The organism is Methylobacterium sp. WL12, from assembly GCF_008039475.1.
Taxonomy (GTDB): Bacteria; Pseudomonadota; Alphaproteobacteria; order Rhizobiales; family Beijerinckiaceae; genus Methylobacterium; species Methylobacterium cerastii.
Window position 1 is genome coordinate 1 of sequence record NZ_VRUW01000022.1, and the last position, 56711, is coordinate 56711.

General features: G+C 69.3%; 55 protein-coding genes and 2 tRNA genes (1 of these 57 running past the window's edge). 36 read left to right on the forward strand and 21 right to left on the reverse strand.

Annotated features, from left to right (window positions below; all coding sequences use genetic code 11):
* The 11 genes from secE to FV226_RS10895 form a co-directional block, all read left to right on the forward strand.
* The coding region (gene secE, locus FV226_RS10845; protein WP_246691554.1) for a preprotein translocase subunit SecE at positions 1-221 on the forward strand (221 nt) is incomplete at its 5' end.
* A 60-nt stretch (positions 222-281) separates the two neighbouring features.
* Positions 282-815 carry a transcription termination/antitermination protein NusG gene (nusG, locus tag FV226_RS10850; protein WP_147752987.1) on the forward strand — a complete coding sequence of 178 codons (534 nt, stop codon included), beginning with the start codon at positions 282-284 and terminating at the stop codon, positions 813-815.
* A 191-nt stretch (positions 816-1006) separates the two neighbouring features.
* Positions 1007-1459, forward strand: a complete 453-nt coding sequence (gene rplK, locus FV226_RS10855; RefSeq protein WP_147752988.1) for a 50S ribosomal protein L11 — start codon at positions 1007-1009, stop codon at positions 1457-1459.
* A 12-nt stretch (positions 1460-1471) separates the two neighbouring features.
* Positions 1472-2170 (forward strand): 50S ribosomal protein L1, encoded by a 699-nt coding sequence (gene rplA, locus FV226_RS10860; protein ID WP_147762911.1) that lies wholly within the window; start codon positions 1472-1474, stop codon positions 2168-2170.
* 80 nt (positions 2171-2250) lie between these two features.
* Positions 2251-2538, forward strand: a complete 288-nt coding sequence (locus FV226_RS10865) for a GIY-YIG nuclease family protein (RefSeq protein WP_147762912.1) — start codon at positions 2251-2253, stop codon at positions 2536-2538.
* A 261-nt stretch (positions 2539-2799) separates the two neighbouring features.
* The gene (locus FV226_RS10870) at positions 2800-4443 is read left to right on the forward strand and encodes a B12-binding domain-containing radical SAM protein (protein WP_147752991.1); all 1644 of its coding nucleotides are present in this window, start codon (positions 2800-2802) and stop codon (positions 4441-4443) included.
* Positions 4444-4961: 518 nt separating this feature from the next.
* A complete protein-coding gene (gene rplJ / locus FV226_RS10875; protein ID WP_147752992.1) occupies positions 4962-5480 on the forward strand; it encodes a 50S ribosomal protein L10 in 519 nt (172 codons plus the stop codon).
* A gap of 60 nt (positions 5481-5540) precedes the next feature.
* Entirely contained in the window at positions 5541-5918 is a 378-nt protein-coding gene (rplL, locus tag FV226_RS10880) for a 50S ribosomal protein L7/L12 (protein WP_147752993.1), read from the forward strand.
* 266 nt (positions 5919-6184) lie between these two features.
* Positions 6185-10309, forward strand: coding sequence for a DNA-directed RNA polymerase subunit beta (gene rpoB / locus FV226_RS10885; RefSeq protein WP_147752994.1), 4125 nt, complete (start codon positions 6185-6187; stop codon positions 10307-10309).
* A 235-nt stretch (positions 10310-10544) separates the two neighbouring features.
* Positions 10545-14756, forward strand: a complete 4212-nt coding sequence (gene rpoC, locus FV226_RS10890; protein WP_147752995.1) for a DNA-directed RNA polymerase subunit beta' — start codon at positions 10545-10547, stop codon at positions 14754-14756.
* A 113-nt stretch (positions 14757-14869) separates the two neighbouring features.
* Positions 14870-15364, forward strand: coding sequence for a hypothetical protein (locus FV226_RS10895; protein ID WP_147762913.1), 495 nt, complete (start codon positions 14870-14872; stop codon positions 15362-15364).
* A gap of 158 nt (positions 15365-15522) precedes the next feature.
* Here FV226_RS10895 and FV226_RS10900 read toward each other — a convergent pair whose 3' ends face one another.
* The 3 genes from FV226_RS10900 to FV226_RS10910 form a co-directional block, all read right to left on the reverse strand.
* Positions 15523-15705, reverse strand: coding sequence for a DUF3606 domain-containing protein (locus FV226_RS10900; RefSeq protein WP_147752997.1), 183 nt, complete (start codon positions 15703-15705; stop codon positions 15523-15525).
* Positions 15706-16030: 325 nt separating this feature from the next.
* Positions 16031-16115 (reverse strand) — tRNA-Leu (locus tag FV226_RS10905).
* Between the two features lie 188 nt (positions 16116-16303).
* On the reverse strand, positions 16304-16609 hold the full coding sequence (locus FV226_RS10910; RefSeq protein ID WP_147752998.1) for a FliM/FliN family flagellar motor switch protein: 306 nt from the start codon (positions 16607-16609) through the stop codon (positions 16304-16306).
* Between the two features lie 76 nt (positions 16610-16685).
* On the opposite strand from FV226_RS10910, the gene lipB reads away from it, so the two are divergent.
* On the forward strand, positions 16686-17417 hold the full coding sequence (lipB, locus tag FV226_RS10915; protein WP_147762914.1) for a lipoyl(octanoyl) transferase LipB: 732 nt from the start codon (positions 16686-16688) through the stop codon (positions 17415-17417).
* A gap of 67 nt (positions 17418-17484) precedes the next feature.
* Here lipB and FV226_RS10920 read toward each other — a convergent pair whose 3' ends face one another.
* Positions 17485-19686: a carbohydrate porin gene (locus tag FV226_RS10920; protein WP_147762915.1), complete on the reverse strand. Its 2202-nt coding sequence runs from the start codon at positions 19684-19686 to the stop codon at positions 17485-17487.
* 148 nt (positions 19687-19834) lie between these two features.
* Positions 19835-20683: a 3-mercaptopyruvate sulfurtransferase gene (gene sseA, locus FV226_RS10925; RefSeq protein ID WP_147753001.1), complete on the reverse strand. Its 849-nt coding sequence runs from the start codon at positions 20681-20683 to the stop codon at positions 19835-19837.
* 452 nt (positions 20684-21135) lie between these two features.
* Here sseA and FV226_RS10930 point away from each other — a divergent pair, with 452 nt between their 5' ends.
* Positions 21136-21369, forward strand: a complete 234-nt coding sequence (locus FV226_RS10930; protein WP_147753003.1) for a hypothetical protein — start codon at positions 21136-21138, stop codon at positions 21367-21369.
* A gap of 42 nt (positions 21370-21411) precedes the next feature.
* Here the strand turns inward: FV226_RS10930 and FV226_RS10935 are convergent, their stop codons facing one another.
* From FV226_RS10935 to FV226_RS10950, 4 genes are all read right to left on the reverse strand, one after another.
* Positions 21412-21867 carry a hypothetical protein gene (locus FV226_RS10935; protein WP_147762916.1) on the reverse strand — a complete coding sequence of 152 codons (456 nt, stop codon included), beginning with the start codon at positions 21865-21867 and terminating at the stop codon, positions 21412-21414.
* A gap of 402 nt (positions 21868-22269) precedes the next feature.
* The gene (locus FV226_RS10940) at positions 22270-25440 is read right to left on the reverse strand and encodes a multidrug efflux RND transporter permease subunit (RefSeq protein ID WP_147762917.1); all 3171 of its coding nucleotides are present in this window, start codon (positions 25438-25440) and stop codon (positions 22270-22272) included.
* Between the two features lie 114 nt (positions 25441-25554).
* Positions 25555-26934: an efflux RND transporter periplasmic adaptor subunit gene (locus tag FV226_RS10945; protein ID WP_147762948.1), complete on the reverse strand. Its 1380-nt coding sequence runs from the start codon at positions 26932-26934 to the stop codon at positions 25555-25557.
* A 249-nt stretch (positions 26935-27183) separates the two neighbouring features.
* Positions 27184-27615, reverse strand: coding sequence for a hypothetical protein (locus FV226_RS10950; RefSeq protein ID WP_147762918.1), 432 nt, complete (start codon positions 27613-27615; stop codon positions 27184-27186).
* A 254-nt stretch (positions 27616-27869) separates the two neighbouring features.
* Here FV226_RS10950 and FV226_RS10955 point away from each other — a divergent pair, with 254 nt between their 5' ends.
* From FV226_RS10955 to FV226_RS10965, 3 genes are all read left to right on the forward strand, one after another.
* Positions 27870-28433, forward strand: a complete 564-nt coding sequence (locus tag FV226_RS10955; RefSeq protein WP_147754314.1) for a L,D-transpeptidase — start codon at positions 27870-27872, stop codon at positions 28431-28433.
* 160 nt (positions 28434-28593) lie between these two features.
* Positions 28594-30738 carry a bifunctional diguanylate cyclase/phosphodiesterase gene (locus FV226_RS10960; protein WP_147762919.1) on the forward strand — a complete coding sequence of 715 codons (2145 nt, stop codon included), beginning with the start codon at positions 28594-28596 and terminating at the stop codon, positions 30736-30738.
* A 113-nt stretch (positions 30739-30851) separates the two neighbouring features.
* Complete coding sequence (locus tag FV226_RS10965) at positions 30852-31652, forward strand: TSUP family transporter (protein WP_147762920.1); 801 nt, start codon at positions 30852-30854, stop codon at positions 31650-31652.
* A gap of 49 nt (positions 31653-31701) precedes the next feature.
* Here the strand turns inward: FV226_RS10965 and FV226_RS10970 are convergent, their stop codons facing one another.
* Both FV226_RS10970 and FV226_RS10975 read right to left on the reverse strand, forming a co-directional pair.
* On the reverse strand, positions 31702-32745 hold the full coding sequence (locus tag FV226_RS10970) for a MaoC family dehydratase (RefSeq protein WP_147762921.1): 1044 nt from the start codon (positions 32743-32745) through the stop codon (positions 31702-31704).
* Positions 32746-32843: 98 nt separating this feature from the next.
* Entirely contained in the window at positions 32844-33146 is a 303-nt protein-coding gene (locus FV226_RS10975; protein ID WP_147751992.1) for a YggT family protein, read from the reverse strand.
* Between the two features lie 119 nt (positions 33147-33265).
* Here FV226_RS10975 and FV226_RS10980 point away from each other — a divergent pair.
* Together FV226_RS10980 and FV226_RS10985 are read left to right on the forward strand one after the other, a co-directional pair.
* A tRNA-Ala gene (locus FV226_RS10980) sits at positions 33266-33341 on the forward strand.
* A gap of 548 nt (positions 33342-33889) precedes the next feature.
* Positions 33890-34411: a phospholipase A2 family protein gene (locus FV226_RS10985; protein WP_246685360.1), complete on the forward strand. Its 522-nt coding sequence runs from the start codon at positions 33890-33892 to the stop codon at positions 34409-34411.
* A gap of 40 nt (positions 34412-34451) precedes the next feature.
* On the opposite strand, the gene FV226_RS10990 is transcribed toward FV226_RS10985, so the two are convergent.
* The 4 genes from FV226_RS10990 to FV226_RS11005 all read right to left on the reverse strand — a co-directional run bounded on the left by FV226_RS10990 (position 34452) and on the right by FV226_RS11005 (position 37954).
* Positions 34452-34931: an Lrp/AsnC ligand binding domain-containing protein gene (locus tag FV226_RS10990; protein WP_147751991.1), complete on the reverse strand. Its 480-nt coding sequence runs from the start codon at positions 34929-34931 to the stop codon at positions 34452-34454.
* Positions 34932-35076: 145 nt separating this feature from the next.
* Entirely contained in the window at positions 35077-35562 is a 486-nt protein-coding gene (locus FV226_RS10995) for a glutathione peroxidase (RefSeq protein WP_147751990.1), read from the reverse strand.
* Positions 35562-36722: a M20 aminoacylase family protein gene (locus FV226_RS11000; protein ID WP_147751989.1), complete on the reverse strand. Its 1161-nt coding sequence runs from the start codon at positions 36720-36722 to the stop codon at positions 35562-35564. The genes FV226_RS10995 and FV226_RS11000 overlap by 1 nt, the downstream gene beginning before the upstream one ends.
* A 5-nt stretch (positions 36723-36727) precedes the next feature.
* On the reverse strand, positions 36728-37954 hold the full coding sequence (locus tag FV226_RS11005) for a GNAT family N-acetyltransferase (RefSeq protein WP_147762922.1): 1227 nt from the start codon (positions 37952-37954) through the stop codon (positions 36728-36730).
* A 178-nt stretch (positions 37955-38132) separates the two neighbouring features.
* Between FV226_RS11005 and FV226_RS11010 the strand changes: the two genes are divergently transcribed.
* Both FV226_RS11010 and FV226_RS11015 read left to right on the forward strand, forming a co-directional pair.
* Positions 38133-38390, forward strand: a complete 258-nt coding sequence (locus tag FV226_RS11010; RefSeq protein ID WP_348644098.1) for a type II toxin-antitoxin system RelE/ParE family toxin — start codon at positions 38133-38135, stop codon at positions 38388-38390.
* 10 nt (positions 38391-38400) lie between these two features.
* Entirely contained in the window at positions 38401-38736 is a 336-nt protein-coding gene (locus tag FV226_RS11015; RefSeq protein WP_147762923.1) for a HigA family addiction module antitoxin, read from the forward strand.
* A gap of 16 nt (positions 38737-38752) precedes the next feature.
* Here FV226_RS11015 and FV226_RS11020 read toward each other — a convergent pair whose 3' ends face one another.
* The gene (locus FV226_RS11020) at positions 38753-39499 is read right to left on the reverse strand and encodes a glycerophosphodiester phosphodiesterase family protein (protein WP_147762924.1); all 747 of its coding nucleotides are present in this window, start codon (positions 39497-39499) and stop codon (positions 38753-38755) included.
* Positions 39499-39972 (reverse strand): RidA family protein, encoded by a 474-nt coding sequence (locus FV226_RS11025; protein ID WP_147751985.1) that lies wholly within the window; start codon positions 39970-39972, stop codon positions 39499-39501. The genes FV226_RS11020 and FV226_RS11025 overlap by 1 nt, the downstream gene beginning before the upstream one ends.
* A 303-nt stretch (positions 39973-40275) precedes the next feature.
* Between FV226_RS11025 and FV226_RS11030 the strand changes: the two genes are divergently transcribed.
* From FV226_RS11030 to FV226_RS11055, 6 genes are all read left to right on the forward strand, one after another.
* Positions 40276-41469, forward strand: a complete 1194-nt coding sequence (locus FV226_RS11030) for an aspartate aminotransferase family protein (RefSeq protein ID WP_147762925.1) — start codon at positions 40276-40278, stop codon at positions 41467-41469.
* A 70-nt stretch (positions 41470-41539) separates the two neighbouring features.
* Positions 41540-42514 carry an ornithine carbamoyltransferase gene (argF, locus tag FV226_RS11035; protein WP_147751983.1) on the forward strand — a complete coding sequence of 325 codons (975 nt, stop codon included), beginning with the start codon at positions 41540-41542 and terminating at the stop codon, positions 42512-42514.
* A 124-nt stretch (positions 42515-42638) separates the two neighbouring features.
* Positions 42639-42935, forward strand: coding sequence for a DUF1778 domain-containing protein (locus tag FV226_RS11040; protein ID WP_147762926.1), 297 nt, complete (start codon positions 42639-42641; stop codon positions 42933-42935).
* A gap of 17 nt (positions 42936-42952) precedes the next feature.
* Entirely contained in the window at positions 42953-43420 is a 468-nt protein-coding gene (locus FV226_RS11045; RefSeq protein WP_246685361.1) for a GNAT family N-acetyltransferase, read from the forward strand.
* A 93-nt stretch (positions 43421-43513) separates the two neighbouring features.
* A complete protein-coding gene (locus tag FV226_RS11050; protein ID WP_147762928.1) occupies positions 43514-44536 on the forward strand; it encodes an Hsp33 family molecular chaperone in 1023 nt (340 codons plus the stop codon).
* 151 nt (positions 44537-44687) lie between these two features.
* A complete protein-coding gene (locus tag FV226_RS11055) occupies positions 44688-45863 on the forward strand; it encodes a hypothetical protein (RefSeq protein ID WP_147762929.1) in 1176 nt (391 codons plus the stop codon).
* Positions 45864-45921: 58 nt separating this feature from the next.
* On the opposite strand, the gene speG is transcribed toward FV226_RS11055, so the two are convergent.
* The 3 genes from speG to apaG are packed head-to-tail and all read right to left on the reverse strand — an operon-like array spanning position 45922 to position 48094.
* Entirely contained in the window at positions 45922-46488 is a 567-nt protein-coding gene (speG, locus tag FV226_RS11060; protein WP_147751978.1) for a spermidine N1-acetyltransferase, read from the reverse strand.
* Positions 46485-47654, reverse strand: a complete 1170-nt coding sequence (gene argE / locus FV226_RS11065; protein ID WP_147762930.1) for an acetylornithine deacetylase — start codon at positions 47652-47654, stop codon at positions 46485-46487. The genes speG and argE overlap by 4 nt, the downstream gene beginning before the upstream one ends.
* Before the next feature lie 47 nt (positions 47655-47701).
* Complete coding sequence (gene apaG, locus FV226_RS11070; protein WP_147751976.1) at positions 47702-48094, reverse strand: Co2+/Mg2+ efflux protein ApaG; 393 nt, start codon at positions 48092-48094, stop codon at positions 47702-47704.
* 161 nt (positions 48095-48255) lie between these two features.
* Here apaG and FV226_RS11075 point away from each other — a divergent pair, with 161 nt between their 5' ends.
* Entirely contained in the window at positions 48256-48732 is a 477-nt protein-coding gene (locus FV226_RS11075; RefSeq protein WP_187278730.1) for a hypothetical protein, read from the forward strand.
* Between the two features lie 54 nt (positions 48733-48786).
* A complete protein-coding gene (locus tag FV226_RS11080; RefSeq protein WP_147762931.1) occupies positions 48787-49956 on the forward strand; it encodes a 2'-deoxycytidine 5'-triphosphate deaminase in 1170 nt (389 codons plus the stop codon).
* Positions 49957-50499: 543 nt separating this feature from the next.
* Here FV226_RS11080 and FV226_RS11085 read toward each other — a convergent pair.
* The gene (locus FV226_RS11085) at positions 50500-50970 is read right to left on the reverse strand and encodes a hypothetical protein (RefSeq protein ID WP_147762932.1); all 471 of its coding nucleotides are present in this window, start codon (positions 50968-50970) and stop codon (positions 50500-50502) included.
* Between FV226_RS11085 and FV226_RS11090 the strand changes: the two genes are divergently transcribed.
* From FV226_RS11090 to FV226_RS11125, 8 genes are all read left to right on the forward strand, one after another.
* Complete coding sequence (locus FV226_RS11090; RefSeq protein WP_147762933.1) at positions 50956-51465, forward strand: toprim domain-containing protein; 510 nt, start codon at positions 50956-50958, stop codon at positions 51463-51465. The two genes, FV226_RS11085 and FV226_RS11090, sit on opposite strands and share 15 nt — an antisense overlap.
* On the forward strand, positions 51458-52843 hold the full coding sequence (locus FV226_RS11095; RefSeq protein ID WP_147762934.1) for an AAA family ATPase: 1386 nt from the start codon (positions 51458-51460) through the stop codon (positions 52841-52843). The genes FV226_RS11090 and FV226_RS11095 overlap by 8 nt, the downstream gene beginning before the upstream one ends.
* 76 nt (positions 52844-52919) lie before the next feature.
* Positions 52920-53045, forward strand: coding sequence for a hypothetical protein (locus tag FV226_RS28955; RefSeq protein ID WP_281406036.1), 126 nt, complete (start codon positions 52920-52922; stop codon positions 53043-53045).
* 396 nt (positions 53046-53441) lie between these two features.
* The gene (locus FV226_RS11105) at positions 53442-55067 is read left to right on the forward strand and encodes a terminase TerL endonuclease subunit (RefSeq protein ID WP_147762936.1); all 1626 of its coding nucleotides are present in this window, start codon (positions 53442-53444) and stop codon (positions 55065-55067) included.
* A gap of 94 nt (positions 55068-55161) precedes the next feature.
* Positions 55162-55512, forward strand: a complete 351-nt coding sequence (locus FV226_RS11110; RefSeq protein WP_147762937.1) for a hypothetical protein — start codon at positions 55162-55164, stop codon at positions 55510-55512.
* A gap of 70 nt (positions 55513-55582) precedes the next feature.
* Complete coding sequence (locus tag FV226_RS11115; protein ID WP_147762938.1) at positions 55583-55843, forward strand: hypothetical protein; 261 nt, start codon at positions 55583-55585, stop codon at positions 55841-55843.
* 308 nt (positions 55844-56151) lie between these two features.
* Positions 56152-56622, forward strand: a complete 471-nt coding sequence (locus tag FV226_RS11120) for a hypothetical protein (RefSeq protein WP_147762939.1) — start codon at positions 56152-56154, stop codon at positions 56620-56622.
* Between the two features lie 22 nt (positions 56623-56644).
* Positions 56645-56711: the beginning of a phage major capsid protein gene (locus tag FV226_RS11125; protein ID WP_147762940.1), read on the forward strand. Its footprint extends 1199 nt past the window's final position; only the first 67 of its 1266 coding nucleotides appear in the window; its start codon is at positions 56645-56647; its stop codon lies beyond the right edge, outside the window.

Below are 56711 nucleotides of genomic sequence, written 5' to 3' on the forward strand. Positions count from 1 at the left end.
TCACACGCGGAAGGCCCGCCCGGCCCGCGCCGAAGCGCGTCGGCCCGCTGGAGTTCCTCGGGCAGGTACGCGACGAGGGCCGCAAGGTCACGTGGCCGACCCGCAAGGAGACCACGGTCACCACGATCATGGTGTTCGTGATGGTGGTGGTTGCGAGCCTGTTCTTCACGGTGGTGGATCAGGGCCTGCGCTACTTCGTCGGCCTGATCCTGGGTCTCTAGGACAACACACACCGCCTCGGGCCCCGGCCCGCCGCGAACGCTCAGGAGTCGATCAGAACCGTGTCGAAGCGCTGGTACATCGTCCACGCCTACTCGAATTTCGAGAACAAGGTCGCCCAGTCCATCAAGGATCAGGCAGCCCAGCGTGGGCTCATGGACCTCTTCGAGGAGGTGATGGTCCCGACCGAGAAGGTCGTCGAGGTCCGCCGCGGGCGCAAGGTCGACGCGGAGCGGAAGTTCTTCCCCGGCTACGTGCTGGTGAAGTGCGACCTCACCGACGAGGTCTACCACCTGATCAAGAACACCCCGAAGGTCACGGGCTTCCTCGGCGCTGACAAGTCGAAGCCGGTACCGATCCCGGATTCGGAAGCCGAGCGGATCAAGGGCCAGGTCGCCGAGGGCGTCGATCGTCCCAAGCCCTCGATCTCCTTCGAGATCGGCGAGACGGTCCGCGTCGCTGACGGTCCCTTCGCCTCGTTCAACGGCACCGTCGAGGAAGTCGACGAGAGCCGCTCGCGCCTGAAGGTCGCCGTGTCGATCTTCGGCCGCGCCACCCCGGTGGAACTCGAATACGCCCAGGTCGAGAAGGCCTGACGTAGAGCGGACGGAGAGCGGCGGAGAGGGCAGGGGCGACCCTTCTCCCCGCAGCTCGAACTTCGCCGATCACACGCGGAAGGCCCGCCCGGTTCGCCGCCGGGGTCCACGGTCCGCACCGCGACCTGCAACCGCCCGTCCGACCGAGCCTCAGGCAGCCCGGCGGCGCGCAATCATTTGGGAGCAGTCCCATGGCGAAGAAGATCACGGGCTACGTGAAGCTTCAAGTCCCGGCCGGCGCCGCCAACCCGTCGCCGCCGATCGGTCCCGCGCTCGGTCAGCGCGGCCTCAACATCATGGAATTCTGCAAGGCCTTCAATGCGAAGACCGCGCAGATCGAGAAGGGGACCCCGATCCCGGTCGTGATCACGGCTTATCAGGATCGCAGCTTCACCTTCGAGATGAAGCAGCCGCCGGTCACCTTCTTCCTGAAGAAGGCCGCGGGCCTGAAGATCGGCAAGAAGCCGGCCTCGGGCTCCAAGACCCCCGGCAAACCCGGCTCCAACGTCGGCAAGGTCTCCGAGGCGCAGCTTCGCGAGATCGCCGAGAAGAAGATGCCCGACCTGAACTGCGACTCGGTGGACGCCGCCGTCGCGATGATCCGTGGCTCCGCGCGGGCCATGGGCCTCGAAGTCACCGCGTAAGGGGAGGGCACCATGGCACACGAAGGCAAGCGCATCCGCGCCGCCCGCGAGGGCATCGACCCGACCAAGCTCTATGGCATCGCCGAGGCGGTCGCGATGGTGAAGGCCAAGGCCAACGCCAAGTTCGACGAGACCGTCGAGGTCTCGATGAACCTCGGCGTCGACCCGCGCCACGCCGACCAGATGGTCCGCGGCGTCTGCAACCTGCCCAACGGCTCCGGCCGGACGGTGCGGGTGGCGGTGTTCGCCCGCGGCGCCAAGGCGGACGACGCCCGCGCGGCCGGCGCCGACATCGTCGGCGCCGAGGACCTCCTCGAGATCGTCCAGGGCGGCAAGATCGACTTCGATCGCTGCATCGCCACCCCGGACATGATGCCGCTCGTCGGTCGCCTCGGTAAGGTGCTCGGCCCCCGCGGCCTGATGCCGAACCCGAAGGTCGGCACCGTCACCATGGACGTGAAGTCCGCGGTCGCCGGCGCCAAGGGCGGCTCGGTCGAGTTCCGCGTCGAGAAGGCGGGCATCGTCCACGCCGGCATCGGCAAGGTCTCGTTCGACGAGCAGAAGCTCGTCGAGAACATCAAGGCGTTCGCCGACGCGGTGGCCAAGGCCAAGCCCGCCGGCTCCAAGGGCACCTACATCCAGCGCATCGCCGTCACCTCGACGATGGGCCCGGGCGTGAAGGTCGAGCCGGGCTCCGTCCTCGGCGCCTGATCCGTCCCGCACGAACGACGAAGCGCCCGGCCCCTGCGGCCGGGCGTTTTTCGTTTGAGTCCTCCCGCTGCGGGCCACCGATGACGTCTCACGTCGACATCCTGGCCAGCCAGCGGAACGGAACGCTCTATACCGGTTCCACGACGGATCTCGCACGACGCGTCTGGGAGCATCGGCCTGCAGTGACGCCCGGCTTCACCAAGACCTACGGCGTCGTGATGCTGGTCTGGTCCGAGGATCATCCGCGCATCATCGACGCTCGGATTCGTGAGTACGCGATCAAGCGCTGGCGGCGAGCCTGGAAGCTGGCGCTGATCGAGGCGATGAACCCGGATTGGCGTGATCTGTATCTCGATCTCAATCAGTAGCCAGAGCCGCTGCGCGGCGCTTTCCATGCTGGGTCCCGGATCGGGTTCCGCTTCGCTTCACCCGTCCGGGAAATCGGGTGCGCATGACTCGACCCTGGCAGCAAACCCTCGCCGTTTTCCCGGACGCCTGAAGCGTCAGCGAAAGGCGAGCCGGGCCCCAGCACGAGAAGCGCCGCGGAGCGGCTCCATACCCGCCATCACGATGCAGATTGCCGCAGCGAAGGGGGGCGCCATCGCCCGTGCCTGTGCTAAATAGACGGCATGCGATGCACCCTCCCCGTACAGACCAAGCGACGCATCCTATGCGTCTTCCCCGCCTACACGCCGTCCTTCGGGACGTTCTCCCACGCCTACCCGTTGATGGGCGGCGTGAAGGCCTTCATGCCGCCGCAGGGGCTCCTGCTGATCTCGGCCTACATGCCGGAAGGCTGGGAGTGCCGGTTCGTCGACGAGAACATCAAGCGCGCCACGCCTGAGGAGTTCGCCTGGGCCGACGCGGTGTTCGTGTCGGGCATGCACATCCAGGAGCCGCAGATCCACGAGATCGCCAAGCGTGCGCACGCCGCCGGCAAGGTGACGGTGCTCGGCGGCCCCTCGGTCTCGGGCGCCCCGGAGAAGTACCCAGACTTCGACTACCTCCACATGGGCGAGATCGGCGACGCCACGGACGAGCTGGTATCGATCCTCGACCGCGACCTGACGCGCCCCTCGGCCCAGGTTCGGCTCGAGACGAAGGAGCGGCTGCCGCTCTCCGACTTCCCGGCGCCGGCCTACGAGGCGGCTCCGTTGAAGCGCTACCTGATCGGCTCGCTGCAATTCTCGTCGGGCTGTCCGTACCGCTGCGAGTTCTGCGACATCCCGCAGCTCTACGGGCGCCAGCCGCGGCTGAAGAGCGCCGAGCAGATGTGCGCCGAGCTCGACGCGATCATCAGCCAGCCCGGCCACCCGGCGGTGGTCTACTTCGTCGACGACAACTTCATCGCCAACCGCAAGGCGACGCGGGACATGCTCCCGCACCTGGTGGCGTGGCAGAAGAAGAACGACTACCCGCTCCAGTTCGCCTGCGAGGCGACCCTGAACATGGCCAAGCAGCCCGAGATCCTCGAGCTGATGCGCCAGGCGAACTTCATGACCGTGTTCGTCGGCATCGAGACGCCGGAGGAGGACGCGCTCAAGGGCATCGACAAGACCCACAACGCCGCCGTGCCGATGTACGGCGCGATCGAGACGCTCAACTCCTACGGGCTCGAAGTGACCTCGGGCATCATCCTCGGCCTCGACACCGAATCGGACGCTTCCGAGCAGTACCTGATCGACTTCATCGACAAGTCGGGCATCCCCGTCCTGACGATCAACATTCTCCAGGCGCTGCCGAAGACTCCGCTCTGGGACCGGCTCGAGAAGGAGGGGCGGCTGCTCCACGACGCCAGCCTCGAATCGAACGTGCTGTTCAAGCGTCCGCACGACACCGTGGTGTCGAGCTGGCGCCGGGCCATCGCGCACGCCTACGAGCCGGAAAAGATCTTCGAGCGCTTCAAGCACCAGTGCGCGACGACCTATCCCCACCGGATCAAGACGCCGACCAAGGGCAAGCTCACCTTCACCAACCTACGCCGCGGGCTGATCCTCGGGTTCAACATCATCACCCGGGTCGGCATCTTCTCCGACTACCGGCGGCCGTTCTGGTCGGCGGCCGGCTACGCCCTGAAGCGCGGGCAGATCGAGGCGGTGTTCAACATGGGCTTCGTCGCCCACCACCTGATCCGCTTCACCCGCGAGGCCCTGCGCGGCGAGCACAACGCCTCGTTCTACGCGGCCAAGGCCGCCGAGACGGAGGCCGCGCGGCAGCGCTCGTGGTGGGAGAACGCGCGCAAGCGCTTCGTGCCGGAGCGCGAGGCGGCCTAGGGCCGCGACGGCCGGCGCGGCGCGACCACGTCGGAAAAGTCGCGTTTCGGCACTTGGCAGGGCGCTTGCTTCGCTCTATACACCGCGCTCCACGCAATTTTCATGTTTGTTGATGGAGCCCGTCCGCCCGGGCGGGCTCCGTATCGAGACGCCGCCTGGGTGACCGGGCGTCGATGGCCGGCAGGACCTAAGGGGTGAAAACCTCTGAAGGCCGTGTCCGGCTATGTCCTGTCCGAGACTGCAGGTGCCGGTTCGCCGGCTTAATCCGCAAAGCCTGCACAGACGGGGAAGACCGCAGTTTCGAAGCGCCCGACCGATGAGGGACGGCGTGAAGGCATCGGTTTGAACCATCTCAGCCCTTAGGCATCGCACCCCTCGCGGGGGCGGCACCGGGGGACAGGGCCGTGAAGCGTCGTCCAGGACGTTTTCGGCTTAACCAAGGTCGAAGTTCCGTCCCGGGCGGCACGTGCAACCGGCGGACCCATTCTCGGGTTCCGCTCAAACCGGAGAGAGCCCCAGTGGACAGGACAGCAAAAGCTGATCTCGTCTCGACGCTCAACGGCGTGTTCGCAAAGAGCGCCGTCGTCGTCGTGGCCCACTACAAAGGCCTCACGGTCGCCGAGATGCAGAAGCTGCGTTCGCAGATGAAGCTGGCCGGCGCCACCGTGCAGGTCGCGAAGAACAGCCTCGCCAGCATCGCTCTCGATGGCACGGACGTCGCCTCCATCAAGCCCCTCCTGAAGGGCCCGACCCTGCTCGCCTATTCGAGCGATCCGGTCGCGGCCGCCAAGGTGGCAGTGGATTTCGCCAAGGCAAACGACAAGCTCGTGATCCTCGGCGGCGCCATGGGTGCGACCGCTCTGAACCCGGACGGCGTGAAGGCCCTCGCCTCGCTTCCGTCCCTCGACGAACTGCGCGCCAAGATCGTGGGCCTCGTCCAGGCTCCCGCGACCAAGATCGCTCAGGTCGTCAACGCGCCGGCGGCCAAGCTCGCCCGCGTATTCGGAGCCTATGCCATCAAGGACGAAGCGGCCTGACGGTCGTTCACCCCTTTCAAACCCATCCCTTCACACCGATATCGTTAGAGGATCATCACCATGGCTGATCTTGCCAAGCTCGTTGACGACCTGTCGTCGCTGACCGTTCTCGAGGCCGCCGACCTCGCCAAGATGCTCGAAGAGAAGTGGGGCGTCTCGGCTGCCGCCGCCGTCGCCGTGGCCGCCGGCCCGGCCGCCGGTGCGGGCGCCGCCGCCGTCGAGGAGCAGACCGAGTTCACGGTCATGCTCGCCGCCGTCGGCGACAAGAAGATCGAGGTCATCAAGGAGGTCCGCGCGATCACCGGCCTCGGCCTCAAGGAAGCCAAGGACCTCGTCGAGGCGGCCCCGAAGGCCGTCAAGGAGTCCGTCACCAAGGACGAGGGCGAGAAGCTCAAGGCGCAGCTCGAGAAGGCCGGCGCCAAGGTCGAGCTCAAGTAAGTCGACGACGGGCCGCACCCGGCCCGTCACCCACGGCGGCTCTCTCGGGAGTCGGCCGTGACCGCAGCCCGCGGGTGTTCGCACCCGCGGGCTGAGGCCGCTTCAAGCGGCCGGCGAACCCTGGAACGGGTTTCGGCTTGGGACAAGCCGCTGGGAACAGTCGATTCGGGTGGCGCGGTCCGGCGGGACGCGAGCCATGGCCCGGTGCGGGAGTTGGAAAAACTTCCCCGGGCGACCAGGACGCGAAGATGGTGGAGCGAGGTCACATGGCCAATACGCTGGTCGGTCGCAAGCGCATTCGGAAGTTCTTCGGCAAGATCAAGGAAGTCGCCGAGATGCCGAACCTCATCGAGGTTCAGAAGGCGTCCTACGACCAGTTCCTGATGATGCACGAGCCCGAGGGCGGTCGCGGCGACGAGGGCCTGCAGAGCGTGTTCCGGGGCGTATTCCCGATCTCGGACTTCTCCTCGACGGCGCTGCTCGAGTTCGTGCGCTACACCTTCGAGCAGCCGAAGTACGACGTCGACGAGTGCCGCCAGCGCGGCATCACCTTCGCGGCCCCGCTGAAGGTGACCCTGCGGCTGATCGTGTTCGATGTCGATCCCGACACGGCGGCGAAGTCGGTCAAGGACATCAAGGAGCAGGACGTCTACATGGGCGACATGCCCCTGATGACGGAGAACGGCACCTTCATCGTCAACGGCACCGAGCGCGTCATCGTCTCGCAGATGCACCGCTCGCCGGGCGTGTTCTTCGACCACGACAAGGGCAAGACCCACTCGTCGGGCAAGCTGCTGTTCGCCGCCCGCATCATCCCGTATCGCGGCTCCTGGCTCGACGTCGAGTTCGACGCCAAGGACATCGTGCACGTCCGCATCGACCGGAAGCGCAAGCTGCCGGTGACGTCGCTGCTCTATGCGCTCGGCCTGTCGGGCGAGGAGATCCTGTCCACCTTCTACAACAAGGTCGTCTACGACCGGGACGGCGCCGACTGGCGCGTGCCGTTCGACGCCGAGCGGCTGAAGGGCTTCAAGGCCTCGGTCGACATGATCGACGCCGATTCCGGCGAGGTCGTGCTCGAAACCGGTAAGAAGCTGAACGCCCGCAACGCCCGCCAGATCGCCGAGAAGGGCACCAAGTTCCTCAAGGCGACCGACGAGGACCTGGTCGGCCAGTACGTCGCCGAGGACCTCGTCGACGTGAAGACCGGCGAGATCTGGGCCGAGGCCGGCGAGGAGATCTCCGAGAAGCTGCTCAAGGCGCTGGAAGAGGTCGGCGTCGCCGAGATCCCGGTGCTCGACATCGACCACGTCAACATCGGCCCCTACATCCGCAACACGTTGGCCGTGGACAAGAACTCCGCTCGCGAGGGCGCGCTGTTCGACATCTACCGCGTCATGCGCCCGGGCGAGCCGCCGACGCTGGAGACGGCGGAAGCGATGTTCCACTCGCTGTTCTTCGACAGCGAGCGCTACGACCTGTCCGCCGTCGGCCGCGTGAAGATGAACATGCGCCTTGACCTCGATGCCGAGGACACCGTCCGCACCCTCCGCAAGGAGGACATGCTGTCGGTCGTCATGGCGCTCGTGGAGCTGCGCGACGGCAAGGGCGAGATCGACGACATCGACCACCTCGGCAACCGCCGCGTCCGGTCGGTCGGCGAGCTGATGGAGAACCAGTACCGCCTCGGCCTGCTCCGCATGGAGCGCGCCATCCGCGAGCGCATGAGCCAGGTCGACATCGACACGGTGATGCCGCAGGACCTCATCAACGCGAAGCCCGCGGCGGCCGCGGTGCGCGAGTTCTTCGGCTCGTCGCAGCTGTCCCAGTTCATGGACCAGACCAACCCGCTCTCCGAGGTGACGCACAAGCGCCGCCTCTCGGCGCTTGGCCCGGGCGGCCTGACCCGCGAGCGCGCCGGCTTCGAGGTGCGCGACGTGCACCCGACCCACTACGGCCGCATCTGCCCGATCGAGACGCCGGAAGGCCCGAACATCGGCCTGATCAACTCACTCGCCACCTTCGCGCGCGTGAACAAGTACGGCTTCATCGAGACCCCGTTCCGTCGGGTCAAGGACGGCGTCGTCACCAACGAGGTCTCGTACCTCTCCGCGATGGAGGAGGCGAAGTACTACGTCGCCCAGGCCAACGCGCAGATGGACGAGAACAAGAAGCTCACCGAGGAGCTGGTGGTCTGCCGCCGCGCCGGCGACGTGATCGTCGTCGGCCCCGAGCGCGTCGACCTGATGGACGTGTCGCCGAAGCAGCTCGTGTCGGTGGCCGCGGCGCTGATCCCGTTCCTCGAGAACGACGACGCCAACCGCGCGCTGATGGGCTCGAACATGCAGCGGCAGGCCGTGCCGCTGGTCCGCGCCGACGCGCCGTTCGTCGGCACCGGCATGGAGGCCGTGGTCGCCCGCGACTCGGGCGCCGCCATCGCCGCTCGCCGCTCCGGCATCGTTGATCAGGTGGACGCCACCCGTATCGTCATCCGGGCCACCGAGGAGGCCGACGCCACCAAGCCCGGCGTCGACATCTACCGCCTGCAGAAGTTCCAGCGCTCCAACCAGTCGACCTGCATCACGCAGAAGCCGCTGGTCCGCGTCGGAGAGCCGGTGAAGAAGGGCGAGATCATCGCCGACGGCCCGTCCACCGAGTTCGGCGAGCTCGCGCTCGGCCGCAACGTCCTCGTCGCGTTCATGCCGTGGAACGGGTACAACTTCGAGGACTCGATCCTGCTTTCCGAGCGGATCGTGAAGGATGACGTGTTCACCTCGATCCATATCGAGGAATTCGAGGTGATGGCCCGCGACACCAAGCTGGGTCCGGAGGAGATCACCCGCGACATCCCGAACGTCTCGGAGGAGGCACTCAAGAACCTCGACGAGGCCGGCATCGTCTACATCGGCGCCGAGGTGCATGCGGGCGACATCCTCGTCGGCAAGATCACCCCGAAGGGCGAGAGCCCGATGACGCCGGAGGAGAAACTCCTTCGCGCCATCTTCGGCGAGAAGGCGTCCGACGTGCGCGACACGTCGCTCCGGGTTCCCCCGGGCGTGACCGGCACGATCGTCGAGGTCCGGGTGTTCAACCGCCACGGCGTCGACAAGGACGAGCGCGCCCAGGCGATCGAGCGCGAGGAGATCGAGCGCCTCGCCAAGGACCGCGACGACGAGCAGGCGATCCTCGACCGCAACACCTACGCCCGCCTCTCCGGCGTGCTGATCGGCCAGGCGCCGATCGCCGGCCCGAAGGGGTTCAAGAAGGAGACCACGCTGACGCGTGAGCTCATCAACGAGTACCCGCGCTCGCAATGGTGGCAGTTCGCCGTCGTCGAGGACCGTCTCATGACCGAGATGGAGGCGATGCAGAAGCAGTACGACGAGTCGAAGAAGCGCCTCGAGCAGCGCTTCCTCGACAAGGTCGAGAAGCTGCAGCGCGGCGACGAGTTGCCCCCCGGCGTGATGAAGATGGTCAAGGTCTTCGTCGCGGTGAAGCGCAAGATCCAGCCGGGCGACAAGATGGCCGGCCGCCACGGCAACAAGGGCGTGGTCTCGCGGATCGTACCGATCGAAGACATGCCGTTCCTCGAGGACGGGACCCACGCCGACATCGTGCTCAACCCGCTCGGCGTGCCCTCGCGCATGAACGTCGGCCAGATCCTCGAGACCCACCTCGGCTGGGCCGCGGCCGGCCTCGGCCGCAAGGTCGGCAAGGCGGTCGACGCCTACCTGAAGAGCCAGGACATCGAGCCGCTGCGGGCCGAGATGCAGGCGATCTACTCCCCGTCGGAGCTGGAAGGCCTGTCGGACGAGGACATGGCCGAGGCCGCCAACAACGTGCGCCGCGGCGTGCCGATGGCGACCCCGGTGTTCAACGGCGCCAAGGAAGCCGACATCGAGACCATGCTGGAGATGGCCGGCCTCGACCGCTCGGCGCAGTCGACGCTCTATGACGGGCGCACCGGCGAGCCCTTCGACCGCAAGGTGACGATGGGCTACATCTACATGCTGAAGCTCCACCACCTCGTGGACGACAAGATCCACGCGCGCTCGATCGGCCCGTACTCGCTGGTCACCCAGCAGCCGCTCGGCGGAAAGGCGCAGTTCGGCGGGCAGCGCTTCGGCGAGATGGAGGTCTGGGCGCTGGAGGCCTACGGTGCGGCCTACACGCTGCAGGAGATGCTCACGGTGAAGTCGGACGACGTGGCCGGCCGCACCAAGGTCTACGAGGCGATCGTCCGCGGCGACGACACCTTCGAGGCCGGCATTCCCGAGAGCTTCAACGTGCTGGTGAAGGAGATGCGGTCGCTCGGTCTCAACGTCGAGCTGACCTCGTCCAAGAAGGCCGCCAACGACGCCCTCGAGCCGCCCGCCGACGCGGCCGAGTAATCGGACGCCTCGTCGAGCGAAGTGGAAGCCGGTTCGCGTGAAGACGATGCGGACCACGAAGGACACGACACCTCCCGTGCCGGCAGCGATGCCGGCACGGTTCGAGCGGGGAGGGGCGGAGCCTCCGGACGGGCCGACGGCCAGCGGCGCCCCGACGGGCGCGGCGCCGAGTTGATTTCAAGACGCGGACGGCGCCGGCGCAGGGCGCGCGTTCCCGTCAAGCAAGGAGCGGATCATGAACCAAGAGGTCATGAACCTTTTCAACCAGCAGGCTCAGCCCCAGAGCTTCGACCAGATCAAGATCTCAATCTCCAGCCCCGAAAAGATCCTCTCGTGGTCTTACGGCGAGATCAAGAAGCCCGAGACGATCAACTACCGGACGTTCAAGCCGGAGCGTGACGGCCTGTTCTGCGCCCGCATCTTCGGGCCGATCAAGGACTACGAGTGCTTGTGCGGCAAGTACAAGCGCATGAAGTACAAGGGCGTCATCTGCGAGAAGTGCGGCGTCGAGGTCACCCTCGCGCGCGTCCGGCGCGACCGCATGGGCCATATCGAGCTCGCCGCCCCCGTCGCCCACATCTGGTTCCTGAAGTCGCTGCCGAGCCGCATCGGCCTGCTGCTCGACATGCCGCTCAAGGACCTCGAGCGGATTCTCTACTTCGAGTCCTACTGCGTCATCGAGCCGGGCCTCACCCCCCTCAAGGAGCGTCAGCTCCTGTCGGAGGAGGAGTACCTGCGCGCCCAGGAGGAGTACGGCGAGGATTCGTTCACGGCGATGATCGGCGCCGAGGCGATCCGCCGGATCCTCCAGGAGCTCGACCTCGACGGCATCGCCGACGCGCTGCGCGAGGAGATCGCGACCACCACCTCCGAGCTGAAGCCCAAGAAGCTCTTGAAGCGCCTCAAGATCATCGAGGCGTTTCAGATGTCGGGCAACAAGCCCGAGTGGATGATCCTGACCGTCGTCCCCGTGATCCCGCCGGACCTGCGTCCGCTGGTTCCGCTCGACGGCGGCCGCTTCGCCACGTCGGACCTGAACGACCTCTACCGCCGCGTGATCAACCGCAACAACCGCCTCAAGCGGCTGATCGAGCTTCGCGCGCCCGACATCATCATCCGCAACGAGAAGCGGATGCTGCAGGAGGCCGTCGACGCGCTGTTCGACAACGGCCGCCGCGGCCGGGTCATCACCGGCGCCAACAAGCGTCCGCTGAAGTCGCTCGCCGACATGCTCAAGGGCAAGCAGGGCCGCTTCCGCCAGAACCTGCTCGGCAAGCGCGTCGACTACTCCGGTCGCTCGGTCATCGTGGTCGGCCCCGAGCTGAAGCTGCACCAGTGCGGCCTGCCGAAGAAGATGGCGCTCGAGCTGTTCAAGCCCTTCATCTACGCGCGCCTCGACGCCAAGGGCTTCTCGGCCACCGTCAAGCAGGCGAAGAAGCTCGTCGAGAAGGAGAAGCCCGAGGTCTGGGACATCCTCGATGAGGTGATCCGCGAGCATCCCGTGATGCTCAACCGCGCGCCGACGCTCCACCGTCTCGGCATTCAGGCGTTCGAGCCGAAGCTGATCGAGGGCAAGGCGATCCAGCTGCACCCGCTGGTCTGCGCCGCGTTCAACGCCGACTTCGACGGCGACCAGATGGCCGTGCACGTTCCCCTGAGCCTCGAGGCTCAGCTGGAGGCGCGCGTCCTGATGATGTCGACCAACAACATCCTGCACCCGGCCAACGGCCAGCCGATCATCGTGCCCTCGCAGGATATCGTGCTCGGCCTGTACTACCTCTCCATCGTCGGCGAGGGCTTGGTCGGCGCGTTCCAGCCCGACCACAAGACCAACCCGATGCAGGGCGTCTACGGCGACATGGGCGAGCTCGAGCACGCGCTCGCCGCGAAGTCCGTGAAGCTGCACTCGAAGATCAAGTGGCGCTGGAAGGGCATCGGCCCCGACGGCCAGCCGCTTACCAAGACCTACGACACCACGCCCGGCCGGGTGATCCTGTCCGGCGCGCTGCCGCTGCACGCCAAGGTGCCCTTCGACGTCGTCAACAAGCTGATGACCAAGAAGGAGATCTCGTCGATGATCGACACCGTCTACCGCCACTGCGGTCAGAAGGAGTCGGTGATCTTCTGCGATCGCATCATGGCGCTCGGCTTCAACCATGCGTTCAAGGCCGGCATCTCGTTCGGCAAGGACGACATGGTCGTGCCCGAGAACAAGTGGACCATCGTCGACACCACGCGCACGCTGGTGAAGGACTACGAGCAGCAGTACAACGACGGCCTGATCACTCAGGGCGAGAAGTACAACAAGGTGGTCGATGCCTGGGCCAAGTGCTCGGACAAGCTCGCCGCCGAGATGATGCTCCGGATCTCGACCGTCCAGAAGGACGAGGACGGCGCCGACAAGCAGATCAACTCGATCTACATGATGAGCCACTCCGGTGCGCGCGGTTCGCCGGCGCAGATGAAGCAGCTCGCCGCCATGCGTGGCCTGATGGCCAAGCCCTCGGGCGAGATCATCGAGACGCCGATCATCTCAAACTTCAAGGAAGGCCTCGACGTGCTCGAGTACTTCAACTCCACCCACGGCGCCCGCAAGGGCCTCGCGGACACGGCGTTGAAGACCGCCAACTCGGGCTACCTGACCCGTCGTCTCGTCGACGTGGCCCAGGACGCGGTCATCCGCGAGGTCGATTGCGGCACGACCAACGGCATCAAGATGCGCGCCATCATCGATGCCGGCCAAGTCGTCGCCACGCTGGCGATCCGCATCCTCGGCCGCGCCACGGCGGAGGACCTGGTCGCCCAGGACGGCACGGTCATCGTCAAGACCGGCGAGACCATCGAGGAGCGTCACCTGCCCGCCATCCAGGCGGCCGGGATCCAGGAGGTGAAGATCCGCTCGGTGCTGGTGTGCCAGACCCGTCAGGGCGTCTGCGCCACCTGCTACGGCCGGGATCTGGCCCGCGGCACGCCCGTCAACATGGGCGAGGCCGTCGGCGTCATCGCGGCGCAGTCGATCGGCGAGCCGGGCACCCAGCTCACCATGCGCACCTTCCACATCGGCGGCGCGGCGCAGATCGCGGATTCGTCCTTCATCGAGTCGAGCTTCGAAGGCACGATCAAGATCCGCAACCGCGCGATTGCTAAGAACTCGGACGGCGACCTGATCGCCACCGGCCGCAACGTGGCCGTGGTGGTCGTCGGCTCCGACGGCACGGAGCGGGCGGTGCACCGCCTGCAGTACGGCGCGCGCCTGCGCGTCGATGACGGCGACAAGGTGAAGCGCGGCCAGCGCATCGCCGAGTGGGACCCCTACACCCGTCCGATCATCACCGAGACGGACGGCGTCGTGATGTACGAGGACATGGTCGACGGCCAGTCGATCACCGAGACCACCGACGAGTCGACCGGCATCGCCAAGCGCGTCGTCATCGACTGGCGCGGCTCGGCGCGCACCTCGGACCTCAAGCCGGCGATGGTGGTCGTCGATTCCGAGGGCAAGCCGGTCAAGCTGCCGCGCGGCTCGGACGCCCGCTACTTCCTCCCGGTCGACGCCATCATCGGCTACGACCCGGGCGGCTCGGTGAAGGCCGGTGACATCCTCGCCCGCGTCTCCACCGACTCGGCCAAGACCCGCGACATCACCGGCGGTCTGCCGCGGGTGGCGGAGCTGTTCGAGGCGCGGCGCCCGAAGGACGCGGCGATCATCGCCGAGAAGTCGGGCACCATCGCCTTCGGGCGCGACTACAAGAACAAGCGCCGCTTGTCGCTGACGCCGCATGACGGCTCGGAGACGGTCGAGTACCTGATCCCGAAGGGCAAGCACATCCACCTTCAGGACGGGGACGTGGTCGAGCTCGGCGACTACATCGTCGACGGCAACCCGGCGCCGCACGACATCCTGGCGATCAAGGGCGTGGAGGAGCTTGCGGCTTACCTCGTCAACGAGATCCAGGAGGTCTACCGGCTCCAGGGCGTGTCGATCAACGACAAGCACATCGAGGTCATCGTCCGGCAGATGCTGCAGAAGGTCGAGATCACCGATGGCGGCGACTCGGACATCCTGGCGGGCGACCAGATCGACCGCACGGAGCTGACCGAGGTCAACGAGAAGCTGCTCGCCGAGGGCAAGAAGCCGGTCCAGGGCGTCCCCGTCCTGCTCGGCATCACCAAGGCCTCGCTGCAGACGAAGTCGTTCATCTCGGCGGCCTCGTTCCAGGAGACCACTCGCGTCCTCACAGAGGCGGCGGTCAACGGCAAGGTCGATCACCTCGAAGGCCTTAAGGAGAACGTCATCGTCGGCTCGCTCATTCCGGCGGGCACCGGCTCGATGGTGGCCGACATCCGCGCGGTGGCACGCCGCCGCGACAGCATGATCCTCCAGCAGAAGGCGTCCGACAGCGGCGCCCGCCCGCTGGGCGAGCTGCCCTCGGCTGCTGCCGAGTAGGCCGCAAGCGCTCCACGACATGCGAAAGGGCGGCCCGGTGGGCCGCCCTTTTCGTTTCAGGGTCGGGCGCTGCGGGCTGAAACGGAGGATTCCGCGCAAGCGGAACCATGACCTTGGCCGTTCGTTCTGAGATCATGGAACACGTCAAGTCCACAATCCTCACGACCGCCGCGCTCGTCACGGGATTGATCACGGCCGCACATGTGCTGCATCCGCGTGATCCGGCCTTCGAGACGCGTCGCGGACACTCTGTCGTCGCGATCGCCGAGGCGGCGACGGCCTGGAACGACCCGCCGGCCCGCACGGCGCCGGTGGTGGAGGCGGCCCTGGTGCGCCCAGCCTCCTTCACCCTCCTGCCGATCGCGATGACGGCGAGCCTGTCGAGCGTCGAGGATCAGGCCGAGGCGCGTCCGGTGCGCAAGGCCGAGCACGTCCACGCCCGCCGGCCGATCGCCTCCACGCCGCGCAGCCAGCCGGCGACGGCACGGGTCGCGGAGCAGGCCGCAACCCCGGTCGCCTCGACCGCACAGCCGGGCAGGGCGGCCCAGGGCGACCCGATCGGCGACCTGATGAAGGCTCTGGGCCTCAACCGCGACAGCGAAGGCTGACACCGGCCTTCAGAGCCGCCCGGGGCGGCAGCGGTGGTAGACTAGCTTGGCCGCCAAACGGGTGCGTCACGCCCGGAAACACGTCCCCGCACGCCCACGACCCGTACTTTTTGATCCGCCGCCTCTTGGCCGAAGCTTGCCTACGAGCGTCAGCTCGCTCAGCGCTTCTTTCCGAGCTCGGTCGCGATGTCCTTGATCATGCGGCCGGCCTTGCGGTGCGCCGTGGTGAGCTGGTCCTGCGTCACGCCCCAGCGCTTCATCCAGTACTCGACCGCCTTCCGCTCGGAGAGGTCGAGCCGGTCCTTGTCGATGAAGCCGCGCTTGTCCTTCAGCCCTGCCATGGTCGCCTTCGAAAGAATGTCCGCGCCGAAACCGCGCCTGGTTCAGCATAGAGCAAGCGGGCAGGGGATACGGGAGCCAAGATCGTTCGCCGATGTCGCGCAGCAGGCTGGGCATTGCGTGCGCAAAGCGTTCGCTGCCCGAATAGTACCCGAGCGCGCGATCGTCCAAACATCTGGTGTTTCGGAAGCGAGAGACCGCGCCATCCGCGTCTCTCTCGAAGTCGGGTTCGCGTAAGAACCGCTGGGAGCGCCGCCATCGAGAAGCGCGGCCGCCCAAAACCCGTTTTCATGCACCTACGTCTCGATGTCCGACATCGAAGAACGTTGGTGCGGCCAAGAGGACTCGAACCTCCACCCCTTGCAGGACTAGCACCTCAAGCTAGCGCGTCTACCAATTCCGCCATGGCCGCATCGGCACCCGTCGGGTCCCGTTCGCTTTTCCGAAATCCGGGTCCGCTGCGGCGGCCGGCGTCTCGGGTGAGCGGCGCAGCGGATACCAGATCGATCCCGATCCGACAAGCGCTGCGGCCAAGCAATTCCGAAACGTGGCTCGGCAATTCCGCGGCAGGGTCCGGCAAATCCTCGCCGGGGCCTTGGATCAGGCCGGTTCCATGCGGCTTTCGAGGAACGGCACGGCGCCGTCGCCGATGGTGACGCCGGGGATCCGCACCGAATCCGCCTTGCGGATCAGCTCCGTGACCTCGATCGAGATGCGGTTGCCGGTCACGACGATCTGGCCGCGGGCGACGGGGTGGTCGTTGGCGAGGATCTCGACGAGGTCGGTCTCGGTCGCCTCCAGTTCGATCACCGCGCCGCGTCCCATGCGCAGCAGCATGTGCAGCGGCATGCGGCAGCGCCCGAGCACCACCGTCAGATCGACCTTGAGGTCTTCCAGAACCGCCACGCGCCCACCGCTCCCATACGCCTTGCCACCGGCACGGACCGGTGGGAGGAGAGCATTCCCGAAAGAGGGTGAAGCCTTGGTAAACGCCGCGCACCGTCTCGCGATCGCGCCCGACACGTTCCTGCCGCGGGCAGGCTCTCCGCCGGTGGCGTGGCGGATCAGCGACGCACTTGTCGGGTACGACGCGGCGGTGGCGTGGATGGAGGCCCGGGCCGACGCGATCGCGCGCGGGCTCGCGCCCGAATGCGTCTGGCTGCTGGAGCACCCGGCGCTCTACACCGCCGGCACCTCGGCCCGCGAGGCCGACCTCGTGGCGCCGGCGCGGCTGCCGGTGCACCGGACGGGGCGGGGCGGGCAGTACACCTATCACGGCCCCGGCCAGCGGGTGGCCTACGTGATGCTCGACCTCAACCGCCGCCGCACGGACCTGCGCGCCTACGTGGCCGCCCTGGAGGCCTGGATCATCGCGACCCTCGACGCCTTCAACGTCCGGGCCGAACGCCGCGAGGACCGCGTCGGCGTCTGGGTGCGGCGGCCGGAGAAGGGCCGGGAGAACGGAGACGCCGTGGAGGACAAGATCGCCGCGATCGGCATCCGCGTGCGGCGCTGGGTCAGCTTCCACGGGATCAGCCTCAACGTCGAGCCGGATCTCGCGGATTTCTCCGGCATCGTCCCCTGCGGCATCCGCGGCCACGGGGTGACGAGCCTGGCCGACCTCGGCCGCGTCGTCGCGATGCCCGAGGTCGACATGCAGCTGCGGGCCGGGTTCGAGGCGGTGTTCGGCGAAACCGTGGACGAGGCGGAGTAGCCGTCAGGGCATTCCCGGGCGCGGTGGAGGCCGGCTCGCGTGACGGGGATGCGCCCGCGCGAACCCCTCAGAAGTCGGCGTGCAGCCGGGTGGCGAAAAAGTCCGCAGGACCCCGGTCGCGGTTGTAGCCGGGGTTGATCACCCGCTGGTAGTCGAAGGTCAGGGTCACGGTCTTGGTCAGGCCGATGGCGTAGTAGGCTTCGAGCGCCCGCTCGGGGGCGTAGTTCAGGCGCCCGTCGCCGATCAGCAGGCCGAGGCCGCCGGTGGCGAAGTAGGCCTGGTGGGCCTCCGTGAGGCCGTTCACGGTGGCGCCGAGGCCGACGGTGTCGCCCGACCGGCCCCAGGCGGTCCCCTTCAGCGAGACGCCGCCCGACGCGCTCCGGTCGACGTCGGTGAAGGACAGGCTCTCGTTGCGCCCGTCCGACAGGCTGACGCGGGCGAACACGCCGAGGTCGGCCGTGACCGCCTGCTCGAGGTTGACGTAGCCGCCGGTCTTGCGCCGCGGGCGGCGGGTGGCTGCGACCGCGTCGTTGACGTCGTCGAACACCCCCGATCGCGTCAGCGCCACGACCTGCCGGTAGTTGGCGGTGTTGCCCTGGTTCGAGAAGAAGCCGATCCGCACGCGGCCCGGTTGCTCGAGCGCGGGCAGGACGTAGCGCCCCTCGAACTCGATGTTGGCGCCCTGGCGGTCGAACACCCGCGGGTCGAGCACGTCGTTCGACGGCTCCTTGGGCACCTGCGTGTAGGCGGCGCGGATTGCGAATTCGGCGCGGTTGTATTCGACGTAGACGCCTTGCGTGAAGCCGGGGAGGTTGGCCGGGAAGTCCCAGGCCGAGGCCGCCCAGAGCGACCAGTTCATGAAGTCGACGCGGGGGTCGTGGGCGTAGACGTTGCCGTCGAAGAAGTCGCCCAGCGCGAACTTGCCGGCGACCACGGTGATCCGCTCGACGTCGCGGCGGGTCGCGACCTGGTTCGGGCCGTCGGGCACGTCCTCGGTCTCGCCGCCGAGGCCGAAGGTCTGCCGCACGAAGTAGCGGTTCGAGCGCAGCTTCGGGAACGGCGCGCCGGCCTTCTGCGCCTCGCCGTTGACGAAGCCGGCGACGCCGAGCGTCCGCGACAGGCCGAAGCCCTGGCTGAATTCCGGGTTGTAGTAGAGCTCGGTGCCCTCCAGCAGCTTGAAGCCGACGAAGGCGGTCGCCGTCGTGGTCGCCTGGGCTTGGCGCGGCACCAGGCTGTTCGGGCCGAGATAGGGCGAGCGGAACCCGCTCACGCCCTGGTTGATGAAGGTGGTCTGGCCGTGGAGCGAGAAGCGGCCGGTGTCGCCGTTGTCGGGATCGTGCGGGGCCGCCTCGTCGGGCTCGGGCGGCAGCCGCAGGCCGGCCGGATACCACGACAGCCGCGCCAGCATCTGGTTCGACGTGAAAGACGCCCGGGTCGAGACCGGGCCGAGGCCGGGCACCGCGCCGAGGTCGAGGCGGCCGGTGCCGCCGAGGTCGATGTAGCGATAGTCGAGGCCGAGGGCGAGGTGCTCGGTGATCGCGTACTGGACGCCGGCCCCGAGGGTGAAGCCGAGCGTGCCCCGGTCGGTCCGCGCCGTCGCGGTGGGGCCGCCGGCGCGGTCCGGGTAGGTGGCGAGGAAGCGCGTCTCGGCGCCGGCGAGGCCGAAGGTGGCGTAGACCAGCGCGCGCTCGAAGGCGACGCCGAGCCGCCCACGCACGACGCCGTAGAGGTCGGTCTTGGCGCGGATCACGTCGAAGACCGGGTCGAACCCTTCGTAGCCGAAGCCGGCCGCGGTCGAGCCGACCGGGCGCTTGAGGTTGGCGCCGGCGATGTCCGCCTCGAGCCCGTAGACCCAGGGGCCGGCCTGCCAGTTCCAGCCGCCGAACACGCCGCCGACGGCGGTGGTCGCCTCGCGGCTGCGGTCGGCACGACCCGTGGCGTCGCCGGTCTTGAAGGCTGGAATGGGGCGGCCGCCGATCGTGGTCGGCCCGAAGCCGAGGGCGCCGAACGAGCCGCCGGCGCTGCCCTCGAGCCCGACATAGCCGCCCGACCAGTCGACGAAGGCGGGCGCGGGGGAGGCCGCGCGCGCGACGGCGAGGTCGGCTCCGGCGGCATGTCCCGGCAGCAGGCAGGCCCCGATCAGGCAGGCCCCGATCAGGCAGGCCTCGATCAGGCAGGCCTCGATCAGACGTGTCTCGATCAGACGTGCCGCGCCACGGACGGCGACGCCCCGCGACCCGATGCCGTCCGCCCTGTTCCGGTGCCGCATCGCCCTGGTCCCCCGCACGTTCCGAACTGCGGTATAGCAAAGGCTATAATCGCGGCAATCCTGCCTTTGCCGGCCCGGGTGTTCCTCTCGGCGACGTTGCAAAAATGCCCCGGGATCGACGACACGACGATGACGCCGGGCGACGGGCTCAGGCGGGGCCGGTCGCGACCGGGCGGCTCGGGTCGGCGCCCCATTCCGACCAGGAGCCGTCGTAGAGGGCGCGGGCCGGGCGGCCGATCTGCTCCAGCGCCAGGGCGACGATCGCCGCGGTGACGCCGGAGCCGCAGGTGGTGACGACCGGGCGGTCGGGGTCGATCCCGTTTTCGGCGAACACCGCGCGGAGCGCGTCCGGCGCCTTGAGATGCCCGTCGGCCAGCAGCGCGGCGTAATGCAGGTTCCGGGCGCCCGGCATGTGCCCGGGGCGGACGCCGGGACGGGGCTCGGCCTCCTCGCCGCGGAAGCGGGGCGCGGAGCGGGCGTCGACCACCTGGGCGGTGCCGCCGGCCAGCGCCCGCGCGACGTCGGCCGCGTCGGCGACCGCGCCGTGGTCGAGCCGGGCGGAGAAATGGCGCCGGTCGCGGACCCGCGGCTCGCCCTCCTCGGTCGGGTAGCCGGCCGCGATCCAGGCCGGCAGCCCGCCGTCGAGGACGCAGACGTCGCGCACGCCGAAGGTGCGCAGCATCCACCAGACCCGGGGCGCCGAGAACAGCCCGTGCCCGTCGTAGACCACGATGTGCATGCCGTCGCCGACGCCGAGCGCCCGCATCCGCGAGGCGAACGCCTCCGGGCGCGGCATCATGTGCGGCAGCCCGGATTCGGTGTCGCTCATCGCGTCGATGTCGAAGCGGACCGCGCCGGGGATGTGGGCGGCGCGATACTCGGCCTCGGGGTCGCGCCCGGCGGCGGGCAGGTACCAGGAGGCGTCGAGCACGACGATGTCGGGCGCATCGAGGCGCTGGTGCAGCCATTCGGTCGAGACGAGCGCGGTGTCGGCCATGATGCGTCCGGTCAGTCGTTGCGGGCGGTGTCGGCACCAGTCAATCACAGGGTGGAGGCGGATGCACGCCCCGGTCGGGCGGTCCAAGTCTGGGAAGGCGCGTCTGCCCGCGAAGCCGCCGCAGCCTGGAGATCCGAGCCGGCGCGATGCCGCACAGCAAGTCGACCGTCCCGCTGCAACCCCGCAGGCTTGTGCATCCGTCAGACCCTGAAGGCTGTGCGCCGTTGCAAGATACGCGGGGCGGTCTTGTTTCCGCGGGGAACAAGACCAGTTATAACAACACCATGACACCGTCGTGCCGGCGTTTTCGCCGGACCCGTATGGACCGGACGTCTCACCGCCACGGATCACCGTGCGTTGCAGGATCGCTCGATACGGGACGGCGTTCTCTCACCATTCCCCTGCCGGGCGGCCTTTTGCGCCAGCATGAGATTCCGCGAGCTTTCAGTGCGATGAACCAACTCGTCCGCATGTCCCAGATCGGCGAAGCCGAGACCGTCAAAGAGCCGTCGGCCGAGCTGCGCGTGCCGTTCGCGCAATCGGGCGCCTTCGTCTGCAAGTTCATCATCGGCGAGCCGAACGATCGCGCGGTGTGCTGCGGCGCGCCCGTGGCCGACGGAAAGAGCTGGTGCGCATTCCACCGCCGCATCGTGTTTGAGCCGACCCGACCCGGCCGCATCCGCTGAGCGGGTCCCTACGCCCGTGACCTGGCGACCGCGAGACGGGCTTCAATCGAGCCCGTCCTCCTCGTCGTAGGGCCGATAGCTGCGCAGCATCCGGCCATCCGGGTATTGTACCGATCGGGCGCGGACGACGAGGTATCCCGCGGCCTGCGCCGCCGCGATGCGGCGCGTGCGGTCGTCCCCTTCCGCGAAGATCGGGTTGCGCTCGCCGTCCGCCGGCCCGGCCACCCGCCCGACCGGCAACGGCGCGTAGGGGTAGGGCGGCGCCGCCGCGAAGGTCCGCGGCGTGTAGGCCCGCGTGCCCACCCGGCGCATCACCGGCCTCGCATCCCGTCGCTCGACGAGGCGCGGCGTGGCGATCCGCGCACGCGGCACCTCTGCGACGACCTGGGGACGCGCGCGCCGCGCTTCGCGCATCGGCTGGCGTGGCGGCTTCGCGGCTTGGCGGACGCGTGCCGGCGCGCTGGCCTTGCTCGCGGTCTCCGTACGTTTCGTGTCCACGCTTCTCGATGTGGACTGGCCCTCCGCCGGACGGCTCGCGCTTACTGTCGCCGGAGCCGGCTCCTTCACGGGAGCCGGAGAGCTTGCAGCAATAGGGCTCGCGGCAGCGGGGCCTGACGCGGCGGGGGCGGCGCTGCGCGCCGGCGGGTCGGTCCAGGCGCCTTGAGGAGAGGCCTGCGCCAAGGCGGCGCTGGGACCGAGCGCCAAGCCCAGCATCAGCGTCGCCCCGAGAATTCCACCGGCACCGATCGACATCGCGCACTCCCTGGCGGATGGCCACGGCGGCGCGACCGACGCAGCCTGCCTCGATGGAAATCTTAACGAAATCCTGCCGCAGCGTCCACGAGGATCGTCGCCGCGGGGCGGCGTGCGACCGGCGCCGCCACGCCCCAAGGGCCGTTGCTACTCCGCGGGCACGCCGTGCCCGCCCGGCGCCCGCGCCGCCGGGGTCGCGGCCTCCGCCGTCTCGCCGGCGAGCACGTCCTTGCGGCGGAACAGACGCATCACGACGACGAAGAACACCGGCACGAAGAACACCGCCAGCACGGTCGCCGAGATCATGCCGCCCATCACGCCGGTGCCGATCGCCTGCTGGCTCTTGGAGGCGGCGCCGGCGGCGATGGCGAGCGGCACCACGCCGAAGATGAAGGCGAGCGAAGTCATCACGATCGGGCGGAACCGCAGCGTCGCCGCCTCGATCGTCGCGTCCACGATCGAGGTGCCCGGTTTCCAGAGGTCCTTGGCGAACTCCACGATCAGGATCGCGTTCTTGGCCGAGAGGCCGATGATCGTGATCAGCCCGATCTTGAAGTAGACGTCGTTGGGCAGGCCGCGCAGGTACACCGCCGCCACCGAGCCGATGACGCCGAGCGGGATCACCAGCAGCACCGAGAACGGGATCGCCCAGCTCTCGTAGAGCGCGGCCAGGCACAGGAACACGATCAGCACCGAGAGCGCGAGCAGCATCGAAGCCTGGGAGCCGGCCTGCTTCTCCTGCAGCGACTGGCCGGTCCAGGTGTAGCCGAAGCCCTTGGGCAGTTGGCCCATCAGCCGCTCCATCTCGTTGATCGCGTCGCCCGAGGTGTAGCCGGGGTTGGGCTCGCCGGTGATGCGCACCGACTGGTAGCCGTTGAAGCCGACGATCTGCTGCGGCCCGACGCTCCATTTCAGGTCGGCGAAGGAGGACATCGGCACCATGGTGCCCGATGCGTTCTTCACCCCGTAGTTCAGGATGTCGGTCGCCTGCATCCGCTGCAGATCCTCCGACTGGACGATCACGCGCTGCATCTTGCCCCGGTTCGGGAAGTCGTTGGTGTAGACCGAGCCGAGGTTGACCTGGATCGTCGCGTTGATGTCCTCGAACTTCACGCCGAGCGCCGCCGCCTTCTCGCGGTCGATGACCAGTTCGGCCTCGGGCGCCGGCGGCAGGCCCTCGATCTTCATCTTCTGCAGCACCGGGCTCTGCATCGCGAGCTTGAGGAGCTGTTCCTGTGCGGCGAGCAGCGCCGAGTAGCCCTTCTGCGCCCGGTCCTGCAGGCGGAACGAGAAGCCGGCCGCGTTGCCGAGGTTGTCCACCGGCGGCGGCTCCTGCGCGTCGACGATCGCGTCGCGATAGCCCGACAGAGCCTTGTTGGTTCCCGCCACCAGCGCCGAAGCGGAATTCGCCGCGTCGCGCTCGTCCCAGGGCTTGAGCGTCACGAAGGCCTGGCTGGTGTTCGAGCCCTGGCCGGAGAACGAGAAGCCGTTCAGCATCGTCACCGTGGCGACGCCGGGCTGCGCCAGCAGATGCTCCTCGACCTTGCGCACGGCGGCCTGCGTCCGGTTGAACGAGGCTCCGGGGGGGGTCTGGATGTCGACGGTGAAGAAGCCCTGGTCCTCCAGCGGCAGGAAGCCTTCGGGCAGCCGCGCGAAGGCGAAGGCGACGCCGGCCACCAGCGCCAGGTAGACGATCATCACCCGGCCGGACTTCTTGATGAACCACGCGGTGCCGCGGCCGTAGCGCTTGGTCTCGCGGTCGACGATCCGGTTGAACCAGCCGAACACGCCGCCCTTGGCATGGCCGTGGCCCTTCTCGACCGGCTTCAGCAGGGTCGCGCACAGCGCCGGCGTCAGCGAGAGCGCGAGCACCGCCGAGAAGGCGATCGAGGTCACCATCGCGATCGAGAACTGACGGTAGATGATGCCGACCGAACCGGGGAAGAACGCCATCGGGATGAACACCGCGATCAGCACCAGGGTGATGCCGATGATCGCCCCGGTGATCTGGTCCATCGCCTTCTTGGTCGCGTCCTTCGGCGACAGGCCTTCCTCGGTCATGATGCGCTCGACGTTCTCGACCACGACGATGGCGTCGTCGACGAGGATGCCGATGGCCAGCACCATGCCGAACATCGTCAGCACGTTGATGGAGAAGCCTGCGAGCAGCATCGTGCAGCAGGTGCCCATCAGGGCGATCGGCACGACGATGGTCGGAATCAGGGTGTAGCGGATGTTCTGCAGGAACAGGAACATCACCACGAAGACCAGAACCACCGCCTCCACGAGGGTGTGCAGCACCTTCTCGATCGAGGCCTTCACCGCGGGCGTGATGTCGTAGGGGATGTCCCACTTCAGGCCCGGCGGGAAGAACTGCGACAGCTCCTCCATCTTCTTGCGGATGGCGCCGGCCGTCTCCAGCGCGTTGCCGTCGGGGGCCAGCGTCACCGAGATGCCCGCGGCCTGGCCGCCGTTGAGGCGGGTCGAGAACTGGTAGGCGTCGCCGCCGAGTTCGATCCGCGCGACGTCGCGCAGGCGCACGTTCGAGCCGTCGGAGTTGGCGCGCAGCACGATCGCGCCGAAGTCGTCCACCGATGCGAGCTGGCCCTTGACGATGATCGGCGCGGTGATCGCCTGGCTGTAGGGGCTCGGCTGCGCGCCGACGGCGCCCGAGGCCACCTGGATGTTCTGGTTGCGGATCGCGTCCGTCACGTTCTCGGCGGTGAGCGAGAGCCCGCGCAGCTTGTCCGGGTCGACCCAGATGCGAAGGCTGCGCTCGGTCGAGTACAGCGTCGCGCGCCCGACGCCGGGGATGCGGCGGATCTCGTTGATGACGTTGCGGATCAGGAAGTCGCCCAGGCCGATCTCGTCCATCTTCCCGTCGGTCGAGACGAGCGTGATGATGTTCAGCGTCGCGGCCGACGCCTCCTCGACGAGGATGCCCTGCTGGCGGACTTCGGCCGGCAGGCGCGCCTCGACGCGCTTGAGGCGGTTCTGCACCTCGACGGAGGCCAGCGCCGGGTCGGTGCCGGGCTGGAAGGTGGCGGTGATGTTGACGGCGCCGAACGAGTCGCTGGTCGACTCGAAGCTCATGATGTTGGCCGCGCCGTTCAGCTCGTCCTCGATGAGCCGGGTCGTGCCGGTGTAGAGGCTCTCCACCGAGGCGCCGGGATAGGCGGTCGAGAGCGCGATCGCCGGCGGCGCGATCACCGGATACTGCGCCACCGGCAGCAGCGGCAGCGAGAGCGCGCCGCCGAGGATGATGAACAGCGCGACGACCCAGGCGAAGACCGGCCGGTCGATGAAGAAGCGTGCCATGGAGGTTCCGGATCAGCCTGTCGGGTGTTCGTGGGGCGGCGCTTCGAAGCGCGCCCCGGTCGGCGATGTCGCTCGGCGAGCCCTGCTCACCGAGCCTTGCTTACCGAGCCTTGCTTACCGCGGCTTGGCGGCGGCTTCGGCCTTGCCGTCCGACGCCTTGCCGTCCGACGCCTTGCCGTTCGACGCCTTGCCGTTCGACGCCTTGCCGTCCGACGCCTTGGTCGCGCTCGCCTTCGCGGCGCTCGCCTTGGCCTCCGCGGCCCGCGCCTCGGCGGCCTTCGCCTCCTTCATCTTGGCTTCGGCCAGCTTGGCCTCGGCCTCGGCGACCTCGTCGACGTCGTGCGGCATCGCCTCGGCGGTCGGGTGCGGCGGGGTCTTGTCCACCGGCTTGACCTGCTGGCCCGCGACGATCTTCTGAAAGCCCTCGGTCACCACCCGCTCGCCGGCCTTGAGCCCGTCGCGGATCAGCCAGTTGGTGCCGACCACCGGGCCGACCTCGACCGGCTGGAGCGCGACCCGGTCGTCCTCCTTCACGACCCAGACCTCGGCCTTGCCGTCGTTGGTGCGCTGGATCGCCTGCTGCGGCACCGCGATCGCGTCGGAATCGATGCCCTGCTTGATCCGGGCGCGCACGTACATGCCGGGAAACAGCTCGTCGTGCGGGTTGGGGATCTGCACGCGCAGCGTGACCTGGCCGGTGCTCGGGTCGGCGGTGACGTCCGAGAACAGGAGCTGGCCCGCCATCGGGTAGAGGGCGCCGTCGTCCATGATCAGGTGGACGTTCGCCGAATCGCGCTCGAGCCGCGAGAGTTCGCCGCTGGCGAGGTCGCGCCGCAACTTGTTCAGCTCGCCGACCGACTGGGTGATGTCGACGTAGATCGGGTCGAGCTGCTGGATCGTGGCCAGCACGCCGGTGGTGCCGGACTCGATCAGGGTGCCCTCGGTGAGCAGCGCCCGGCCGATGCGGCCCGAGATCGGCGCGCGGACGTCGGTCCAGTCGAGGTTGAGCTTGGCCCGGTCGCGGGTCGCGCGGGCGCCGGCGACCTCGGCCTCCGCCTGCTTCTTGCCGGCGAAGGCGGTGTCGAACTGCGCCTGGCTCGCCGACTGGCGGGTGAGCAGCGTCTCCAGGCGCTCGGCCTGCTGGTTGGCGAGCACCAGGGCCGCCTCCTGGCGCGCCAGGGCGGCCTCGGCGCTCATCAGGTCGACCTGATACGGCGCCGGGTCGATCTTGTAGAGGACGTCGCCCTCCTTGACCTGGCTGCCCTGCTCGAACAGCCGCCTCACCACGAGGCCGGAGACGCGCGAGCGCACCTCGGCGATCCGCATCGGCGCGACGCGGCCGGGCAGGTCGCGGACGTAGGGGATCGCCTGGGGCGCCACCGTGACGATGCCGACCTCGGGCGGGGGAAGCGGGACGGGGGCCGAGGCCTGCTTCTGGTTGCAGGCGGACAGCGCGACGAGGAACACCCCGAAGCCGAGCGAGGCACGGCGCATCCGGCGGGCGGGTCGAGAGAAGGTCAAGGTCGGGTCGCTCCTGCGAAACGCATCTCGGGGAGGGCGGAGACGAGGCTCGGCCGTCCGGCGTGTGTCGGTGGCGCGTGGTGCCGATCGGTCGAACGGTCGCCCGCAGCTGGGTTCGGGGGCCGCGCGGACAGCGCCAAAAGGCCTGGCTTAAGAATCCCACTGTCGCAGGACATCTTGGCGATCCCGCGACGGCCGGGCCGATGGCCGGGCCGTGCGCCCTCAGGCGCGCCGGGGCGGGCGGTCCGGCGGCGCGGACGCCCAGGTCCGGAAGAGGCCGGTTTCGCGCGGGTGGAAGCCGGCCTCGTCCGAGAGGCGGGGCAGGCGGTGCGACAGCGGATCGGCGAGGGCGGGCCGTCCGGCCCAGTCGTCGGCTTCGGCGACGTTCGGCGCGACCGCGTGGAGCGGGGCGCGGACGGCGTCGGACTTGGACACCGCCACCTTGGACACCGCTGCCTGGGACACCGCCGCGTGGACGAAGGCGGATGCGACGCGGCTCGACGGCGTCGGCATGTCGGCCTCACGCGGAAGGCCGACGACGAGCAGGAGCGCGGCGACGACGACGCCGGCGATCGCCCGCAGCAGCAACGGGCCGCGCACGGTCGCGAGGACCGGTGCCGGGGCCGGCGCATGGGTGTCGGGAAGGCGTGTCACGCCTTCGATAAAAGCTCTGCCGCAGCGCATCACAAGCGGCTGCGACATTCTGTCAGGCTTCGGGGCGGGAATTCGCGGAACCAATTCCGCCCCACCTGTACGAGTGCGGGGCGGCTTGCGCCGCCCGACCGGCGACAGGTGTTGCGACGATCCCACAGGCGGACCGTTCTCGGCTGACACCGCGCTTCGCGTCCGCCGCTTGCCGCAATGCCCAGCTACCCGGCAGCGGATCGAAAGAACCCTCGGAGATCCGCATGACACGTCGCATCGCCACGCTCTGCCTCGCGGCCGGCCTCGCCCTCGGAGCGGGGGCGGCGCAGGCGAGCCCGTTGGATTCCGGGCCGGTCGCCGACTTCATGAACATCTTCCGCACCCAGGCGATCCCGCGGGAGACCGTGGCCTGGAAAGGCGCGGAGAAGCCCGGGACCATCATTGTTTCGACCAGCCAACGCCGGCTCTACTACGTCCTCGGCGGCGGCGAGGCGGTGCGCTACGGCGTGGGCGTCGGGCGCGAGGGCTTCTCGTGGTCGGGCCAGAAGAGCGTCACGATGAAGAAGGAATGGCCCGCGTGGCGGCCGCCGTCGCAGATGCTCGCCCGCCGCCCGGACCTGCCGCGCTTCATGGCCGGCGGCCAGGACAACCCGCTCGGCGCCCGCGCGATGTATCTCGGCTCGTCGCTCTACCGCATCCACGGCTCGAACGAGCCCGAGACCATGGGCGCCGCGGTCTCCTCCGGCTGCATCCGCATGACCAACAAGGACGTGGTCGACCTCTACGACCGCGTCCGCGTCGGCACCAAGGTGATCGTCCGCAACTGACGGTTGGCTTCGGCGGGGCGAAGCATTCGGCTTCGCCCCGCCGACTCCTGTCATCCCACTACGAAATTGCAATCCAAGATTGTATTTTTAAGCCTTTGACAGCGTTTGCCGCGACATCCTGCCGTCCGCGCCCGTTCGGGCGTCCGGGACACGGTTGCGCATGTCGGATGATCGAGCGGGTTCAGGGACGACGCGCCACACGCGGACGGCGCCGGGCGGAGCATCGCTGCGTGGCCTGCTCGACCTGGCCGCGGACCTGTTCGACGTGCCGGTCGCCGCGATCCTCGGCGACGGCCCGCCGATCGGTATCGGGGCAGGGGAGGCGCGCGCCCTCGAAGCCTTCCGCGACCGGGTGATCGCCTGCGGCGACGTGCTCGTCGTGCCGGACGCCGCGATCGATCTGCGATGGCGTGCCGGGCCGGCGGAAAGGGGCGCGTTCCGCTTCCTCGCCGGCGCGCCCCTCGTCGACGGCGACGGCCGCTGCCTCGGCGTGCTCTGCCTCGCCGATTCCGCACCGCGCCCACCCGTGGCCGACCGCGCCCGCCAGCGGCTCGCGCGGCTGTCCGGCCTCGCCGTCGCGGTGCTGGCGCAGGGGCGGCGGACGATGGCGCAGCGGGATTCGGAAGGGTTCGTCGCCGCCACAGCCTCGGCGCTGATCACCACCGACGCCGCCGGCCGCATCACCTTCGCCAACCCCGCCTGCGAGACCCTGCTCGGCTATCCCCAGGGGGCGCTGGCCGGGCGGGACGTGGCCTCGATCGTCCCCGTGCGCCTGCGCGGGCACCACGTCGCCGGCATGGGCGCGCTCACCGCCGGCGGGACGCCCAAGCTCGCCGGGCGCTCGGTCGAGGTGACGGCGCTCCGCGCAGACGGCAGCGAGGTGCCGATCGAGCTCTCGCTCTGCGCCTGGGGCGAGGGCGCCGAGATGGGCGTCGGCGCGGTGATGCGCGACATCTCGGAGCGCCGCCGCCGCAACGCGCGCCTGCTCCGCCTCGCTCACGAGGACCCTGCCACCGGCCTGCCGAACCGGGTGCGCCTCGCCGCGGAGATCGATTCCCGCCTCGCCGCCCGCTCGCCGGTCGGCTTGCTGACACTCGGCGTCGACGGCCTGCGGGCGGTGACCGACGGGTTCGGCTCCGGCGTCGGCGCGGCGTTGCTGGAGGCGCTGGTGGTGCGGCTGGCCGGCCGCCTGCCGCCGGGGGCGCTCCTCGCCCGCCTCGGCGAGGACGAGCTCGCCGTCCTGCTTGCGGACGCGCCCGGCGCGGCGGATCTCGAGGCCGGCACCGAGGCCTGCGCCGAAGCCTTGTTCGCCGCGCTCGCCGAGCCCGTCACCGTCGGCCACCACGTCCTGCATGTCGGCGCGCGGATCGGCGCCGCGCACGGTCCCCGCGACGGCGCCGACGCCGCCGAGCTGATGGCGGCGGCCGACCTCGCCCTCGATCGCGCCCGCCACGCGGGCCCGCGCGGCTACCGCGCCTTCACCCCGGCGATGCGCGATGCGGCCACGGAGCGGCGCGCCCTGCAGGACGCGCTGCTCGACGGCTTGGCCGCCGGCGAGGTCGCGCTGCACTACCAGCCGCAGATCGAGCTCGCGAGCGGACGCCTGCGGGGCGTCGAGGCCCTGATCCGCTGGAACCACCCAACACGCGGGCTGCTCGCGCCGGCCGAGTTCCTGCCGGCGATCGAGGCGAGCACCCTGGCGACCCGCTTCGGCCAATGGTGCCTCGACGAGGCCTGCCGCCAGGCCGCGGCGTGGCGCAAGGCCGGCCTGCCGCGGATCGGCGTCGCGGTGAACCTGTTCGACGCCCAGATCCGCGCCGGGACCCTGGCCGAGGTGGTGACCCAGGCGCTGGCCCGGCACCGGCTGCCGCCGGAGATCCTGGAGCTGGAGGTGACGGAGATGATCGCGCTGGCCGACGCCCCGGCGACCCTGGAGCCGCTGCGGCGCCTGCGGGCGCTGGGGGTCGGCATCGCGCTCGACGACTTCGGCACCGGCTACGCCTCGCTCTCGACCCTCAAGAGCTTCCCGCTCACCAAGCTGAAGATCGACCGCGGCTTCGTCCGCGACGTGCTCCACGACGCCCACGACGCGACCATCGTGAAGGCGGTGCTCGACATCGGCCGCAGCCTCGACCTGATCGTCATCGCCGAGGGGATCGAGACGCCCGAGCAGGAGGCGGCGCTGATGGGCATGGGCTGCCGCTACGCGCAAGGATACCGCTACGGCAGGCCGATACCGGGCGACCTTTTGGGGCTTCGCCTCGCTGAATCCGGCCCGGCCAGGACTCTCGCGCGGAGCGCATGAGCGACGCAACGCTCGGCATCAACCTTCCACCAAGCTTGACAGGGGCGGCGCCCGCGCCTCCTGAAGCGCCGGGCACGCGGCGGCGCCGTCCTGCTCGGGCAGGGCGGGAGACCATGGTGGGAAGCTTCGATCCGAGCCTGCTGGCCGCGATGTTCGGCGTGGCCCTGCTCGCGGGCGGCGTCGACGCCATCGCGGGCGGGGGCGGGCTGATCACCGTGCCGGCGCTGATCCTCGCCGGCCTCGACCCGGTGAGCGCCGTGGCGACGAACAAGCTGCAGGGCAGCGTCGGCGCCTGCTCGGCGACCCTGGCCTTCGCCCGGCGTCGGCTGATCGTGTGGCGCCAGGCCTGGCCGATCGCCGTGGCGGCGGCCGTGGGCTCGGTCTTCGGCGCCCTGTCCGTCGGACTGTTGCCGCGCCCGGTGCTCGACGCTGGCGTCCCCGTGCTGCTCGTCGGGATCGCGCTGTACTTCGCCTTCGGCGCCCGCATGCGCGAGGACGACGCGGCGGCGCGGCTCTCGCCGGCCGCCTTCGCCCTCGGCTTCGCCCCCGCGGTCGGCTTCTACGACGGCGTGTTCGGCCCCGGTGCCGGCGCCTTCTACATGGTGGGCTTCGTCACGCTGCTCGGCCTCGGCGTCGTGAAGGCGACGGCGCACACCAAGCTCGCCAACGCGGCGAGCAACCTCGGAAGCCTCGGTCTGTTCGCGCTCGCCGGCCACGTGGTCTGGCCGATCGGCATCGTGATGGCCGTCGGCGCCTATCTCGGCGCCCAGGTCGGCTCGATGCTCGCGGTTCGCCTGGGCGCCCGGCTGATCAGGCCGCTGCTGGTGACCATCGCCTGCGCGATGGCGGTGCGCCTCCTGTCCGACCCCGCCAACCCCTTGCGCGTGGCGCTGGCGGGGCTGCTGGGCGGATGAGGACCGGACGTCCGCAAGGCGCGCCCCAACGGGCGCGCTACGCGGGCTGTCACTTCGGCATGAAGGCCCAGTAGTCGAGGTCGAGGATGACGCTCGGGTGGTAGCCGTCGCCCTCGCGGCCGGGATGGGCGGCGCAGGGCTGGTTCTTGGTGGCGACCGTGCGCAGCCGCAGCAGCCCGACGTCGCCGCGCCCGGTCTCGGCGGTGTCGAGCACCTCGCTCCAGGCGTAGACCGTGTCGCCGGCAAACAGCGGCGCCACATGCCGGCCGGCGTTGATGCCGGCGAGGGCGAAGGCGTTGGCGAGCCCGTTGAAGCTGAGCGCGCGGGCGAGCGAGATGACATGGCCGCCATAGATCAGGCGCCGGCCGAAGCGGGTCTCCTTGCCGCTCAGGGCGTCGAAATGCACCTTGGCCGTGTTCTGGTAGAGGCGCGTGGCGATCTGGTGCTCGGCCTCCTCCACCGTCATGCCGTCGACGTGGTCGATCTTCTCGCCCACCGCGTAATCGGAGAAGCGATGCGGGCTGCCGGCGAGGTCGAGGTCGTAGGCCGAGACGTCGAGGGGCGGCAGGGCGCCCGCGAGGTCGGCCGGGTCGACGACCTTGGCGAAGCTCGGCACGTGCTCCTCGGCGATCGCGGCCTCCGGGTCGCGCTTGCGCACCAGCACCCAGCGGCAATAGCTCAGCACGGTCTCGCCCTCGGCGTCCGAGCCGGTCGAGCGCACGTAGACCACGCCGGTCTGGCGGTTCGAGCTCTCCTTGAGACCGATCACTTCGGAGACGGTGGACAGGGTCTCGCCGGGATAGACCGGGCGGCGGAACCCGCCCTCGGCGTAGCCGAGGTTGGCCAGCGCGTTGAGCGAGATGTCCGGCACGGTCTTGCCGAACACCACGTGGAAGGTCAGCAGGTCGTCCAGCGGGCTCTTCGGGTAGCCGATGCCTTGCGCGAACGCGTCCGACGACTGCACCGCGAAGCGCGGGCCGTAGAGGGCGGTGTAGAGCGCGACGTCGCCGGTGGTCACCGTGCGGGGCGTGGCGTGGCGGATGGTCTCGCCGAGGCGGTAATCCTCGAAGAAGCGGCCGGGATTGGTCTTCATGGGTTCTGGTGTCTCCGCGGCCGGGCGCGTCGTTCAGAGGTCTCGTCCGGCGCGCCGGGCGCCGGATCGCGGGCGGGGGCGGCGTCCGCGCGCCGGCCTTATCGGGCGTAGACGTAGGGGTCGGCCGGCACGAATTCGTGCAGCAGGCGGCTCACGAACAGCAGCAGCAGGATCAGGATGATCGGCGAGATGTCGACGCCGCCGAGGTTCGGCAGCAGGTTGCGGATCGGCCGCAGCACCGGCTCCGTGATCCGGTAGAGCACCTCGCCGATCTGCGAGACGATCGGGTTGCGCACGTTGACCACGTTGAAGGCGACGAGCCAGCTGAGGATCGCGCTGGCGATGAGGACGTAGATGAAGAGCTGGACGACGGTGTCGAAGAGCCAGATCAAGGAATTCATGCGCGAAACACGTGTCCTCGTGCGCCCGCGCGGGACACCGGGGACGGCGACGCGACGGCAGCGGGAATCGGGAATTGACAGTTCGATCGGCGCCGGCCTAAAAGGCCGGCGCCTTGGACGGGGCTGTAGCTCAGATGGGAGAGCGCCGCAATCGCACTGCGGAGGTCAGCGGTTCGATCCCGCTCAGCTCCACCAGGCTTTTCTGGTGGATGTCCACACGGCAAGGTCCGGCGTCGATAAGGCTGCCGTGACAGCGGGTTGAGACCCGACGCTCCCAGATTTCATCATCGTCGATCCTCGCGGCTCGCGCCGGCTGAGCGGTATTCCGGTCGGCTGGATCGCGGCGGCCTGGTCGCGCGACCGGTGCCGGGCTGGAGACCGTTCATCGCGTCGTTCGAGATGCGGGTCCGGTCGGGCGCGCAGCACCTCACCCTCGTCGTGTCGTCACCGTCGATCGACCGCGACTGCCCTCTCCGAGGTGGCGGCGCTGCGGCTTGGCGACGGACCCTTTGGAACGCTTTCGCCGCCTTCGCCGTATTGGGTCGGCGTTCTACCCACGCTTCGGGAAGGACCATCGTCGATTGCAAAGGCCGCGATGCCGGGGCCGTTCCGTCACGTCCGAATTCGATCGGGCGGGCCGCGATGATCGACGACTTCGCCTGGTTCCAGGGGAGACGAATTTGAGAATTCGGATTGCGATCGCCCTGTCCCTATTTTTGGCTGGGTGCCTGGCTCAAGGTGCCGTGGCGCAGACGGTCGAGGAGGCGCCGGACTCGGCAGACACCGAGGCCGTGAGGCCGGGACCGCCGCCGCCCTTGCCGGACCTGTCCGATCCGAACTCCCGCACCGGGGAAGGGCTCGGAGAGCCCGACGCGCAATCGGGCATCCCCAAGGCGCTGCGCGGGTCCGCGAGCAAGTCCGGCGGCCCGGCGAACGACCTCAACCCGGGCGGTAGGGCGGAAGAGCCGTCCCCGCCGAAAGGCGACCTCGCGAACGTGCTCACGGGCAAGGCGCTGTTCCACGGCAACTATTGCGGCGCGGGCCAGCGCGGTGTCGACCTGCCGCCGACCGACGCCCTCGACGCCGCCTGCCAACGCCACGACGCCTGCTACGATGCGGCCGGGCACCGCTCGTGCGCCTGCGACCAGGCGTTGAAGCGGGAGGCGACGGCGGTGTCGGAGCAACCGGAGGTCACGCTCGAGGTCCGGCGGCGCGCCCTGAGCGTCGTCGAGGCCGCCGACGCGATGAATTGCCGGGCGCCCTGACGCGGCCCCGCCCTGCGACGGTGCGGCCTTCCGCACTGGGTCACAAGGCCAGCGGCGCGTTGTCGACGACCTCCTTCATCACGAAGAACGTTCGCGTCTGGCGCACGCCGGGAAGCGCGATCAGGGTGCTGCTGTGCAGGCGGTTGAAGTCCGCCATGTCGCGCACCCGGATCTTCAGGAAGTAGTCGAAGTCGCCCGCCACCAGGTGGCAGTCGAGCACCGTCGGCATGGCGCGGGCCGCCGCCTCGAAGGCCGCGAAGCTCTCCGGCGTGGAGCGGTCGAGCACCACGCCGACGATCACCAGGGCGCCGAGGCCGACCTTGCTCGGCGCGACCTCGGCGCGGACCGACGTGACGTAGCCGTCGGCGAACAGCCGCTGCGTCCGGCGGTGGCAGGTCGCCGCGCTGGTGTTCACGCGCTTGGCGATCTCGGCGTTGCCCATCCGCCCGTCCGCCTGAAGCAGGCGCAGGATCTTCAAGTCGATGCGGTCGAGCCCTGCGTCGGTGGACGAATCTTTCACGAACCTGCCGCCTCACCATCCGCCGAGCGCCATCTTCCGGCGACCAGAGGAACACGGCGGCAAGGCGCGCGCCACCGGCGAGAGCACCTTCCGAAAGGCCTGAGGCGCATCGCAACGGCCGAGGCCGTTGCGATGCGCAAGCGTCTCAGGCGGCCAGCGCGGCGGCGATGTCGCGCTCGAGGGAGGCGGGCTTGGCGGTCGGCGGATAGCGGCCGACCACACGGCCGTCGCGGCCGACGAGGAACTTCGTGAAGTTCCACTTGATGCCGGCCGTGCCGAGGAGGCCCGGCTTCTCGCCCTTGAGATGCTGGTAGACCGGGTCGGCGCCAGCCCCGTTGACCTCGACCTTCGCCAGCAGCGGGAAGCTCACGTCGTAGGTCAGGCTGCAGAACTGGGCGATCTCGGTGGCGTTTCCCGGCTCCTGCGCGCCGAACTGGTTGCAGGGGAACCCGAGCACCACGAGCCCGGCCTCGCGATGCGTCTTCCATAAGGCCTCCAGCCCCTCGTATTGCGGGGTGAACCCGCATTTCGAGGCGGTGTTGACGACGAGCACGACCTTGCCGCGATATTGGGCCAGCGGATGCGGGGTGCCGTCGGCGGCCTTCGGGGTGAAATCGAACAGCGTCGCCATCAGGCCGCGGTCCGCCGCTCGACGAGGCGGGCGAGGAAGGCGGCGCCGATCGGGATGATCGTGTCGTCGAAATTGTAGCTCGGGTTGTGCAGGCCGGCCCCGGGCGAGGCGCCGATCCAGGCGTAGGCGCCCGGCACCGCCATCGCCATGTCGGCGAAGTCCTCGCTGCCCATCTTCGGGCTCGAGTTCAGGTCGACCCGCTCGGGCCCGAACAGCTCGGTCGCGGTCTCGATCGCAGCTTGCGTCTGGTCGGCGGCGTTCTCCAGCACCGAGAACTTGTCCTGGATGTCGACCGTGATCTCGGCGCCGTAGGCCGCGCCGTAGCCCTTGGCGAGTTCCCGCATCCGGTCGCCCGCGAGCTTGCGCAAGTCGCGATCGAAGGTGCGGATCGTGCCGGCCATGTGCGCGGTGTCGGGGATGACGTTGTAGGCCGAGCCGGCCTCGAACCGGGTGATCGACAGCACGATCGACTTCAGCGGGTCGGCGTTGCGCGAGACGATCGACTGCAGCGCCTGGGCGAGGGCGGTGGCGACCACGATCGGGTCGATGCCGCTGTGGGGCTGCGCCGCGTGGATGCCGCGGCCCTTGACGTGGATGTCGAAGAAGTCGGCCGCCGCCATGATCGGGCCGGGCCGCAGCTTGATCGTCCCGTGCGGGCCGCTCGGCTGGTTGTGCAGCCCGTAGATCTCGTCGCAGGGGAAGCGCGTGAACAGCCCGTCGGCGAGCATGGCGCGGGCGCCGCCCAGGCCCTCTTCGGCGGGCTGGAACACGAACACCGCCGTGCCGTCGAAGTCGCGGGTCTCGGCGAGGTAGCGGGCGGCGCCGACGAGCATGGTGGTGTGGCCGTCATGCCCGCAGGCGTGCATCTTGCCGGGGATGGTCGAGCGGTAGGGGAGGTTGGTCTCCTCCTCGATCGGCAGGGCGTCCATGTCGGCGCGCAGGCCGATGCGGCGGCCGTTGTCGCTGCGGCCCTTCAGGATGCCGACGACGCCGGTGCCGCCGACGTTGCGGTGGACCTCGATGCCGAAGCCTTCGAGCAGGTCGGCGACGATGCCGGAGGTGCGCACCTCCTCGAAGCCGATCTCGGGATGGGCGTGGAGGTCGCGGCGGAGCGCCGTCAACTCGTCGGCGTAGGTGGTGATGCGATCGATCGGACTCATGCGCTTCAAGACTCTTCCGGGCTGGACCGTCGGAACGGCGTCAGGGTGTCGAGTTCGTCCACCATAGCTTCGACATGGGCGCGCTCGCGCTGCAAGTAGTCGGCCACCGCGCGACGCAACGAAGGGTCGGCAATGTCGTGCGCGGAGTGCATCAGCACCGGCCGGTAGCCGCGCGCGAGCTTGTGCTCGCCCTGCGCCCCGGCCTCGACCCGCTTCAGGCCCCGCGCGATCGCGAAGTCGATCGCCTGGTAGTAGCAGACCTCGAAATGCAGGAACGGGTGCTCCTCGATGCAGCCCCAGTTCCGGCCGTAGAGGGCGACGTCGCCGATCAGGTTGATCGCGCCGGCGACGTAGCGGCCCTCGCGCTTGGCCAGGATCAGCAGGACGCGCTCCGGCATCCGCTCGGACAGGAGCGTGAAGAAGCGCCGGTTGAGGTAGGGCCGGCCCCATTTGCGCGCGCCGGTGTCGGTGTAGAATTCGTAGAAGGCGTCCCAATGCGCCTCGGTGAGGTCGGCCCCGGTCAGGTGCTCGATCGTGATGCCGGAGGACAACGCGTCGCGCCGCTCGCGCTTGATGCTCTTGCGCTTGCGCGAGGCGAGCGCGGCGAGGAAGTCGTCGAAGGTCGCGTAGCCGGCGTTCTCCCAATGGAACTGCTGGTCGGTGCGCTGGAGGAAGCCGGCCGCACCCGCCCGCTCCCATTCCGGCTCCTGCATGAAGGTGACGTGGATCGAGGAGGCCTTGGTCTCGGACCGCAGCGCCCGCAGGCCCGCCACCAGGGCGGAAGTCGCGACGTCCACGTCGGCGCCGGGCGCGATCAGGAAGCGCGGACCGGTGACGGGGGTGAACGGCACGCTCACCTGCAGCTTCGGATAGTAGCTGCCGCCGGCCCGCTCGAAGGCGTCGGCCCAGCCGTGGTCGAAGATGTATTCGCCCTGGCTGTGGGACTTCAGATAGCACGGCACGACACCGAGCAGTGCGTCGTCGCGCTCGACCGCCACGTGCAGCGGCAACCAGCCGGTCCGCCGCGAGACGCAACCGGAATCCTCCAGCGCCGAAAGGAAGGCGTGGCTGACGAAGGGGTTGTGGGTCTCGTCGCCCGCGCCCAGCGTCTCGGCCGAGGTGGCGCAGGCGTCCCAGGCCGCCGCCCCGATCTCCTTCAGGCCGGCCAGCGCGCGGACCTTGAGGACGGTCTCGGAGGTCTCAGGCTCGTGCGGAGCGCCGGGTTTTTCCATGGCGACAATCTAGCCCGAAGGGCAGGGGGGACAAGGCGGCGCCGCGCATCCCGCCGTCGCAGCGGGGGGCAGGGCGGCTCGCTTGCCTCTTGGTAACACTCAGTGATACCATCCTTTGCGTTATCCTGAGGTAGGATGCACCAGGGGGCCGGCTCTGATCCAGAGCTTCGCAGATCGCGTGACCGAGGCGGTCCATCGCGGCAGCCGGCCGAAGGGGTTCCCCGCCGCGATCTTTCCCGCGGCGCGACGCAAGCTCGCCGTCCTCGATCAGGCGGCCGACCTGAACGACTTGCAAGCGCCGCCCGGCGATCGGCTTCACCCTCTGACCCATGACCGCATCGGACAGCATGCGATCCGGATCGACGACCAGTATCGAATCTGCTTCCGCTGGACCGAACATGGCCCGGCGGATGTCGAAATCGTCGATTATCACTGAGGACCCGTCGATGAATGACGCCTTGGAGATCGCCGCCTTGGAGATCGTGCAGACGCTGCCCCCGCTTCACCCCGGCGAGGTGCTGCGCGAGGAGTTTCTGGCTCCCCTCGGCCTGACGCCCTACGCGGTGGCGAAGGCCTGCGGCGTACCCCGCACGCGGATCGAACGGATCGTCCGCGAGGAGATCGGGATCACCGCCGACACCGCGCTCCGGCTCGGACGCTATTTCGGGACCTCGGCGCAGCTCTGGCTCGGCCTGCAGATCCGCTACGACATCGAGGTCGCAGCAGCGCGGGCGGGTGACGCCCTGGCGCTGATCAAGCCGCTTCCGCGCGAGGCCGCCTAAGGCCGGAGCCGGGCGTTCAGGCCGAAAACCCCTCGAACACCATCTGGTCGGCATGCGCCTGTGCGAGGCGGCGCTGGGCCTCGGTGCGCACCGTCCAGGCCATCACCGGCAGGTGCCCGAGCACGCGGGCGAGGTGCGTCGCGGCGCAGGGCAGGTCGTCGACCCGCCAGGACACGAAGTCGGGCCGGGTCTCCTCGATGTGCAGCAGGTCCGAGAGCCGGCGGCGTGCCGAATCGGTGAGGGCGGCGTAGGCCGGGTCGTCCTGGTTCGTCTCGCCGACGATGCCGCGCGGGACCGCGTCGGGCACCAGGCCGCGCAAGGCCGCGACCACCTCCGGATCGAAGGACTTCACCGCGACCGGCCCGGCGTAGGCGCTCAGCACCTCCGCGACGCGGCGGGTCAGGGTCAGGTCGCCGGAAGTGGACGACTTGATCTCGACGACGAGCGGGGTCCGCCCGGCGATCTCGGCGAGGAAGTCCGGCAGCGTCGGGATCGTCTCAGTCGTGCCCGCGACCGAGAGGCCGCGAAGGTCGGCGGCCCGCATCGCGGCGACGGGGTCGGCGACGCCCGCCAGCCGCCCCAGGGCCGCGTCGTGGAAGACCATCGCCTCGCCGTCGGCGCTGATCTGCACGTCGCACTCGATGGCGTAGTTGCCCGCGATCGCCGCGCGGGCGGCGGCGATCGTGTTCTCGGGCCGGCCCGCCGCGCGGTCGTGCAGGCCGCGATGGGCGATCGGCCGCGCGACGAGCCAGCCGAGTTCCATCACCGCACCTCGAACATCGCCTCGACCTCGACGGCGGCGTCGAGGGGCAGTTCCGCGACCCCGACCGTGGAGCGGGCGTGACGGCCGCGGTCGCCGAGCACCGCGACCATCAGGTCGGAGGCGCCGTTCATGATGCCGGCGATGCCGGAGAAGCTCGGCACGCAGTTGATGAAGCCGCCGAGCCGGACGCATTGCACGACCCCGCGCTCGAGGTCGCCCACCGCCGCCTCGACCTGCGCCAGCACGTTGAGCGCGCAGAGCCTGGCCGCGGCGATCCCGTCCTCGGCCGAGACCTCGGCGCCGAGCTTGCCGACATGGCCCGCGCCGAGCTTGCCGTCCGCCCCGAAGCAGATCTGGCCCGAAACCACCACGAGGTTGCCGCTGCGCACGAAGGGCACGTAGTTCGCGACCGGCGCCGCCGCCTTCGGCAGGGTGAGCCCGAGGCTCTCGAGGCGTTCCTTGACCGTGCTCATGAAAGGGCTCCGCGTGTCCGTTGTCGGCGATGCACCGGCTCTGGAGCACGGGCCGCGGCCGGCACGCAAGGCACTTCTCGGAGGCAGCGTGGAGTCGAGCCGGCAAACGACGCCCGTTTTACAGGCATGTCCGCCACGACACCCGGCCCTCTCATTGACAGCGCGGCCGCGTTTCTTAGTAATCGCGCGCGTGCCGCCCCGGTGACGAGGCGGCACTTTCGTTTTTGCACGCAGGGCACAGGTCCTGCACGCAGCCTGACAACGCCGGGTCTTCACCCGGCCCGCCGACACGGAGACGGGATCGTGACATCCGCCCTTCTGCCGACCTATGCCCGGGCCCCCATCGCCTTCGAGCGTGGCGAGGGCGCATGGCTGGTGGCGCGCGGGGGCGAGCGATACCTCGATTTCGGCGCCGGCATCGCGGTGAACGCGCTGGGCCACGCCCACCCGCACCTCGTCGAGGCCCTGACCACCCAGGCGCAGAAGCTCTGGCACACCTCGAACCTGTTCGAGATCCCCGACGGCGAGCGCCTCGGGCAGCGTCTGGTCGACGCGAGCTTCGCCGACGTGGCGTTCTTCTGCAATTCGGGCGCCGAGGCCAACGAGGCCGCGATCAAGATGGCGCGGAAGTACCACGCCGCCGGCGGGCACCCCGAGCGCTACCGCATCATCACCTTCGAGGGCGCGTTCCACGGGCGCACGCTGGCGACGCTGGCCGCCGGCGGCCAGCAGAAGTACATCGAGGGCTTCGGCCCGAAGGTCGACGGGTTCGACCAGGTGCCCTTCGGCGACCACGAGGCGCTGCGCGCCGCGATCGGCCCCGAGACGGCGGCCGTGATGATCGAGCCGATCCAGGGGGAGGGCGGCGTCCGCCCGGTGCCGCCGCAATGCCTGCGGGGCCTGCGCGCGCTCTGCGACGAGCACGGCCTGATGCTGATCATGGACGAGGTCCAGACCGGCGTCGGCCGCACCGGCCTCCTGTTCGCGCACGAGTGGTCCGGCGCCGCGCCCGACATCATGAGCGCGGCCAAGGGCATCGGCGGCGGCTTCCCGCTGGGCCTGTGCCTGGCGACCCGCGAGGCCGCCCGCGGCATGGTCGCCGGCAGCCACGGCACCACCTTCGGCGGCAACCCGCTCGCCATGGCCGTCGGCAACGCCGTGCTCGACGTGGTGCTGGGCGACGGCTTCCTCGACCACGTCCAGCGCGTCGCGCTGGTCCTGAAGCAGAAGCTCGGGGCGCTGCCCGACCGCTACCCGCACGTCGTCACCGAGATCCGCGGCGAGGGGCTGATGCTCGGGCTCAAGCTCGCCGTGCCCAACACCGAGTTCGCTGCGGCCGCCCGCGCCGAGCACCTGCTGGTGATCCCGGCGGGCGACAACGTGGTCCGCCTGCTGCCGCCGCTGATCGTCACCGAGGCCGACGTCTCCGAGGCGGTCGCACGCCTCGAAGTCACGGCGGCGGCGTTCACGGCCGCGATGCGCGGCGCCGCCGAGTGATGCCGACGTGATGCTGATCCCGGCTCCCGAAGGCGGAGCCGCCGACCGAACCCGGACATGATGTGTTGAGATGACTGCCCCCCTGAACGGCCGGACCAGCGGCCCCACGACCGGCGCGAGCGCGCCCCGCCACTTCCTCGACCTGTCGGACTTCTCCGGCGCCGACCTCCGCCGGGTGCTCGACGCCGCGGCCGCGATCAAGGGGCGCCGCCGCAAGGGCGAAGTCGCCGCCGACCGCCCGCTCGCCGGCAAGAACCTCGCGATGGTGTTCGACCGGCCTTCGACCCGCACCCGCGTCTCCTTCGACGTGGCGATGCGCGAGCTCGGCGGCGAGACGTTGATGCTGACGGGCTCCGAGATGCAGCTCGGCCGCGGCGAGACCATCGGCGACACCGCGCAGGTGCTCTCCCGCTTCGTCGACGCGATCATGATCCGCATCCTGGATCACGCGCTGATGCTGGAGCTGGCCGAGAACGCCACGGTGCCGGTGATCAACGCGCTGACCAAACTCTCGCATCCGTGCCAGATCATGGCCGACGTGCTGACCTTCGAGGAGCATCGCGGGCCGATCCAGGGCCGCACGGTGGCGTGGTCGGGCGACGCCAACAACGTGCTGACGAGCTGGGCGCACGCGGCCGCGCGCTTCGACTTCACCCTCAACGTCGCCTGCCCGCCCGAGCTGGCGCCGCCGCCGGCGCTGATGGCCTGGGCGCGCGCCGAGGGCGCCCGCGTCAACGTCACCGCCGACGCCTTCGCCGCGGTCGAGGGGGCCGACGCGGTCGTGACCGATTGCTGGGTCTCGATGGGCGACGAGGACGAGGCTCACCGCCACAACCTGCTCAACCCCTATCAGGTGAACGGCGCGCTGATGCGGGCCGCCGCCAAGGACGCGGTGTTCATGCACTGCCTGCCCGCCCATCGCGGCGAGGAGGTCACCGCCGAGGTGATGGACGGCCCGCAATCGGTGGTGTTCGACGAGGCGGAGAACCGCCTCCACGCCCAGAAGGGCATCCTGGCGTGGTGCATGCGGGCGAACGGCCTGTAGCGGGTCGCGAACGGGCGGCCGATCGGACGCAGCGGCCGGACGGGTCGCGGGCCTTGACCGTATGAACATCGTGTATACGTTCAGGCTCCAAGACGCCCCCGACGAGACGTAGAAGGCGACCGCCTTGAGCATCGACGGCCTGAGCAACGTCCCGGCGCGGCGCGGGACGACGATCAACCTGCGCATCGAAGCCGAGACGCGGGACCTGATCGACGACGCCGCCTCGGTGCTCGGCAAGACGCGGACCGAGTTCATGATCGACACCGCGCGCCATCACGCCATCGACGTGCTGCTCGATCAGCGCCTGTTCGTCCTCGACGACGCGCGCCACGCCGCGTTCGTCGCGGCCCTCGACGCACCGCCGGCCGAAAGGCCGAGGCTGAGCGCGCTCATGGGGAGGAATCTCGCCTGGGAGCGCTGATCGGGCCGCCGGTTCCCTTGGGTCCGGAGCACGCCCTGGATGGATTCTCCTGCGGCCGGCCGGTGCTCGACGATTGGCTGAAGCGGCAGGCACGCCGCAGCGAGGACCGGTTCGCCCGGACTTATGTGGTCTGTGCGGACGGCGCGGTGGTGGGGTATTACTGCATCTCCGCGGGGACGGTCGCGCGGGAGGATGCCCCGGGGCGGATTCGACGCAACGCGCCGGAGCCGATCCCGGTCTCGATCCTGGGCCGGCTGGCCGTGGACCAGCGTTGGGCCGGCCGTGGGCTCAGGGCCGACCTCCTGGCCGATGCGCTGCGCCGGATCGCCAACGCGGCCGAGGTGATCGGGATCGGCGCCGTCCTGATCCATGCGCTCGACGACCAGGCGCTCGCATTCTACCGCAGGCAGGCGGAGTTCCTCGAATTCCCCGACCGCTCGCGCACCCTGTTCCTGCCGATCGGCGCGCTGACCGGCGGACGATGACGACCCGAACGCTTCTAAGCCGAACGCTTCCAAGCCGAACGCTTGCAGGCCAAATACGTGCAGGCAGACCGCTTCCAGGACCGAGTTGAGACCATGACCGCCGGACACGACACAACCCCGATCAACGAAGGCAACGGTCACGACGGCGCCGACGACTGCGTGCTGCCGTTCGCGGTCGAGGCGCTCGATGTGCGCGGGCGCGTCGTCCGGCTCGGGCCCTCCGTCGACACGATCCTGCGGCGGCACGGCTACCCGGATGCGGTGGCGCGCCTGCTCGGCGAGGCGGCGGCGCTGACCGTGCTCCTCGGCTCGTCCCTGAAGTTCGAGGGCCGGTTCCAGCTCCAGACCAAGACCGACGGCCCGGTCGGGATGATCGTCGTCGACTTCGAGGCGCCCGACCGCCTGCGCGCCACCGCGCGGTTCGAGGCGGACGCCATCGCCGCCCTCGGCGCCGGCCCGCACAAGGCCGCCGAGCTGATCGGGCAGGGGCATCTGGCCATGACCATCGACCAGGGCTCGGCCGCCAGCCGCTACCAGGGCGTGGTCGCGCTGGAGGGGCAGAGCCTGGAGGAGGCCGCGCACCAGTACTTCCGCCAGTCCGAGCAGATCCCGACCGAGGTGCGGCTCGCCGTGGCCGAAGCCTTCGAGGACGGGCAGAGCCGCTGGCGCGCCGGCGGGCTGCTGGTGCAGTTCCTCCCCCAATCGATCGACCGGGCGCGGCTCGCCGACCTGCCGCCGGGCGACATCCCGGAGGGCCGCGTCCACCTCGACGAGCACGGCACCCGGGAGGACGACGCCTGGGTCGAGGCGCGCGCCCTCGTCGGCACCGTTGAGGACCACGAGCTCGTCGACCCGGCGGTCTCGAGCGAGCGGCTGCTCTACCGGCTGTTCCACGAGCGCGGCGTGCGGGTGTTCGACGCGCAAGGCGTGCACGAGCAGTGCCGCTGCTCGCGCGAGCGGGTGATGGGCATGATCCGCTCGTTCTCGCCCGAGGAACGCCGCGAGATGATCGCCGACGACGGCCGCGTCGTGATCACCTGCGAGTTCTGCTCGCGCCGCTACGACCTCGACCCGGCCGAGGTCGAGGCGGAGGTGGCCGAGACGCCGAAGCAGTAGAACCGAACCCTGTCCGGTTCACGGCCAAGCTTGATCCACGGATAGACTGAACATCGGTTTATAAAAATCAGTCTCCGGCGATGAAACTGTTTTCGAACCTTCGGCGTTTCGATGCTTCCAACAACGTCGCAAGAACGCCGGAGGAAGCATCATGAAGAGAGTCGCCATCGGGCTCGCAGCCCTGCTGTTCAGCACGTCCGTCTACGCCCAGGGCGCGGCCGGAAACGCGGCCGGCGCCGGGACGGGCCGCGCGAATACCGGATCGATGGATGCCGGCGGCAACACGGGCGGCGCCGGCGCGACGGCCGGCGGCCGGATGTCGGAGACGCGGGGTGAGAGCCGGAACACCGCCGCCGGGAACGGGGCCGGCGGCCGCGAGAACGGGATGCAGGCCGGACGGGCCGATCGCCAAGGCGTCGACCGCCAAGGCGTCGATCGTCAGGGCGCCGACCGGCAAGGGTCTGATCGGCAAGGCGCCGACCGTCAGGCGGCCGGCCGCGAAGACCGCCGCGACGCGGATCGGGTGGAAGCTCGCGGCGGCAACCGCGATGGGATGCGCCGCGACCGCGCCGAGCGCGACACGCGCAGCGAGCGCCGGGAGACCCGCACCGACATCCGCTCCGAGCGGGCCGGCGGCGGCTTCCGCCGGGAAGGACGGTTCGTGTTCGTCGGCGGCCAGCGCGTGGTCTACGGCTCGCCCGAGTACCGCCGGCTCGTCACCGTCGAGCGCCGGGGCGGCACGCGGGTCCGCACCGTCACCATCCGCGGCCACCGCGTCCTCTACGGCTCGCCCGAGTACCGTCGCCTCGTGAGCGTCCGCGAATCCGGGCCGCGCGTGCGCTACGTGACCATCCGCGGGCAGCGGGTGCTCTACGGATCGCCCGAGTACCGCCGCCTCAGCGTGACCACGACCGAGCGCCGCGGCGGCCGCGTCGCGGCCGACTTCCGCGGTCGGGACCGCGTCGACGTGCGGACCCGCTCCGCCCGGACCGAGACCCGCGACGACCGCGGCTTCCGCAACGCCGACCGCCGCAACGCGGGCGAGCGCAACGCCGACCGGGGATCCGAGCGCAACGCCGACCTGCGGGGCGGCCAGGGGGGGCGCAACGGCCAGGACTTGCGGGGCGGCCAAGACCTGCGGGCTGGCCAAGACCTGCGGGGCGGCCAGGACAAGGGCGGCATCCGCAACGCCTCCGAGCGCACGGGCGGCCGTGACGGTGGCCGCCAGATGAGCGGTCAGGGCGGGCGCGATGCCGGCATGACCGGCGGCGCGTCCGAGCGCGGCACCCCGGGCACCCGCGGCGGTGGGCGCGACGGTCGCAACTGATCGGGCTCGCCTCACGAGCGGGGAGGGGGCGACGCCGCCTCCCCGTTCCGTTGCGCCGTCAGTTCCTGAGCACCGGCTCGGCGATGTCGACGGCATGGCGGCCGGCCAGGTATTCCGGCTGGAACAGGCACATCCGCACGGCGTCCCGGTAGCGGCCGTTCATGAAGAACTCGTCCCGCAGGATGCCCTCGGGCCGGAAGCCGCAGCTCTCGTAGATCCGCACGGCGCGGGCGTTGTCCTTGTCGACGTGCAGGTAGAGCTTGTGGATGTTGAGCACGCTGAAGGCGTAGTCCATCGCGATCCGGGTCGCCTGGCGGGCGAAGCCCCGGCCCTGGAACCCGGGGTGGATCGCGATCTGGAACTCGCAGCGCCGGTGCAGGTGGTTGATCTCGACGAGCTCGACGAGGCCCGCCGGCTGGCCGTGCAGCGTCGCGATGATGAAGCGCCGCTCGGTCTGGTTGTGGATGTTGCGCTCGTAGAGCTGCGCCAGCTCGGCGAAGGACTCGTAGGCCTCCTCGAACCAGTAGCGCATGATGCTGTCGTTGTTGTTGAGCTGATGCACGAACATCAGGTCCTCGCGCTCCAGCGGGCGGAGCTTGACCCTGTCGGGAACGGTCTCGTTCATGCGGCGCAGGCCTCGATCAGCCGGCGCAGGAACGCCTCCCCGTCCCTCAGCGCCGCCAGGGTGATGAACTCGTCGGGCTGGTGCGCCTGGTCGATCGAGCCCGGCCCGCAGACCACCGTCGGGATGCCCCCCTGCTGGAAGCGCCCGGCTTCCGTGGCGTAGGGCATCGACACGGTGCGGTTGCGGTTGGCCATCCGCAGCGCCAGCCGCTCGGCCTCCGAGCCCGGATCGGGCAGGAGGCCGGGGATCGCGATCTCCTCGACGGTCTCGATCCGGCCGAAGGGGCCGTAGCGGTTCAGGCGCTCGCGGGTCACCGCCTCGGCCTTGGCCTGGAACAGGCGCGGGATCTCGGCCATGTCGAGGTCGGGCAGGCCGCGGAACTCCCAGTGGAAGGCGCATTCCTTCGGCAGGATGTTGCGGGCGGTGCCGCCGTGGATCGTGCCGACATGCACGGTGGTGGCGGGCGGATCGAACCGGCCCGACGCGTCGCCGCGCGCGATCATCCGGTCGGCGATGGCGTTGAGCCCGGAGACGAGGTCGCAGGCCGCCATCACGGCGTTGGCGCCCAGCATCGGCTTGGCCGAATGCGCCTCGTGGCCGTGCACCGTGGTGTGGAAGGTGACGATGCTCTTGTGCGCGTCGGCGACCTCGAGGTCGGTCGGCTCGCCGACGATCACCGCGCCCGGCCGCGGCAGGTCGAGGCCGAAGCGGGCGATCGCGTCCATCACGCCGAGGCAGGTGGTCTCCTCGTCGTAGGACAGCAGGATGTGGATCGGGCGTTTCAGGTCGGCGGCGAGGTAGTCCGGCACCAGGGCCAGGGCGGTGGCGCAGAAGCCCTTCATGTCGACCGCGCCGCGGCCGTAGGCCCGGCCGTCGGCGACGCGCAGGGTGAACGGGTCGGCGGTCCAGGCTTGGCCTACGACGGGGACGACGTCGGTGTGCCCCGACAGCACGACGCCGCCGTCGACCGGCGGGCCGATCGTGGCGAAGAGCGCGGCGCGGTCGCCGGCGGCGTTCGGGATGCGGGAATAGGGGACGCCCCAGCCGTCGAGGTAGGCGGCGACCCAGTCGATCAGGGCGAGGTTCGGCTTGGAACTCTCGGTGTCGAAGGCGACGAGGTGGGCGAGGATGTCGAGCGGGGTCATCCGCTCGCCGGAACCGGGCATCGGTCGTGTCCTTGGGCGGCCGGCCCCGGGCGCCGGCCCGAAACCGATCAGTGCAGGCTGCGGCGGATATGCGGGCTGTCGAGGGAGAAGGCCGGGATCTCGGCCTCGAAGCTCTCGCCCGCGACCGTGGCCATGGTGTAGCTGCCGGCCATCAGCCCGTCCGGCGTGGTGAGCGGGCAGCCGCTGGTGTAGCAGAACGACTCGCCCGGCTCCAGCACCGGCTGCTTGCCGACGACGCCGGCGCCACGCACCTCCTGGCAGTCGCCGCGCCCGTCGATGATGCGCCAATGGCGCGAGCGGAGCTGCACCTGCTCGGCGCCGTTGTTCACGATCTCGACGGTGTAGGCGAAGAAGTACCGGCTTTCGCCCGGCGAGGATTCCTCCTCGACGAAGCGCGGATTGACGGTCACGCTGATTCCGCGCGTCTCGGCCTTGTACATCGTCCCTAATTGCCCTCTTCAGCGGCGACCGAGTTCGGTCTAGCTCGGGTCTAGACGGCTCGAAGCCGCTTTTCGATGCGACTTTCATCGTGGTAGTTGCCGGGAGAATTCCCGTCAATCGCGTTGAAGTACGTCGCGGCGGCGGCAGGGGCAGGGCCGGCATGGTCGAGGGTTTGACGGGCCGCCTGAGGCGGTTCGGGGACGTGCGGCCCTCGCTGACCGCGCTCGCGCACGGCGCCGCCTGGACGGCGCTCCTGGCGCTCGCGGGCTTCCTCGCCTGGCGCGATCCCGGCACGAACCTGCCACCCGCGGCGGCGCTCGCGGCGGCGCTGATCCTCGACGGCGGGGCCCGGATCGCGGCGGCCCGGATCGCAAGACGGACAGGCCCCGATCCGCGGCTTTCCGGCCTGCCCTCCCTGGTGCTCGGCGTCGGCGGCGCCTTCGGCCTCCTCGCCGGCGGGGCCGCGTTGCTGCTGTTGCCGCGCGCGGTCCCGGTGCTCGCGAGCGCGCTCGCCGGCCTGATCGCGATCGGCGCGCTGGCCCGGCTCGCCCTGATCCGGATCGTCCTCGCCCTGCCCGGCGAGGAACCGGGCGAGCCGTGCCCGGCGCCGGCCGAGCCTCCTTTAAGCCGGCGTTAGGCGCTTTGCCCGAAAACGGCCGATGGTGACGGCCGGACGGGGCGCGCGAGAGACATGAGCACGACGCCGAGCCCGGCTGCCGGGACAAGCCCTTCAGCCGGGAACGCTTCTTCTGCGGGGCAGGGCGCCGCGGCGGCACCCGGAGCGCCGCGCGACGGCATCCTGTCGGCCGAGGGCATCGCCGCCCTGGCGCAGGCGGGCGGCATCCTGACGCCTTCCCCCTTCGCCGCCGACCAGATCCAGCCCGCGAGCCTCGACCTGCGCCTCGGGGCGCGGGCCTGGCGCGTGCGCACCAGCTTCCTGCCGGGCGCGTCCCGCGCGGTCTCGGCCTGCGTCGCGCGCCTTTCGTTCCACGAGATCGACCTGCGGCCCGGCGCGGTGCTGGAGACCGGCTGCGTCTACATCGCCGAGCTGCAGGAATCCCTGGCCCTGCCCGAGACCCTCGCGGCGGCGGCCAACCCGAAGAGCTCGACCGGTCGGATCGACGTGTTCACCCGCGTCATCACCGACCGGGCGGAGGCGTTCGACCAGGTCGAGGCCGGCTATCGCGGGCCGCTCTACGCCGAGATCTCGCCGCGCACCTTCCCGGTCCTGGTCCGCACCGGCTCGCGCCTGTCGCAGATCCGCTTCCGCCGCGGCACGGTGCGGCTGCGCGACGACGAGCTCGTCGCGCTGCACGCGCGCTCGCCGCTCGTCACCGCGGCGGCGCCGTCCTTCCACGGCGGCGTCGCCGTCTCCGTGGACCTCGCCGGATTCGACGGGCTCATCGGCTACCGGGCCAAGCGCCATACCGGCCTCGTGGACGTGGACGCCCCCGGGCGCCATGCGGCGGCCGAGTTCTGGGAGCCGCTGCCGGCCGACGGCTCGGGCTCGCTGATCCTCGATCCCGGCCAGTTCTACATCCTGGCCTCGAAGGAATCGGTGCAGGTGCCGCCCGACCACGCCGCCGAGATGGTCCCGTTCGACCCGCTGGTGGGCGAGTTCCGGGTCCACTACGCCGGCTTCTTCGATCCCGGCTTCGGCTATGCCGGCGCCGGCGGAACCGGCGCGCGCGCGGTGCTGGAGGTGCGCTCGCGCGACGTGCCGTTCCTGCTCGAGGACGGCCAGATCGTCGGCCGCCTCGTCTACGAGCGCATGGAGGCGGTGCCGCGGATGCTCTACGGCGCCGGCGCCGGCTCGAACTACCAGGCGCAAGGGCTGAAGCTGTCGAAGCACTTCGCCTGAGGCGGCGCGGCCTTGAGTGACCCGGCCACCGCAATCCTCGCGCGGAGTCCGAGCCGGCCACGGGCGTGCCCGCGGCACGGTCGATCCAGATCACATTACCGCCGCCGACGAACCCAGGATGCTGGAGTGCTGGACGATCGCGTTGATGGGCAAGATCGCGTAGCCATCCCGGTCGGCATCTGCATCCGGAAGTCGCGGCGCCCGCTTCGACGCCCCCTGTTCGTGTAACGGCGCACCGAACCCGCCGAGCCGTGCGACTTGTCCGTGGGACGGCGCGCGAAAAAGCTCCGATTTCGCGGTGGCTTGCTGAATCCAACGCCGTCGGAAGGGAGTGGTGGGCCCGGCAGGACCGCCGGGATTCAAGTGGATCAAAGACTTAGCGAGAGGTTTGGGGCTTGCTAGGCTCATTGAATATCAAGGGGTTTCTTCAGCGCCCCCCAAACCTTCGGGGCCTGAAAACGAGACTGCCGCCCTGGGGGTAGGAGCCCAGAACGGCAGGAACGAGGAAACCCGCCACCAAGCGACTTCCGAGGCCGGAGACTATCACGGCGTGCCCGGCGCTTCCACCATCGTGGGAGGCGCGGCATGACCGACCTCCGTACCATGGCTCGCGACCTCGGCGGCGAGGTTGCCGGTATCGGTCAAATTCTGTGCCCCGGCGTTGGACACACCGCCCGCGACCGCTCCCTGTCCGTGCGCCTCGACGCTCGCGCGCCCGGCGGCATCGTCGTCCACTCGTTCGCGGGTGACGATGCCCTCGCCGCAAAGGACTACGTTCGGCAACGGCTGGGCCTGTCCGAGGTTTTCGCCCGATCCGGTGTAAACCTCCCAGCCGAGGCAGAACGCAATTTTGCGTCGAGCCCCGTTGTGGTCCCCGGATCGGGGGAGCGCACCGCTCGTGCCCTGGCGATCTGGGCGGAAGCTCGCCACCCGGCTGGTAGTCCGGTGGAACGCTACCTCGCGCGCCGCGGCCTCGCCCTCCCGGATGATGTCCGTGAGGTGATCCGCTTCCATCCCTCGTGCCCCTTCGCCGGCACCCGTACCCGCGCCATGGTGGCGCTTGTGCGGGACATCGTGACGAACGAGCCGGTCGCCATCCACCGCACGGCCTTGAGCCTCGACGGTTGCAAGATCGAGGTGAACGGGCACGACCGTCTCGCCCTCGGCCCGATCGGCGGCGGCGCGGTGAAGCTCACCCCCGACGAGGACGTGACCACCTGCCTCGGGATCGGGGAGGGGATCGAGACCACACTGTCGCTCCGTAGGTCCCCCGAGTTCGGGGAATCGCCCGTGTGGTCGCTCATCGCGGCCGGCGGCATCAGCGCCTTGCCTGCGCTGCCCGGCATCGAGGCCTTGTGGATCGCCGTCGATCACGACCCGGCCGGCCTCAAGGCCGCTCGCACCTGCGCCGCCCGCTGGCAGGCCTCCGGTGCCGAAACCTTCCTCATCACGCCGGAAGCCCCCGGCGCGGACCTCAACGACCTGATCAAGGGGGCGCACCATGGCTGATCTCACCGGCTACACGATCGAGCATGGCAAGCCTGACCATCTCGCCGACGAGGCCTTGAGCGAGGGCTATGACGGCTGGGCGAACGACCGCGTCCCGATTGCGCCCCGCCGTGGGGCGGGTAAGGGGAGCGCGAAGCCGCTGATCTTCACGGCGGCCGAGCTACGCCGTCGGGAGTTCAGCCCCATCCGCTACGTGGTGCCTGGCTATATCGCGGAGGGCTGCACGCTTCTCGCCGGCCGACCCAAGCTCGGCAAATCGTGGCTAGTTCTGGAGGCTGGGCTTGCCGTGGCCAGCGGCAGCAACTGCTTGGGCGGCATCCCCTGCGAGCAAGGCGACGTTCTGTACCTCGCCCTTGAGGACAACGAGCGTCGGCTTCAGCGCCGCATGGACAAGGTCTTGGGCGCGTTCGCTACCGAGTGGCCGGCAGCTTTCGAGTGCGCGACCGAATGGCCCCGCTCCAACGAGGGCGGCATCGATGCGATTGAGGAATGGATACTGTCGAAGGAGAACCCGCGCCTCGTCATCGTGGACGTGCTGGCGATGTTCAAGCCGGTTCGCGGTGACAAGGAGAGCTTGTACGAGGCTGATTACCTCTCGATCAAAGGCCTACAGGGGCTCGCTGGCAAGTATCAGGTCGCGATCGTCGTCGTGCATCACACCCGGAAATCCGGGACTGAGAGCGACCCGTTCGAGAAGGTATCGGGCACCCTGGGCCTGTCCGGCGCTGCGGACACCACCGTCATCCTCGACCGGGACGGCAATGGCGCAACGCTCTACGGCCGCGGACGTGATGTCGAGGAGATCGAGGCTGCCGTCATCTTCGACAAGGCATCCTGCCGCTGGCACGTCCAGGGCGAAGCGAGCGAGGTCCGGCGCACCGACGAGCGTGGCGGCATCCTGGCGGCGCTTGAGGATGCGGATGAGCCGATGTCCCCGGGCGAGATCGCGATTGCCACGGGGCACACTCGCAACGCAATCGACCAGCTCCTCTACAAGATGGGCAAGGCAGGCGAGGTGCTGAAAGCCGGCCGCGGCCGCTACGTGCATCCCAATCGGACCGATCTTATCGATAGGGACGCTGGCACCCCCCATAAGAACGATAAGAAGATAAGAAAGGCGCCGTCCGCAGAGGGAGACACAGAGCGCGGTAGCCCCCCCGATCTTACCGGAACCAGCGCGCCCGTAAGAAACGCCCCACTCGATCCCACCGACGAAGCTGCCGTCGAGGATGCCCTTCGCTCGATCCATGAGGCCAAGGAGGCGGGGGCGCCTGAGTGGCCGGCGCTTCTCGCCGCTCTCGTCAACATGACCAGCAAGGATGAGGTGGCTCGCCTCGCCAAGAAGCTCGGGTTGGACCTGGGAGGCGACGATGCGTGAGGCAACTGGTTCTTACCGTCTTATCGATCTTACGGGGGGTCGCGATCTTACGCCCCCTCGCTCATCAGACAGGATCATGGACCTGGCAGACCGGCTTCGCAGGCTGGCCCCGTCCTCTCGAGATCCCGAGCGCTTCCACGAGGAGAAGAGCGAGATCGTCCACGCCCTGCGCATCATCGCTCGCGAGGTGGCTCATGGCTAAGTGGCCCTACGGCACACCGGAGTGGAAGGCGCTGCGTGCGTCCAAGCTCAAGGCCTCGCCCATCTGTGAGCCGTGCCAGCGGCGAGGCAGGGTCGTGGCTGCGAACACAGTGGACCACCGCATCAGCATCACGAACGGCGGTCCTGCCTTCCCTCTGCTGTCTGGTCTGATGTCCATGTGCCCAGCGTGTCACAACGCCAAGACGCGGGCCGTGGACAGGCCCGGCGGTTCGGGTGTGGCATTCCCTGGCTGCGATGCCTCGGGCCTGCCTGTGGACCCCTCGCATCCGTTCTTCGGCGGTCCAGCGAAGGGGTATACCCCCTCCAAGGACAAGGCGTTGGGGGCCGGGGACCGATTGGGGAGCTCTCCTCGCACTAAGTTTCGGGGAGGCCGCTGATGGGTCTCCGTGGTCCCGGCGCGAAGGCGATCAAAAAGCCTGCCGATCCCCTCATCGAAGCGACATCCGAGCCGCATCCGTGGGAGGCGGAAGGCCTCTCGCGTGCAGAGCGCGTCATCGCCTTCATGGAATCCCTACCGGTCACGTCGGGTGCGCTCGCCGGGACGACGTTCCGGGTCCGGCCCTGGCAGCGCAGGTTCCTCAAGGCGGTCTACGCCACCGATCGGCGCGGCCGGCGGCAGGTTCGCACTGCCGTGCTCTCAATGGCCCGAAAGAACGGGAAGACGGACGTGGCCGCGCGCCTCGCCCTCTGCCACATCGCCGGGCCGGAGGCGGAGGAGCGTGGCGAGGTCTACTCGGCCGCCAACGACCGCTTCCAGGCCGGCCGCATCTTCTCGGAGATTTGCGCCATCATCGACCGGGTGCCGTGGCTCACCGAGCGCATCTCGATCCGCCGCCACTCGAAGGAGCTTGAGGACATCGGCGGCACCGGCACGGTGTTCGCGGCGCTCTCGGCCGACGTGGCGACGAAGCACGGCCTATCGCCGTCCATGTGGATCTACGACGAGCTCGGGCAGTCGCCGAGCCGCGACCTGTACGACACTCTCGACACGGCTATGGGCGCCCGCGGCGAGCCGTTGGGCGTCGTCATCTCGACCCAGGCCGCGCGGGACGATGCGCCGATGTCCGAGCTGGTAGACTACGGCGTGCGGGTGAACGCGGGCGAGGTGAAGGATGCGAGCTTCCACCTGACGTTCTACACCGCGCCGGCCGAGGCTGACCCGTGGGAGCGGGCGACGTGGAAGGCGGCGAACCCGGCGCTCGGTGACTTCCGGTCCCTTGAGGATGTCCAGCGCCTCGCCGGGCAGGCCCAGCGGATGCCAAGCCGGGAGGCGTCATTCCGCAACCTGATCCTCAATCAGCGGGTGGACGCGACCCAGCAATTCATCACCGCGCCGGTGTGGATGGCCTGCGGTGCGCCCGTGGACCTCGCCAGCCTCAAGGGGCGGCCCTGCCACGCTGGTCTCGACCTTGCGGCCTCGCGCGACCTCACGGCCCTGGTACTGGTGTTCGAGGACGACGACGGCGCCTTCGACGCGGTGCCGTTCTTCTGGCTCCCCGACGACGACCTGCGGGAGCGAGAGGATGTGGACCGGGTGCCCTACGTGCGCTGGCGGGACGAAGGCTTCCTGCAGACCATGCCGGGGAAGACGACGGACCCGGAGGTAGTAGCTCGCAAAATTGCCGAGCTACACGGCATTTTCGGCTTCACGGCGCTCGCCTACGATCGGTGGCGGATCGAGGACATGCGGCGCGAGTTGGCGGCGATCGGCGCCGACGTTCCCCTCGTGGAGTGGGGGCAGGGGTTCAAGGACATGAGCCCAGCGATCGACGTGTTGGAGCGCTTGGCCGTCGAGGCGAAGCTACGGCACGGGATGCACCCGGTCCTGACCTGGTGCGCCGGCAACGCGAAGACGACGGCGGATCCGGCCGGGAATCGGAAGCTCGACAAGCGGAAGTCCACGGGGCGTATCGACGGGCTACAGGCCCTGGCGATGGCCCTCGGGGCAGCGAACCGCCACGAGGTGCAGGAGGCGTGGAGTCCGATGGTGGACGTGATCTGACCCCAGGATAAATCTGAAAATAAATCTTGAAACGAAATTATTATCGTCCATATTCTGACTGGTCGGCCACTGGCGGCCTTCCAAGAGGTGCAAAATGGACTTTAAGACCTACGACGAAATGTCGAAGCTACTCACCTTGAACGGGAATATCATCACCTGCCCTATGGCAAGTCTTCGTGACGCCCATGGTGCAGGAAAGTTGGGAGTGACTGTAACGAACAATATTAGCGCCGCCCTAGCGCATCGCGGAGTTGGGCATAACCCCGCCACCTTGCCGCAACAACAATGGGAAAGCGTACGGCTCTATAAGCTCGGGACTACTGTCGCGGATCTCATCACGGCGGCAACTGAGATTGGGGATGCAAACGATGAAAAGGTCCGCCAATTAGCAAATAGCACGGCAATCGAAGATTTAAAAAAGGTGAGGGAGATCGTCTGCGGCTAATGTATAGCGATCAACGGGGCAGTTGGAGCTGCCCCGCTGATCTAACCACCACCGTTCCAGGAGAACGATTATGGCTGAGCACGCTGATACCACGGCAACGTTAACGTCCCGTCGCGATCGTATCGACACCCTGATTTCGGACATGGAATACCCCGTTTCCGACCTCGCTCGGTGGGGTGAAGTCGTGAGGTGCCTCGGCACAACTGATGAGCCGGATTGCGGTGCCATCATCGTTGTTGGCGATGCTATCCTCACCCTCGCCAAGCGCATCCAAGCGGATTGGGATCAGGCTTTCAGGCTCACGCGACCGGTTCGGGAGAGCGCCCGATGAACTCGCACCCCCTCATGGTCCGCAGCTCCCTACAAGCCGCCGTCGCCGCTCTCGTCTTGTCTCGCGTCGCGATGGCACTCGGCCGGACTGAGGAATGGTTCTGGCGTCGAGCCGCGGACCGGATGAGGCACGCTCAGGCTCTTGCCGACATGGCGACCGGCCGCTGATCCACCCGGCCCGGCCGCTCGCGCGGTCAATGGTGGGGGATGCGTCACCCGCCTTACCGAGCCCGGTCGGGCTTTTGACAAACCTCTTGCGTCTAACAAGAGGATGGACTACCTCTTGATTGAAACAAGAGGTGATCTCCTATGTCCAGCGTTCCCAAACTGACCCCGCTCGCCGCCTGCCGTGTCGCTCGCATCGACCGGGATCGCCTGAACGAACACGTCGCGGCCGGCCGCTATCCCTGCGCTCCGAGCACCGTGCCCGGCCGCGCCCGCCTCTTCGACCCCGACGACATGGTCGGGCTGTGGCTGTTTCGGACCTTGATGGACGATGGGCTGACTGCCGAGGCAGCGGGCTTCATGGCCTGCGAGGTCGCCAAAGCGGCACGTATGAACCCGGAGGCGCGCACGATCACCTTCGTTCAGACCTACTTCGATGAGCGCGGCGGCAACGCTTATCCGTCCAGCCATGTGCCGGACGATGCGGACTGGGATGATGTGACTTTCGGCGGCACTGATATCCGAAAGGCCACGACCTTCAACATCAGCAAGATCCGCAAGCTGATCGCTCACTACACCGAAGAAGAGCGTTCGATCATTGGCGAGCGCGAGTAACGGAACCGGAAGGAGAGATCAAATGCGTACACTCATTCATCTTCGCGAACAGCGCGGCCTCAAGGTCGATGCCATCCGGGCCATCCACG

What these genes read in the sequence shown, in the direction of transcription:
- rplK (WP_147752988.1), top strand. Translation starts at nt 1,007, where the DNA reads ATGGCGAAGAAGATCACGGGCTACGTGAAGCTTCAAGTCCCGGCCGGC.
- rplA (WP_147762911.1), top strand. Translation starts at nt 1,472, where the DNA reads ATGGCACACGAAGGCAAGCGCATCCGCGCCGCCCGCGAGGGCATCGAC.
- FV226_RS10865 (WP_147762912.1), top strand. Translation starts at nt 2,251, where the DNA reads ATGACGTCTCACGTCGACATCCTGGCCAGCCAGCGGAACGGAACGCTC.
- FV226_RS10870 (WP_147752991.1), top strand. Translation starts at nt 2,800, where the DNA reads ATGCGATGCACCCTCCCCGTACAGACCAAGCGACGCATCCTATGCGTC.
- rplL (WP_147752993.1), top strand. Translation starts at nt 5,541, where the DNA reads ATGGCTGATCTTGCCAAGCTCGTTGACGACCTGTCGTCGCTGACCGTT.
- rpoB (WP_147752994.1), top strand. Translation starts at nt 6,185, where the DNA reads ATGGCCAATACGCTGGTCGGTCGCAAGCGCATTCGGAAGTTCTTCGGC.
- rpoC (WP_147752995.1), top strand. Translation starts at nt 10,545, where the DNA reads ATGAACCAAGAGGTCATGAACCTTTTCAACCAGCAGGCTCAGCCCCAG.
- FV226_RS10900 (WP_147752997.1), bottom strand. Translation starts at nt 15,705, where the DNA reads ATGGCAGGGCTGAAGGACAAGCGCGGCTTCATCGACAAGGACCGGCTC.
- FV226_RS10920 (WP_147762915.1), bottom strand. Translation starts at nt 19,686, where the DNA reads ATGCGGCACCGGAACAGGGCGGACGGCATCGGGTCGCGGGGCGTCGCC.
- sseA (WP_147753001.1), bottom strand. Translation starts at nt 20,683, where the DNA reads ATGGCCGACACCGCGCTCGTCTCGACCGAATGGCTGCACCAGCGCCTC.
- FV226_RS10930 (WP_147753003.1), top strand. Translation starts at nt 21,136, where the DNA reads ATGAACCAACTCGTCCGCATGTCCCAGATCGGCGAAGCCGAGACCGTC.
- FV226_RS10940 (WP_147762917.1), bottom strand. Translation starts at nt 25,440, where the DNA reads ATGGCACGCTTCTTCATCGACCGGCCGGTCTTCGCCTGGGTCGTCGCG.
- FV226_RS10945 (WP_147762948.1), bottom strand. Translation starts at nt 26,934, where the DNA reads ATGCGCCGTGCCTCGCTCGGCTTCGGGGTGTTCCTCGTCGCGCTGTCC.
- FV226_RS10955 (WP_147754314.1), top strand. Translation starts at nt 27,870, where the DNA reads ATGACACGTCGCATCGCCACGCTCTGCCTCGCGGCCGGCCTCGCCCTC.
- FV226_RS10960 (WP_147762919.1), top strand. Translation starts at nt 28,594, where the DNA reads ATGTCGGATGATCGAGCGGGTTCAGGGACGACGCGCCACACGCGGACG.
- FV226_RS10965 (WP_147762920.1), top strand. Translation starts at nt 30,852, where the DNA reads ATGGTGGGAAGCTTCGATCCGAGCCTGCTGGCCGCGATGTTCGGCGTG.
- FV226_RS10970 (WP_147762921.1), bottom strand. Translation starts at nt 32,745, where the DNA reads ATGAAGACCAATCCCGGCCGCTTCTTCGAGGATTACCGCCTCGGCGAG.
- FV226_RS10975 (WP_147751992.1), bottom strand. Translation starts at nt 33,146, where the DNA reads ATGAATTCCTTGATCTGGCTCTTCGACACCGTCGTCCAGCTCTTCATC.
- FV226_RS10995 (WP_147751990.1), bottom strand. Translation starts at nt 35,562, where the DNA reads ATGGCGACGCTGTTCGATTTCACCCCGAAGGCCGCCGACGGCACCCCG.
- FV226_RS11000 (WP_147751989.1), bottom strand. Translation starts at nt 36,722, where the DNA reads ATGAGTCCGATCGATCGCATCACCACCTACGCCGACGAGTTGACGGCG.
- FV226_RS11005 (WP_147762922.1), bottom strand. Translation starts at nt 37,954, where the DNA reads ATGGAAAAACCCGGCGCTCCGCACGAGCCTGAGACCTCCGAGACCGTC.
- FV226_RS11015 (WP_147762923.1), top strand. Translation starts at nt 38,401, where the DNA reads ATGAATGACGCCTTGGAGATCGCCGCCTTGGAGATCGTGCAGACGCTG.
- FV226_RS11020 (WP_147762924.1), bottom strand. Translation starts at nt 39,499, where the DNA reads ATGGAACTCGGCTGGCTCGTCGCGCGGCCGATCGCCCATCGCGGCCTG.
- FV226_RS11025 (WP_147751985.1), bottom strand. Translation starts at nt 39,972, where the DNA reads ATGAGCACGGTCAAGGAACGCCTCGAGAGCCTCGGGCTCACCCTGCCG.
- argF (WP_147751983.1), top strand. Translation starts at nt 41,540, where the DNA reads ATGACTGCCCCCCTGAACGGCCGGACCAGCGGCCCCACGACCGGCGCG.
- FV226_RS11050 (WP_147762928.1), top strand. Translation starts at nt 43,514, where the DNA reads ATGACCGCCGGACACGACACAACCCCGATCAACGAAGGCAACGGTCAC.
- FV226_RS11055 (WP_147762929.1), top strand. Translation starts at nt 44,688, where the DNA reads ATGAAGAGAGTCGCCATCGGGCTCGCAGCCCTGCTGTTCAGCACGTCC.
- speG (WP_147751978.1), bottom strand. Translation starts at nt 46,488, where the DNA reads ATGAACGAGACCGTTCCCGACAGGGTCAAGCTCCGCCCGCTGGAGCGC.
- argE (WP_147762930.1), bottom strand. Translation starts at nt 47,654, where the DNA reads ATGCCCGGTTCCGGCGAGCGGATGACCCCGCTCGACATCCTCGCCCAC.
- apaG (WP_147751976.1), bottom strand. Translation starts at nt 48,094, where the DNA reads ATGTACAAGGCCGAGACGCGCGGAATCAGCGTGACCGTCAATCCGCGC.
- FV226_RS11075 (WP_187278730.1), top strand. Translation starts at nt 48,256, where the DNA reads ATGGTCGAGGGTTTGACGGGCCGCCTGAGGCGGTTCGGGGACGTGCGG.
- FV226_RS11080 (WP_147762931.1), top strand. Translation starts at nt 48,787, where the DNA reads ATGAGCACGACGCCGAGCCCGGCTGCCGGGACAAGCCCTTCAGCCGGG.
- FV226_RS11085 (WP_147762932.1), bottom strand. Translation starts at nt 50,970, where the DNA reads ATGGAAGCGGATCACCTCACGGACATCATCCGGGAGGGCGAGGCCGCG.
- FV226_RS11095 (WP_147762934.1), top strand. Translation starts at nt 51,458, where the DNA reads ATGGCTGATCTCACCGGCTACACGATCGAGCATGGCAAGCCTGACCAT.
- FV226_RS28955 (WP_281406036.1), top strand. Translation starts at nt 52,920, where the DNA reads ATGGACCTGGCAGACCGGCTTCGCAGGCTGGCCCCGTCCTCTCGAGAT.
- FV226_RS11105 (WP_147762936.1), top strand. Translation starts at nt 53,442, where the DNA reads ATGGGTCTCCGTGGTCCCGGCGCGAAGGCGATCAAAAAGCCTGCCGAT.
- FV226_RS11110 (WP_147762937.1), top strand. Translation starts at nt 55,162, where the DNA reads ATGGACTTTAAGACCTACGACGAAATGTCGAAGCTACTCACCTTGAAC.
- FV226_RS11115 (WP_147762938.1), top strand. Translation starts at nt 55,583, where the DNA reads ATGGCTGAGCACGCTGATACCACGGCAACGTTAACGTCCCGTCGCGAT.
- FV226_RS11120 (WP_147762939.1), top strand. Translation starts at nt 56,152, where the DNA reads ATGTCCAGCGTTCCCAAACTGACCCCGCTCGCCGCCTGCCGTGTCGCT.